We start from the raw sequence: 56458 nt of genomic DNA on the forward strand, positions 1-56458 counted from the left end.
ACCCCGGGGCGGGCCAATTTGTTTGTGATGCTTCAGGCTGGTTCGAGCGTTGCCTGCTTCACCACATCATCTGCCAACTTGCCCGACAATTCGGATAGATGGTCGAACTCGGCGGTAAAGGTAGCAAGCCCCTGACTGAGCGAACGTAGTTCGGCATCAAGGCCATTGAGGCTTGCCATTGGCAGATGCGCCTCGACCATATCCCAACGTTGCCAGTCAGGATGAGAACCAAGGTTCAATATCTGCCCACGTCGCGACGAGACCACCGAGCCCATTTTCGAGCCTGTACCCGGCGGTGATGCGATCGCAACATGGGCAACGGGTTCAAGCACATAGGGTTGGCACTGCGCCATCGCTTCGCTCATCGCCAGCTTACCAGCCAAACGGAAAGCGAGTTCGGAGCTATCCACCGAGTGATAGCTGCCATCGACCAAAGTTACCGCGACATCGACCACCGGAAAACCCAGCGGGCCCTTTTCCATCGCATCGCGCACCCCGGCTTCGACTGCAGAAATCCATTGTTTCGGCACAACGCCGCCTGAAATTTTCTCTTCAAAGACAAATCCCGAACCGCGCGGCAGCGGGCGAAGCTCGATCACAACATCGCCATATTGGCCATGCCCGCCCGACTGTTTCTTGTGCCGGCCGCGCTGGGTTACGCCTTTTCGGATCGATTCCCGGTACGCAATTCTCGGAGCATGGGTTTCGACATCGACCCCATAGCGCCGTTTCAATCGCTGCAAAGTAACATTCAAATGCTCGTCATTGATGCCGCGCAGCAGCGTTTCATGACTTGCATCATCCTGTGTCCATTCAAGCGCCGGGTCTTCCTCGACCAGCTTGTGCAGTGCGGTCGAAAGCTTCACATCATCCTGCCGGTTCTTCGCCCGCAACGCGATCGTGGCGTTGCGCGGGGGAAGATCGATCAGATGTTCCGATCCACTGTAGCTGGCATTGCCGAAAACCATCCCAGCCCGCGCGGAATCGGCCTTGGCAATGGCGATAATGTCGCCAGCATCGGCTGCAGCCAGCTTGCTGGTCTTGTCACCCTGCAGCGCGAATAATGCTCCGGCGCGGATATCGTCGGCCAGATCGGCTCCTTCGCTCAAACCATCACCCAAAACACGGGCCAGTGCCAACCGGCCTACAGCGCCGCCATTGGCTACCTTGAACACATGCACGCCCTTACCATTGGTACCCAGCCTTTGCGCTGCCAGTTCGACCGAAGGCGCTTCGTGGCGGAGCAACTTGAGCAAGCGATGGACGCCAAATCCGTTGAGCGCCGACCCAAACATCACCGGCACCACCCAACCGGCGCGCGCCTCGTCGGTCAAATCCTTGAGCACCCGGTCAAGGCTAGGTTGCTCGTCCATCAACAGCGTTTCGAGCAATTCATCATCATGGTCAGCCAATGTTTCGAGCATATGATAGCGTTCGCTCGCCTCGCGCTCGGCCAGGTCCGCCGGAATCTCGATCCGCTCGCTTTCTTTGCCCGGCACATAACGGTGTGCCCGTTCAAGCGCGATGTCGACAAAGCCGGTAATCTTTTCACCCTCGCGGATCGGGATTTGCCGGGCGACCAAAGGTGCTCCGCTCATCGGCTGCATTGCTTCCAGCAGATCATGGATCCGTCCTCGTGCGGCATCGATTTTGTTGACAAACACAGCATGCGGAATGCCGAGCGCATCCAGGCGCCGTAATATCGGCTCGGCCAGAGCGGCTCGTTCCGGTTCCGGGTCAACAACGACGACTGCCAAGTCTGCACTGCCCAACGCCGCATATCCATCCGCCACAAAGCCGACAGCTCCGGGCGTGTCGATCAGCGCAAATTTGTCGCCCAGATATTCGAAGCGTGACAGGTTGATTTCGGTCGAGCCACGCCGCGCGCGCGCTTCGGGGCTTGAATCGCCGACCGTGGTCCCCGCTTCCACCGACCCGAGCCGGGTGATCACGCCCGATGCGAAAAGCATCGCTTCGGCCAAACTGGTTTTACCAGCCCCGGCGGGTCCAACCAGGGCCACCGCCCTTACGCCAGCGACTTTTGCGCCGTTGGTGGTGCTTGCCATCATTCGTCTCCTCTTTCCCAAGTGGAGCGCGCTGGCGCAGCCTGCAGCTTCTGATGTGCGTCAACGCGCGAATAACATCAGGGGCTGGCAAATAGGTCAGGACGGGACGGGGGATTTGGCCGTGGCGTATTTGCCAGTCCCTGACCGACAAATGCTGCGCCTATGTGCAGCGAGTCGCAAGTGCAAAATGGGTTGCGCCAATTGCTGTCCCGACTAGGGTCTGCGGCATGACAGACAAGATGGAATGGCAAGGACAGGTAGGCGCGAGCTGGGCGCGGCAATGGCAGCGCACCGACCGGTCGTTTACGCCGCTGACCGAACTGTTGGTTGCTCGCATATTGGGATGCGAGAGCGCCGTGAAGATTGCTGATATCGGCTGTGGGGCGGGGGAACTGTCGATCAGGATAGCCGATGCCCGACCGAACGCGAATGTTCTTGGGCTGGACATTTCAACTGATCTGGTAGCCGCTGCTTCGGAGCGGGCAGCTGGCAGGACCAATCTTAAATTTGAGGTTGCAGATGCGTCTGTTTGGCAAGACTTATCGTTCAACCCGGACCTCTACGTATCGCGCCACGGTGTCATGTTTTTCGACGACCCGGTCGCTGCCTTCGCCAATTTGGCGGTAAGTGCTGCGGACAGTGCGCAAATAGTCTTCTCCTGCTTCCGCGCGCCTGCCGAAAATGCTTGGGCGACCAAGATAGTGACGCTCGTTCCTTCTGCGCCATCGGGCGATCCGCATGCACCCGGGCCCTTTGCCTTTGCCGATCCAGTGCGTGTGAAGGGCATTTTGAGCGCTGCAGGCTGGAGCGAGATTGCCTTTGAGCCCGTCGATTTTGACTATGTCGCGGGCAGTTGCGAAGACCCGGTCGCCGACGCACTCGATTTCTTCGGCCATATCGGCCCCGCTGCGCGCGCCATCCGCAAGCTTGAGGGCGAAGCCCGTATCGCCTTCCTTGCCAACCTGCGCGAACTTGCCGAGGCGCATTTGCACGACGGGGCCGTGCGCTTTGCCGCGGCCGCCTGGATTGTGACAGCAAAAAAATACTGAACGAGGAGAGCATAATGACCCTGACAGTCCACCATCTGAACAACAGCCGCTCGCAACGCATTTTGTGGCTGCTGGAGGAGCTCGGGGTCGATTATGAAATCGTTCACCATCAACGCGACGCCGTAACTAACCTCGCACCGCTCGAATTGCTTGCCATTCACCCGCTCGGTAAGTCGCCGGTGATTGAGGACAATGGGCAGATTGTCTATGAATCAGCGGCTATCGTCGAATATCTGTGCGAGCGGCACGGCGGCGGCCATCTGGTGCCTGCGCGCGGTACCGATGACCATATCCGCTATCTCGAATGGATCCACTTCGCAGAAGGATCGGCGATGACGCCGATGTTGCTCAACCTTTATACCGCGCGGCTCGGCGATGCGGCTGCTCCGCTGCGCCCGCGCATCGATCAGCAGCTTGAAAGCCATTTCCGCTACATCGAAGACCGGTTGTTGCCGTCGGGCTGGCTGGTGGGCGACAGGATGACCGGGGCCGACATCATGGTCAGTTTTCCGGCTGAAGCAGCCGTCAAAATGGGCTGGGCAGGGGATAAGCCGAAACTGACTGCTTATGTCGAAAAAATCCATGCATTGCCGACCTGGAAGACCGCGTTGGAGAAGGGCGGACCCTACGCCTACGCCTGATCGTTCGCACTAAGCGATATAACCGGCTTGCAGCACGCTTTGCCGTCGCCTAAGTCGCGCTGGCTATGACCTCGACAAACGATATCCGCCGCGGCTTTCTCGACTATTTCGGCAATGCCGGACATGATGTGGTGCAGTCTGCACCGCTGGTGCCCTATAACGACCCGACATTGATGTTCGTCAATGCCGGGATGGTGCCGTTCAAAAATGTGTTCACGGGCCTCGAAACCCGCGAAACCCCGCGCGCCGCATCCAGCCAGAAATGCGTGCGTGCAGGCGGCAAGCATAACGATCTCGACAATGTCGGCTATACCGCGCGGCACCACACCTTCTTTGAAATGCTGGGAAATTTCTCATTCGGCGATTATTTCAAGGAACAGGCGATCACCCATGCCTGGACGCTGCTGACCAAGGTTTGGGGCCTGAACCCGGATAAATTGACAGCAACTGTTTATCACACCGACGACGAAGCCTTTGATCTGTGGAAGAAGATCGCAGGCCTTCCCGAGCATCGCATCATTCGCATCCCGACTTCGGACAACTTCTGGTCGATGGGCGATACCGGGCCCTGCGGCCCGTGCAGCGAAATTTTCTATGACCATGGCGAGCATATTTTCGGTGGCCCACCGGGAAGCCCGGATGAGGATGGCGACCGTTTTGTCGAAATCTGGAACCTCGTCTTCATGCAGTTCGAACGGCAGGATGATGGCAGTGATGTGCCGCTGCCCAAACCGTCGATCGACACCGGCATGGGTCTGGAACGCATCGCTGCGGTGATGCAGGGCGTGCCAGACAATTATGACACTGATACCTTCAAGGCGCTGATCGCGGCGTCCGAAGAATTGACCAGCACCAAGGCGGAAGGCGAGCAGAAAGCGAGCCACCGTGTGATTGCAGACCATCTGCGTTCGACCAGTTTCCTGCTTGCCGACGGCGTGATGCCGTCGAACGAAGGTCGTGGCTATGTGCTGCGGCGCATCATGCGGCGTGCGATGCGTCACGCGCATCTGCTGGGTGCGAAAGAGCCCTTGATGCACCGTCTGGTCGGCAGCCTTGCTGCTGAAATGGGCGCAGCGTATCCCGAATTGCTGCGCGCGCAGCCGCTGATCGTAGCGACGCTGAAACAGGAAGAAACCCAGTTCCGCCGCACGCTCGACAAGGGGTTGAGGCTGCTTGACGAGGCAACCGGTGGCATGAAGGCGGGTGATGTGCTGGCGGGTGAAACCGCATTCAAGCTCTACGATACCTTCGGCTTCCCCTACGACCTGACTGAAGATGCCTTGCGCGCGCAAGGCTTTGGCATCGACCGCGCTGGCTTCGATGCCGCGATGGATAATCAGAAAGCGATGGCGCGCGCCGCGTGGAAGGGTTCGGGTGCCAAGGCTTCGGACGAGGTCTGGTTCGATATTGCTGAGCGCGTCGGTTCGACCGAATTCACCGGTTACACCGCGATCGAAGGCGAGGGGCAGGTGGTTGCACTCGTCAAGGATGGCGCTGAAGTACAATCCGCCAAGGTTGGCGACAGCGTGACGCTGATTACCAACCAGACGCCATTCTACGGAGAGAGCGGTGGCCAGATGGGCGATGCGGGTAGCATCACAAGCCTGTCGGGCTTTGCCGCGACTGTCACTGACACCTCAAAGCCGCTGGGACGCCTGCATGCGCACCAGTTGACCGTTGATACGTGCGAAGTGAAGGTGGGTGATGTTGTCCAGCTGCGGATTGACACAGAACGCCGCGATACGCTGCGTTCCAATCATAGCGCGACGCACCTGTTGCACGCGGCGTTGCGCAACCGACTGGGTAGCCATGTGACGCAAAAGGGCAGCATGGTGGCGCCCGAACGCTTGCGCTTTGATTTCTCGCACAATCAGGCCGTTACGCCTCAAGAAATTGCCGACATCGAAGCCGAAGTGAACGCGCAGATCCGCCGCAACACGGCGGTGACAACGCGTCTTATGGCCCCCGATGAGGCTGTCGAGGCTGGCGCATTGGCGCTGTTCGGTGAAAAATATGGCGACGAAGTCCGCGTACTCAGCATGGGCGAAGTCGAAGGCAGCAATTATTCGGTCGAATTGTGCGGCGGCACGCATGTCAATGCGCTGGGCGATATCGCGCTGATGACCATTGTCTCGGAAGGCGCAGTTGCCAGCGGCATCCGTCGTATCGAGGCACTGACGGGTGAAGCTGCGCGCTTGCACCTTGCAAACCGCGAAATTCAGCTCAAGGACGTTGCTTCGCTTTTCAAGGTTTCGCCTGACGAAGTCGCCGCCCGCGTCGAGACGCTTCTGGCTGAGCGCCGTGCGCTCGAAAAGGAATTGTCAGACACCAAGACCAAATTGGCGCTATCCGGTGGCGGTGGCTCGAAGGCGGAGGCTGAAAAGCTCGGCGACATCAACTTCATGGGCCAGGTCATTCCGGGCATCGAACCCAAGGCATTGCGCGGTCTAGCCGATGAGCAGATGAAGGCACTCGACGGAGGCGTGGTTGCGATCATCGCGGCAAACGAAAATGCCAATACCGTGGTGGTTGCCGTTTCACCCGAATTGACCGGCAAATTTGCCGCACCCGATTTGGTTCGTGCAGCAACTGCTGCGATGGGCGGGCAGGGCGGTGGCGGTCGTCCGGAAATGGCGCAGGGCGGCGGTCCCGCAGGCAGCGATCAGGCGCTGGCCGGGATTGATGCGATCAAGGCTGTGCTGGCTGGCTGAGCCTGCTGCGCAGTTTCAAGCGGGGGAATTCGTCCAGCTCCCCGGCCTCTTTGATGGCGCGGCGGAACTCGTCGCGCTTTTCATGGATAGAGGCGATCACTGGGCCCATTGCAATTCCCAGATCGACTAGAACTGCTTCGGATAGCTGCAACGAGCTTTCGAGCGTTTCGGGAACCGCATCGCTAACTCCCGCCAGATAGAGCTCCGCAGCATGGTCAGCATCACGGGCACGGGCAACGATGGTGAGATCGGCGAAATCGGTGCGAATGCGCTTGACTGTCTTTGCCGCCAGCACGGGATCGTTCATCGTTAGTACCAACGCCTTTGCCGTTTCCAAATGTAGACGATGCAAGGTCTGCGGCTTTCCGACATCGCCAAAGATCACATTATACCCGTCACGCCGTGCAGCGACTACTGCATCTACATTATGCTCGACCGCGATATAGGGCTGGTCATGCGCTTGCAGCATTTCAGCGACCAACTGTCCGACGCGTCCGAAGCCGATGATCACTGTGCGTGATTGTGCGCTTTCGCTGATTTCTTCAACAAGGGTCTGCCCACTCGACCGAACCTGTATTCGCCGTGCCATATCGTGGCCAATCCGTGCCAAGATAGGTGTGATCAAGAGGCCGATCACCGTGGCCACCTGCCAGAATTTGGCTGTTTCGGCATCGATGATCTGTGCCGCACTTGCCGCTCCCAGCACAATCAAAGTGGTTTCAGACGGGCTCGCCATCAATAGCCCGGTTTCTGTAGCAACCCCGGGCCGGACACCCGAAAATTTCAACAAGCTGCCGACTACAAGGGCATTGATGGTGACCGCAACAACAACAGCTGCTGCCAACCTGTTCCAATTGGACAAGATAAAGCCGATATCGATCTGCATCCCGATACTGATCAGGAATACACCCAGCGCCAGCCCTTTGAACGGCTCGACCACGGTTTCAACTTCGCCGCGGTAATCGGTTTCGGCAATGAGCAGACCGGCGATCAGCGCACCTACGATGGGTGAAAGACCAACCGCGGCGGTCGCCAAACTCGACAATATGACGACGAGCAAGGTTGCTGCGATAAACAATTCCGGGCTTTTGGTGCGCGCGGCCTGCCCGAACAGCGGCGGGAGCAGGAAGCGACCGGCGACTAGCATCGCGACAATCACTGCCAGCCCTTGCCACGCCACAGTAAACAGCGCGTCCCACCCGCCACCGCTTGCAGCCTGCGGGCCGAGCACGCCGAGGATGAAGATGATCGGGACGATCGCCAGATCTTCAAACAGCAGCATAGCAAATGCCGATTTACCAACTGACGATGTAGTGCCGGCAATCGGAAGCACCAATGCGGTAGAGGAGAGCGAGAGTGCGAGACCAAGCCCGATAGCTTCGGTGGCGCTGTAGCCGACTGCGAATAGGGTGCCACCAATCAACATCGCGCCGCCAAACAATTCGGCAGCACCCAATCCAAAAACCTGTTTGCGCATCCGCCAGAGCCTGCGGAAGGATAGTTCCAGTCCGATACCGAACAGCAACAGGATGATGCCGAATTCGCCGATACGTGTGATTTCTTCGGTATTGGAAATCGTGACCCAACGGAGCCACGGATATTGGTTTGCTAGCGCGCCCAGACCCATCGGCCCAACCAGCACACCGACAAGCAGGAATCCGATAATCGGCGTAATTCGCAAACGCGCAAATGCCGGGATCACAATCCCCGCCGCGCCCAAAATGATGAGCGCGTTATTCAATCCCTCAGTATGGAGTTCGGCGGCCATATTCCCTCTTAAGGGGAAGCGGCCGCCGATGTCAGCAGATTACTGCCAGTTGGCCATTTTTGTTTCGAGATTGGCGCGAACCGCCTCGAAGAACTGCTCGGTGGTCATCCATGCCTGATCGGGGCCGATCAGGATGGCGAGATCCTTGGTCATCGCGCCGCTTTCGACGGTTTCGATGCACACCTGCTCGAGCGTTTCGGCAAAGCGGGTCACGTCGGGCGTGTCGTCAAACTTGCCGCGGAACTTGAGGCCGCCGGTCCAGGCAAAGATCGATGCAATCGGGTTGGTCGAAGTCGCCTTGCCTGCCTGATGCTGGCGATAGTGGCGGGTGACGGTGCCGTGTGCGGCTTCCGCTTCGACGGTCTTGCCATCGGGCGTCATCAGGATCGAGGTCATCAGGCCGAGTGAACCAAAGCCCTGCGCAACCTGATCCGACTGGACGTCGCCGTCATAATTTTTGCAAGCCCAGACGAATTTGCCACTCCATTTAAGCGCCGATGCGACCATGTCGTCAATCAGGCGGTGTTCGTAAACGATACCGGCTGCGGCGAATTTTTCCTTGAAACCTTCAGTGTCGAAGATTTCCTGGAATAGATCCTTGAAGCGCCCGTCATAGGCCTTGAGGATGGTGTTCTTGGTGGAAAGATACACGGGCCAGCCAAGGTTGAGGCCGTAGTTGAGCGAGGCGCGAGCAAAGTCACGGATCGAATCGTCGAGATTGTACATCGCCATTGCGACGCCGCTGCTCGGGAATTTGAAGACTTCGAGGTCGAGCTTTTCGCCATCATCGCCGTCAAAGACAAGGCGCAACGTGCCCGGGCCGGGGATCAGCGTGTCGGTCGCGCGATACTGGTCACCAAAGGCATGACGGCCAACGACGATCGGGTCGGTCCAGCCGGGGATCAGGCGGGGGACATTTTCGATCACGATCGGTTCGCGGAATACAACGCCGCCCAAGATATTGCGGATCGTGCCGTTGGGCGATTTCCACATTTTCTTGAGGTTGAATTCTTCGACACGCGCTTCGTCAGGCGTGATCGTCGCGCATTTGACGCCGACGCCATATTGCTTGATCGCGTTGGCGGCATCGACGGTGATTTTGTCGTCGGTCGCGTCGCGGGCTTCGACGCCCAGATCATAATATTTCAGGTCGATGTCGAGATAGGGCAGTATCAGGCGTTCACGGATCCATTCCCAGATGATCCGGGTCATTTCATCGCCATCGAGTTCGACGACGGGGTTTTTCACCTTGATTTTTGCCATGACGAAGCTGCTTTCCTTTGGGGATTCTCTAATTGTTTCCGCCTGCGCCATAGCAAGATTTTGGCGATGAGCAAGCGGGGTCACAAGCTTGCAAAAGCAAGACCAAAAGGCAGCCTAAGGTAACAAAGCTCCACATGAACCCTACCCCCCATCTGTTACCTTATGTCACCTTTGGCCCTGTTATCCCCTGAAAGCCGCTGCGCATTTTGAAAGCGGTCTTCCCCCGGTGCCGGGGATTTCAGGAAACCGGCCATCAACCGGCCATCTGGGCCATGGCCGATCTCCACCGCGCCGCCGGCCTTCACCATGATGGTGGTAACGCCATTGATCGCGCGGGCCATCAACTGGTCTAGCATCCGCTGCCGCCCCTCGGTCAACGCCGCCTGCCATGCTTGCGCAAAGCTCGCCGCATCGGGCCGTTCGAGGAGTTTATAAGCTGACTTGCGCGACATGCCGACGGCGCGGCAGGCGGTTGCAACTTGGCCGGTTACCGTGAGGACCTGAATAAACGCCTTTTGCCGTTCGGGCGTCCAGCCATCATGGCGGTGGCGTTGCAGGGGGACCGGTGTGAAACGGGGCGCGCAGTTTTCGCCATCGGGGGTGTATTCGTTTTCCATCTGCGAGGATACATCAGAGGAAACCCTACATTTCAAGGGTTTTTGTGTGGCAGCTTTGTTGGGGGGATCCGGACAGGCGGGTTTCATCCTCAAATTCGTGAAACCGGACATTGATACAACCTCGGACGCGGCAATCGTTGCAACAACAGCCCGACCTTCTACCATGTGCGGCAATTGGACAAAGTGGCTTTGGAGAGGCCGATGAAGATTCTCGTTGTAGGCGGGACAGGATTTCTGGGCGGTGCGGTGACGGCTGAAGCCGTAGCAGCTGGGCATGAGGTAAGCATATTTACACGCGGGAGGACGCCGTTAGAGCTTCCACCCACTGTTACAGCGCTTGTCGGAGATCGGCACGCCGATCTGTCGGCGCTGCACGGGATGTGTTTCGATCTGGTAGTGGACACATGTGCGTTTACGCCGCTGTCGGTCAGTCTGCTGCTCGACGCGTTGTCGCCCGACATCGGGAAGTATGCGCTGGTATCGAGCTGTTCGGTTTATTCGGATTGTTCATTGCCAGATGTCGACGAGGATGGGACAGCGCCCTGTGCAACCGAGGACCAGCTTGCGTTTGCAAACGCGATCCCACTTGCCGATCGGTCAGACGCTATGTCCTACGGCCTGGCATATGGCCCATTAAAGCGGTCCGCAGAGCTTGTCGCCATCGACCGCCTTGATCGCCGCGCATTAATCCTCAGGTCGGGTCTGCTGGTCGGTGCGGGCGACTATAGTGATCGGCTGACCTATTGGGTCCGGCGCGTTGATGAAGGCGGAGCAATGGTCGCTCCGGGCGATCCGACGCGGCGCATACAGTTTATTGACGTGCGCGACGCAGCCAATTTCATCGTTGCTGGTGCCGAACATGGGTTGGGTGGAGTCTTCAACCTGACTGGCTCGCCGATGACGTGGGAGAAGTTCCTCCGCGCATGCCAGACAATGTCAAATTCGGATTGTGAATTGCGTTGGACTGCCGACGACGACATCCTCGCTGCTGGCGTCGTGCCTTGGACGGAACTGCCTCTCTGGATTCCTGCGAGGCACAAACCGCTCAGGCACTTCCTCGAAATAAGCACGGCCAGAGCGTTTGGGGCGGGTTTCCAAACGCGTGCGATTGAAGAAACGATTGGCGACATTCTAATGTGGGACCGTCAACGCAGAGCGATGCCATTGAAAGCTGGTCTGCCGACAGACAAAGAAAGCACATTGCTTTCGCAGTAGCGGATGACAACGCTTTGAAACGGCAGCTACGCTCTCAATAGTCGAACCGCATCCCGCGGCATGGGGCCGGGCGCAGTTGATAGTCAGCGAACACTGACGGCGGCTTGTCCTTAGGCTGCTCGGTGATGGTCCAACGCCAGCCAGTGCCGGAGCGGTTGAATCGATTGAGATACGTCGCGTCCGAGAAGCGGTAGCGTTGCACAAAACCATCCTGTTCCAGCTCGCCGAGACCCAATGAGGGTTCGTAAAGGCCACCGAAAGTGTCCGAGAATATCGACCCGATACCTTGGGGTTGCTCGCCAGCGCCATAGGTAATCGCCGCTTCATACGGGTCCGACCCGGTCGCGCGCAGGTGCAGGGTTAAATAGCGCCGACCTAGATGCCACTTGCCCTGCGCGATCGACGGCGAGTCTTTGCCTTGAACCTGTCCGCTTACGCGCCAGCAACCTTCCAAACCGCCCACAACCGCCAAGCCGGGCGGTACGGTATAGGTCGGCGTCGCCAGCATTAGCATTAATGTCAGCACCACCGTCTCCTATCCCGCAACCTACGGCTCTAGATCACAGAAAAGGCAGGGCTTCAAGTTCTCGATCATCGATCCAACAAGACCATAACTTGGCAAGTCTGCCCTCGTTCGACAATTTGTTCGCCAATCTACCTACAGAAAACGGGCAGCGCCTAAGTGTCAGAACCGGTCGGTTGTGACACTGCTGAACGAACTACGCATTTCTGCCATTTTGAGGATGTCACAAACGTGTATCGCAAGGTCTGCTTTCGACGAAACTGCGAGTTGAGCTAAACGATCAAATACTTGTCGAAACCAGACATCATACCCTGACACCCCAGTTTCACCCGACATTTCAGCGCTCTAAAATCCGAACCCACCTCCAACCCAAGCTAACAGTTGTAACATCGCGCCACTCGCCCTAGAAGGCGCGCACAATGACAAAGCAAGAATTGACAAACCGGGGCACCGGGGTCGCAAAATGGTCTTTTCCCCCGGTTCATCCGGAAGGGCGCAAATTCGGTCTCATCGCTGCGGCGGTGACGGCGATATTTGCCTTTATGGCGTGGGAAACGCTGGCCTGGCCCATGGCGGGCATCACCATCTGGACGCTGGCTTTCTTCCGTGATCCCGCCCGCGCAACACCCATCGATGATCGTTTCATCGTTTCGCCCGCCGATGGCCTTGTGACCCTGATTGAAAAGGTGTTGCCGCCGCCAGAACTCGCCGGTCCGGCAGGGCTGGGCGATCAGCCAATGACGCGCGTCTCGATTTTCATGAGCGTGTTCGATGTGCACGTTAACCGCACGCCAATTAGGGGCACGATCAAGCGCGTTGCCTATATTGCTGGCAAATTCCTCAACGCCGATCTCGACAAGGCGAGTGAGGAAAATGAGCGTCAGCATTTCCTTGTCGAACGGCCCGACGGCGTGCGCATCGGCTTCACCCAGATTGCAGGGCTTGTCGCGCGCCGGATCATTGCCTTTGTGAAAGAAGGCGATGTCGTTGCCGCAGGCCAGCGTGTCGGCCTGATCCGCTTTGGTAGCCGCGTCGACGTCTATCTGCCACATGGCACCGCGCCGCGCATCATCAAGGGGCAGCGCTGTATAGCCGGTGAAACCATCCTCGCTGAAATCGGCGTCGATCAGGATCTGCGCGCAATCGCCCATTGACAGGCTATAGCGCGCGTCCGACAGCAGCATCATGACCGAGAACACTACTCGCCCGGGAATATCGCTGCGTGCTCTCGCGCCCAATGCGGTCACCGCAATGGCGTTGTGTACCGGCCTGTCGGGCGTCTGGTTCGCGATGCAAAGCAATTGGAGCGCGGCACTATTGTCTGTTGTGGTTGCGGGCGTGCTCGATGCCATGGATGGCCGTATCGCCCGCATGTTGAAGGGCGAGAGCCGCTTTGGCGCTGAACTGGATTCCTTGTCCGATGTGATTGCTTTCGGCGCGACACCGGCGCTGATCATTTACAGCTGGGCGCTGCAGCATATGCCGCGCTTTGGCTGGACGATCTGCCTTTTCTTCGTGCTGTGTGCGGCACTTCGACTGGCGCGGTTCAATGCGCGGATTGACGCCGATGATCAGCCGCACAAATCCGCCGGGTTCAACACGGGCGTGCCTTCGCCCGCCGGTGCTGGACTGGCCCTGTTACCGCTCACAATCTGGCTCGAAACTGGTACCGAATGGGCGCGCGACTATAGGCTGATTGGTCCGTGGATGCTGTTGATTGCTGCGCTGATGATTTCGAACGTCGCGACGTTCAGCTGGTCCTCAATTCGTATTCGCCGTTCTTTCCGCTTTCTGACGTTGGCAGGGGTTGGGCTGTTCGCAGCGGCGCTGATTTCGGCGCCATGGGTTGCATTGATTGCGGCGAGTGTTGTGTACGCGGGACTGATCCCGTTGAGCGTCATGAGCTATGTCAAGGTGAAGCGCGCGCGCCGGGCAGCAGCGCAAAGCGCTTGACGCGCAGCCACTTCAGCCTATGTTCCATATTCGTTCCTTGGACTGGAGCTTGAGTTGGAATCCTTGATTGTCATTCTGGTGGTTGTTGCTGCCTTGCTGGCCGGGCTTGGCCTTGGCTGGCTGATGGGCGGAAAGGCAGCGCGTGCTGGCGCGGAGACGACCGTGCAATTGCGGGCGATGCTTGATGAAGTCGTCGTCGAACGAGATGCTGTAAAGGACAGGCTGGCGCGCCTAGAAACCTCGCTCGAGGAGCGCGAACGCGGGTTCGACGAGCAATTGAAGGGTTTGTCAGAAGCCAAGGATTTGCTCTCCGCACAATTTGGCGAGATCGGGCAGAAGCTGCTTGGCGAAGCGCAGCAGGCGTTTTTGCAACGCGCTGACGAACGTTTCCATCAGGCGGGTGAGAAGAATGAAGAGCGTCTGAAGCAATTGCTCGCGCCGGTTGGTGAGCGGTTGAAGGCCTATGAGGATCAGGTCGGCAAGATCGAGAAGGAACGCACCGAAGCCTATGGCGCGCTGACCGGCTTGATCGACCAGATGCGGGCAGGGCAGGAACGTGTGCAGAGCGAGGCGGCACGGCTGGTCAATTCGCTGCGCAACGCCCCCAAAGCGCGCGGGCGCTGGGGTGAGCAGCAATTGAAAAATGTCCTCGAAAGCTGCGGCCTTTCCGAACATGTCGATTTTGTTACCGAGGCAAGTGTGACGGTTGAAGATGGCCGTCTACGCCCTGACGCGATTATAAATATTCCGGGTGGGCGTAGCCTGGTTATCGATGCGAAGGTCTCGTTGAATGACTATCAGGATGGCTTCAACGCCGATGACGATGACGCGCGTCAGATCGCGATGACGCGGCACACAGCCTCTATGAAGAACCATATCGAAGGGTTGTCGCGCAAAGCCTATTGGGACCAGTTCGACGATGCGCCTGACTATGTGATTATGTTTGTGCCCGGCGAGCATTTTCTCGCCGCCGCTCTCGAACATGATCCGACTTTGTGGGACCATGCCTTTGAAAAACGCGTGTTGCTCGCAACGCCGACAAATCTGGTGGCGATTGCACGCACAGTGGCAAGCGTATGGCGGCAGGAAGGCTTGGCACGCGAAGCCAAGCAGATCGGCGCATTGGGTAAGGAAATGTATGATCGCATCGCACTTGCGGCGGAACATATGCGCAAGCTTGGCGGAAGTCTGGGGCGTGCGGTCGGGCAATATAATGATTTCGTCGGCAGTTTCGACCGGAACGTCATGTCGACAGCGCGCAAGTTTTCTGAGCTGAATATCGAAACCGGCAAGCGTGATCTGGAAGATGTGCCTCTGGTAGAGGCTGTGCCGCGCTATTCGGGCGAGATCGAGCAGGGACTGATAGCGTCGAACGAGAAGTGACGTTTCTCAGCCGCGACGAAACTGGTTCAATACCTCATAGGCCATCACGGCAGTTGCGACCGCAGCATTCAAGCTGTCCGCCTTACCCAGCATCGGCATTTTGACGAGCAGATCGCATTCGGTTTCGTATGCCTCGGGTAGCCCCTGCGCTTCATTGCCTGTCAGGATGAAGCAGGGCGCGGCATAACGCCCATCCTGATAGTCGGTTTCGGTCTGCAGGCTGGTGCCCACCAATTGCCCGGCGCCATTGCGCAGCCAAGGCAGGAATTCATCCCAGCGGCACTGCACCAGCTTTTGCGTAAAAATCGCCCCCATACTCGCGCGCACGGCTTCGACCGAAAAGGGATCGGTGCAGTCGTCGAGCAGGATCAGACCTCCAGCGCCAACCGCATCGCCGGTTCGCAACATGGTGCCCAGATTGCCCGGATCGCGCATAGCCTGCGCCACCAGCCAGATTTGCGCGCTGTTGCGGTTGAGCGATTCGAGCGGGGTTGCCATTTCACGGTACACGCCGATGACCGTCTGCGGATTGTCCTTACCCGACAGCTTGGAAAGTATATCGGCGCTGGTTTCAATCACGTCGCCACCCGCCGCCAGCACTTCGCCCTCAAGCGCGATTTCCAAACTATGGGCATCGCGATCGGTGCAGCGGAACAGCATTTCAGGCAGGAACCCTGCTTCGCGTGCTTCGGTCAGTATGCGTAACCCCTCCGCCAGAAACAGCCCTTCGCGTTTGCGGTGCTTCTTTTCACGCAGCGATCTTACCCGCTTGATCAGCGGATTGGAAAATCCGGTAATTTCCCGGCGCATCGGATCAGTCTTCGCCGAAGCCGTCTGTGACCAGCCCGGCGAGCTTTTCGAGCGCCATAACCGATCCCTCTCCTTCGACATGGAGCGTGATGTCGCTGCCTTTCGCGGCACCCAGCATCATCAGACCCATAATCGATGTCCCGGTCACCATCTGCCCGTCTTTTTCGACCTGTACCTTAAGTCCTTCGGGCAAGCGGCTGACAAATGTCACAAATTTGGCACTTGCGCGCGCATGCAGGCCTTTTTGATTGACGATCGTCAGCGTGCGGCTGACCCGGCTCACCGCGATGCCTCCAGCAATTCGGAGGCCACGCTGATATATTTGCGTCCGGCATCGCGCGCCGCCAGCACCGCATCCGAAACACTCATATTCTTGCGCGCGCTTTCGAGGCGGATCAGCATCGGCAGGTTGACGCCCGCGATCACCTCCACCTTGCCGACTTCCAGCAGCGAGATGGCGAGGTTTGAAGGCGTGCCACCGAACAGGTCGGACAGGATGATTACCCCGTCACCGCTGTCGACGTCCTTGATTGCTTGCGAAATTTCTTTGCGGCGCGATTCCATATCGTCGCGCGGGCCGATGCAGATAGTGGCTATCTGCTTTTGTGGGCCGACCACATGCTCCATCGCGACGACAAATTCGTTCGCCAATGTGCCGTGGGTCACCAAAACCAGTCCTATCATGCGATTCCCGCTACCATATCCCTGATTGAAACCCCAATTTTCTTTCAGTCGTTATACATGGGGCGCGCCTGATTACCTTGCCATTCGAGCGCGTCAACCGGCCTTGAATGCAGATTGCGATGTTTTACGCTCGGTGCGTAGCCATCTTCGCGCAGCAGACGGGCAAATTTTTCGGTAACAAACACCGACCGATGGCGCCCGCCGGTGCAGCCAAAGGCGATGGTGACATAGGCTTTGCCCTGCGCGTCATAGAGCGGCAGCAGGTAGCGGAGCAGGTCAGCGATCCTGTCAAATGCCCCAACAAATGCCGGATCGGATGCAACATAATCGCCAACGGCCTGATCGAGCCCGGTCATCGGGCGCAATTCGGAGTCCCAATGCGGGTTTTTCAGGAACCGCAGGTCAAAGATCAAGTCGGCATTGGGCGGGACGCCACGCGAGAAACCGAAACTAACCAGCGAAACAGTCATCTTGCCATCGGGCAGGCGGAAGCGGTTGCGGATTTCGGCTTGCAGGTCGCTGGCAGACATGCGGCTGGTATCGATCACCAGATCGGACCAGTCGCGCAGCGGTTCCATCAAAGCGCGTTCTTGTGCGATACCATCGATCGCTGGCCGGTCCTGCGCCAATGGATGACGCCGCCTTGTCTCGGCATATCGTCGCTCGATTTCGACACCTGCGCAATCGAGGAACAGCGTCATAATTTCGATATCGGTACGCTGTTGCAGTTGCTTGATTTCGGCGATCAGCTTGGCCGGTTCAAACCCGCGTGTGCGGCTGTCGAACCCGATGGCGAGCGGCATTCCAGCGTCGATCTGGGCTTCTGCAGGGGGAAGATCGAGCAGCGATTTGGCAAGACGGATCGGGAAATTGTCGACCGCTTCCCAGCCGAGATCTTCCAATGTGTTAAGGACGGTCGATTTGCCCGCACCCGAAAGACCGGTGACCAGCATGATCTTGTTCGTGCCAGACCTGTTCATGCCGTCCCCCGATTGTAACCCGATGTTTCCAATCGCACCGGATGCTGGCCTGCGTCAACCATGCGACGGAATAGCATTTCGGCTTTCAGCGGGGCGGACATCTCGAAAGGCGCCAGCCGAGCATATGGAACCGACCAGCCAGCCAGTTCAATCCGGCCATCGCTGGCGGGGAGTCGATCAGGTGCTCGGTCGAGTTGCAAAACCATAGAGAGCGGCGTGCTCGGGATGTAATCGATGGAGCAAATCCCCACGCCGCGCACTTCAATCTTTCCGCTGATGCTGGGCGTTGCATGGATTTCGGGGCCATCACTGCCGTCAAGGATGTCGCAATAGTCATCGCAAACCAAAACCGCGCCACGATCGATCAAGCGAAGCGCCAGATCCGACTTCCCGCTGCCCGAAGCGCCGACCAGCAATATGCCCTGACCATCAATCGCAACCGCAGTAGCGTGGACCAAGGCGGTGGCGGCGCTCATCCTACGGGTTCGGGCTGCTGCGGCACGGGAAGGCTGATGCGGAAACAGGCGCCCTGCAACCCGTCGTCGCGATCATCGACGCTGATGCTGCCATGATGGCCTTCGATTATTGTACGCGCGATCGCCAGTCCCAGCCCGCTATGCTTGCCGAAACCTTCGCTTTCGGGGCGGGCGCTATGGAAACGGCGGAACACCGTTTCGCGCTCATGTGGCGGAATGCCGGGCCCTTGATCGCTGATGCGGATGATGACCTCGTCATCGCTGCGGGTCGCCGAGATTTCGACCACGCCATCGGGAGGTGAGAAGGAAACGGCGTTGTCGAGCAAGTTGGTCAGTACCCGCTCGATACGGATATCTTCGCCCATAATCACGGTGATGCCCTTGCGCGGGCGGGCAAAGGCAATGCGCACCGTGCCGTCGGCGCTGCGGCTTTCGCGCGTCTCGAGCAGTTGTTCGATCATATCACCCATATCGATCGGTTCGAAATTGGCCTTCGCGAGTTGGGCGTCGATCCGGCTGGCATCCGAAATGTCGCTGATCAAGCGGTCCATCCGCTGCACATCGGCATGCGCGACCGCCATCAATTGCGCGCGCAGTTCAGGCTTGTCGACATTGTCGATGCCATCGAGCGCGGAACGGAGCGAGGCGAGGGGGTTTTTGATTTCGTGCGCGACATCGGCCGCAAAAGCCTCGGTTGCATCTATACGCTGCCGCAGCGCGCTGCTCATGTCAGACAGGGCCCGGGCGAGCATTCCGATCTCGTCGCGGCGGGTGGGCATACGGGGTATAGTCACATCCGGTGAGCGGCCCAGCCGCACCCTGACGGCTGCGCGCGCCAGATATTGAAGTGGCTTTACGATGGTTCTGGCGAGAAACAGCGAGAGCAGCACTGAAATCACCAGTACAGCCAGCATGAAGAGCCCGATTGTGAATCGTTCAGCCCTGACAAGCGCGCGGATATCGCGAGGATTGCCTGTCGTCAGAATTCTGGTCTGATCGTCGGGCAAGATAGTCGACGCTGTCACCACATGCGTGAGGTCGGGGGCAAAACGGACTCGCGACGTGCTTTTGCTCGAACTGATTTCTGCCAATTCGGGCCAAGCAGACGCGGTGTCTTTGGCGGGCTCGCGATATAGCGCCAGATCGGGCGCGCGGACGATGAAGTCGAATCCCCGGTCCATCCAGCGTGCGGCGGTTTTACGCCAAGGTTCCTTCGTTGGATCGACCAACCGAAAATTTGGTCCGGTGGCGGTGTTGCTGTCATATGTTTTGCCACCATCAAGGCCATAGAGCCGCACCCGCAACTTTTCTGCTTTCGCAAATTTGGCGAGTGTAGCCGCATCTTCGTCGTCGGACATTGCGGCCAGACTTGTTGCCAGCAATTTGATTTGCGATTCTGCAGCCGCCTGCCGCTCGGCGACCAGCCGGGTTCGGTAACTATCAAGAAAGAACAGCCCGCTTGCCATCAGCGCCAAGGCAAACAGATTTACCGCCAAAATGCGCGAGGTGAGCGAAAGTTTGCGGCTCCAGCGCAGCTGGAAACGGTCGGCGTCAGGTGTCTGCAAAGCGATATCCCGCACCATAGAGCGTGTCGATTGCCGAAAATTCGGGGTCGATCTCACGGAATTTACGCCGCAGTCGTTTGATATGGCTGTCGATCGTACGATCATCGACATAGATGTCATCGTGATAGGCGATGTCCATCAACTGGCTGCGCGTGCGCACCACACCTGGTCGGGCCGCCAATGCCTCAAGGATCATGAATTCGGTGACGGTCAGTGTGACTGGCTTGCCCTTCCACTTCACATGATGGCGAGCTGGATCCATCTCCAGATCACCGCGCAGAAGCGGCTCCGGTTCGTCACGATTCACTTCTTCCGCAGGTCGGCTGCGAACGGCGGTCCGCCGCAATATCGCCTTGACCCGCGCGACCAGAAGGCGCTGCGAAAAGGGTTTCGTGATATAATCATCGGCGCCCATCGCCAAACCCAGCGCTTCGTCCAGTTCCTCGTCTTTCGAGGTCAGAAAGATAACAGGCATATCCGATTTTTCCCGCAGTCGGCGGAGCAGTTCGAGCCCATCCATGCGCGGCATCTTGATGTCGAAAATGCCCAGGTCGGCGGGGTTTTCTATCAGGGCTTTGAGTGCCGCTTCGCCATCGGGGTAGAGGCGCGTGACATAGCCTTCCGCCTGCATGGCGATCGAGACCGAGGTCAATATGTTGCGGTCGTCGTCGACAAGGGCGATGGTGGCGGACATTGCAGCGCTTATAAGAAGGCAAATCTGAACCTTCAATGCCAAGCGGGAAAGCTGGTGTTGCAGAGTGTGACAATTTTCTTTGGGTAAATTTGCGCGTCCGACGGTTTGACGTAAAGTCAGTGGTAGGTTAGGGGCCGCTGCATCCCTCGTGCATACCTATGCACCGCCCTCGCACAAAGGAAGCCATCGTGTCCGTTACGCCGAACTTCTCGCTTGAAAAACAAGGCATTAACACTCCAGCAAATATCTTCTGGAATCTCGGCACAGCGCAGCTGGTCGAATCGGCTTTGGCAAATGGTGAGGGCCATCTGGCGAAAGAAGGGCCGCTGGTCGTTGAAACGGGCAAGCATACTGGCCGTTCGGCGTCGGACAAATTCATCGTCCGCGACGCGACGACTGAAAACAGCATCCATTGGGGTAAGACCAATGTCGCGATGGATCCCGTGCATTTCGCTGCGTTGAAGGAAGATTTCATTGCAGCACTCGCTGCCAAGGAAAAACTGTATGTCGCCGACCTGTTTGGCGGCTCGCAGCCCGAATATCGCGTCAATGTTCGCGTCATCAACGAATTCGCCTGGCACAATCTGTTCATCCGCACGCTGCTTGTTCGCCCTGATGCAAGTGAACTAGCCGATCTGGTGCCCGAATATACGATTATCGATCTGCCCAACTTCCGCGCTGATCCTGCACGCCACGGCAGCCGCAGTGAAACGGTGATCGCAGTCAACTTCACCGAAAAGCTGATCCTGATAGGCGGCACGGCCTATGCCGGCGAAATGAAGAAGTCGGTTTTCGGCATTCTCAACTATCTGCTTCCCGAACAGGGCGTGATGCCGATGCACTGCTCGGCCAATATCGGCCCCAAGGGCGATACCGCAGTCTTCTTCGGCCTTTCGGGTACCGGCAAAACCACGCTGTCGGCGGACGCCAGCCGCACTCTGATCGGTGACGACGAGCATGGCTGGTCGGATACGGCTGTCTTCAATTTCGAAGGCGGTTGCTATGCGAAGATGATCAACCTCTCGCCCGAGGCAGAGCCTGAAATTTTCGCCACGACCAAGCGATTCGGAACGGTTCTGGAAAATGTCGTCATGGATCCCGAGACCCGCGAGCTTGATTTCAATGACAACAGCCTCGCCGAAAACAGCCGCGGTTCCTATCCGATCGATTTCATCCCCAACGCGTCGAAAGACAATCTGGGCCCGGTTCCCAAGAACATCATCATGCTGACTGCCGATGCCTATGGCGTGCTGCCGCCGATCGCGCGGCTGACGCCCGATCAGGCGATGTACCACTTCCTGTCGGGCTACACCGCGCGCGTCGCAGGCACCGAAATCGGCGTGACCGAACCGACCGCGACCTTCTCGACCTGCTTCGGCGCGCCCTTTATGCCGCGCCATCCCAGCGTCTATGGCAATTTGCTCAAGGAACGCATCGCCAAGGGCGGCGTTACCTGCTGGCTTGTCAACACCGGCTGGACAGGCGGCAAGGCTACCGATCCGGGTATCAAGCGTATGCCGATCAAGGCGACCCGCGCGCTGCTCAACGCCGCGCTCGACGGCAGCCTGAACAACGCTGAATTCCGCAAGGACCCGAATTTCGGTTTCGAATTCCCGGTTGCCGTTCCGGGCGTCGACAGCAAGATCCTCGATCCGCGCGAAGCATGGGCTGACAAGTCGGCTTATGATGCTACGGCGCAAAAGCTGGTGCAGGCTTTCATCGACAATTTCGAGCAATTCGAACAACATGTCGATGCAGGCGTAAGAGAAGCCGCACCAAAGGCTGCGTAAGGGCCCGGCCATTTCCGGGAGCTCAAGGACCCCGGAAATGACCGATTATACACCCCGACTCTTCCCTGACGACGCAAGCATCATCCATGTGGGTGAGGGCCTGTTGGCGCGCACCTTGCCGCGTGAATTATGGACGCATGAGGCGCATCTGGCAGCCTGCTTGTGGATCGTGCGTGACCGCGCCGAAATCGACGCCGAAAGCGATATGCGGAACATCATTTCCAGCTACAATGTCGCGGTCGGCGGGGTGAATGACGAGGCGCAGGGCTATCACGAGACGATCACGCAGGTCTATATTGCCGCAGTGCGTGCGCATTTGCGCGAGATCGGTGAATCTTCTTTGCGTGACGCCGTCAATGCGCTGCTACTCTCGCCGCGTGGCCGACGCGAATTACCGCTGGCACATTATTCGCGTGAACGGCTTTTCTCGGTCGAAGCACGGCTAGGCTTTGTCGAGCCCGACCTCCGCCCGCTGGCGGAGATTTGATCGCCGCTCAGCCCTTTGCGCCCGCGACATATTCGGCGACATTCTTCGCGAGCACATCGAGCGGCACATTGCCCCCACGAACCACAGTGTCGTTAAAGTCACGCAAATCATAGCGGCTACCCAAAGCGGCTTGCGCCAGCCCGCGTTGCCGAACGATTTCGCTATGGCCTACCTTGTATCCGCAGGCTTGCCCCGGCCAACTGCAATAGCGATCGACTTCGCTTGCTACTTCCAGCGGATTTGATCCATTCTCCTCGACGAAGAAACGGACGCCCTGTTTGCGGGTCCAGCGTTTCGCATGGAGGCCTGTATCGACGACAAGGCGGCATGCGCGGAAAGCGAGGGACTGCAGAAAACCGAGGCGACCGACCTGATAGTCTTCATATAGGCCAAGTTCGTCCGCAAGTTGTTCGGCATAAAGCGCCCAGCCTTCGCTATAGGCGTTGAAGGCCAGCATGGTGCGGATCAGCGGCATCTGGTTAGCATATTCGCCCTGCCAGACATGCCCTGGAATGGCTTCGTGAAAGGCAAGATCGGGTAGGCTATACTTGCTGTGCAGATCGGTCGTGCGCAAATTGATCCAGAATTTTCCGGGGATCGAGCCGTCGATTGAACCGGCGCCGCCATAGGCTCCGGGTGCGCCGGGCTCCTCTTCGGGCGGCAGGCGCTTGACCTCCAGATTGCCGCGCACCAGCGTGCGGAAGGCGCGCGGCAGTTCTGCGCGGATCTTGCCCAGCCATTGTTCGATAAAGGCCATGATCTCAGCCCGACCCGCATCGCCTTCGCTAAACTGGTAACGCGGATCCTTCGCCAGCGCATTCATCCGTTCGCCCACCGAACCTTGTGTGTAACCGAGGCTTTTTAGGATCGGGTCCATCCGGCCGTGCAAGGTGCGCAGCTCATCGAGCCCCATCTGATGCACCTCTTCGGGCGACATCCGCGTAGTTGTGCTCGCCCGCAGCGCCCAGGCATAGAATTCGTCGCCCTGCGGGCGCGCCCACATGCCGGCTTCCATACCCGCTTTGGGCAGTTGCGCCTTGAGCTCGGCCAGTTGCCGTTCAAGCGCAGGGGCCACCTTGTCACGCGCAATCGAAGTCGCCCGTTCCTCCCAATTACCTGCTATGCCCAGCGCCTTGGTGCGTCGTGCTATGCTTTCAGCAAGCCCGCCGCCCTGCTGCGCACCGTTCACGCTCTGCTCCATCTGCCGGATCGCCTTTTCGATCAGGAAGGCCGGAGCGATCAGGCCCTTGCTTGCCGCCGCCTTCAAACGACCAGTCTCTCCGTCGAGGACAGAGGCATAAGCCTCCAGTCGCGAAAGATAGGCTTCGGCATCACCTGCGTCGCGGATGGGATGATCGCTATCGAGGAATCGCGGAATATCGAGATAGGCGCCGACATTCTGGATCACCACATAGGGTGTGTTGCGCCAACCCCCCACGGCGACATCGCCATAGGGCAAGGCGAAGCCCGCCAGTGCGACATCATAGGCGCTTTCAACGACGCCAAGGCTGGTGCGCGTTGCATGGTCGAGATCGGAAGTATCGAATGAACGAATGCGTTTGATATCCGCCGCCAACGTGTCCGCCACCGCTTTCTGGCCCGCGGCCGAACGGTCACCGAGTTTCCCGCGCATAGCAGCGCGCACGCCGGTGTCGATACCGAGCGAAGTTGCACCTTCGGGCGAATGGGCGAGCAAATTGTCCGCGATCGAATCGAGCAGCGTCGAAGCCCTCGACGCCGGTGTTCCCGCCGGAGCAGCAGGTATCGCGATTGCGGAATTCCCCCTCGCGCATCCGCCCAGCGCCAATGTAGCGGCGCTAGCGCCCAAGGCTGCCAGCGTTTGTCGACGGGAAATGTTTTGCACGCTGTCGGGCATTATCGGCTCCTCTCCTGAGTTGTCGGCGGTGATACCCACCATGACGTGAGCGTCAATAGCGGGCGGTCGTTCAGATGAGGGGTTTCGGCGAACGACATCCGGATACAAAAAAAGCCCGGCGCTTGGCCGGGCTTTTCGAATCGTATGAAGACTAGTCGCTCAGTCGAGCAGTTCGGCGGGAACCACGCCGCCATTCTTCGCCAGTTCGCGCATCACGGCCTTGTGCAGCCAGATATTCATTTCAGCGCTGCCTTCGAGTTCGCCGGGATAGCCGAGTTCCATCGCCAGATCCTTGCGTTCCTGCAGCGAGCTTTCCATGCCGAGCATCTTCATCAGATCGACGATCGACGTGCGCCAGTTCAGATTGCGACCGTCATTAGCGTCGATTTCTTCGAGGTGCGCGATCACATCGACGTCGCTGATCGCGACCGGTGCGGCCTCAACAGGTGCTGCAACAACAGGTGCCTCAGGGGCTGGCGTAGCGGCGACGGCTTTCTTGCCGAAAATGGCGTCTTTGATCTTTCCGAAAATGCTCATGTGTGTTCCTTCCTCATCGGGCGGTTTTAGATTGAAAACAGGATAGGCTGCTTCGATGACGTTTGGGAGAAGAAAGCGTCGCGCAATTGTAAAATCGAGGCAGGTCGATAAATTGGTCTATCGTTTGCGTGTTGAAGCTGCGAGATTGTTTGCAATCTGCCTGATAATAGGAGCGATTAAATGGACATGATGGAAATTCTCAAACAGTCGGGCGCAATCGGCTCGGTCGCGCAACAGCTTGGCGTCAATGAACAGATTGCGCAAGCCGGTGCTGAGGCGCTGCTTCCCGCCATATTGGGCGGTTTCAAGAAGACGGCGCAAGCGCAGCCCAGCGGTCTTGAGGGACTCGGTGGAATTTTGGGTCAGCTTGGCGGAGGCGGATTGCTCGACAGCGTGCTGTCGCCCGAACCGACGCCTGTTGAAAAAGGCAATGACGTCCTCGGACAGATTTTTGGCACAAAGGATGTCAGCCGTTCGGTTGCAGGACATGCGGCTGAGCAGACAGGTATCGATTCGTCGCTGTTGAAGAAAATGCTACCTTTGCTGGCGATGATTGTTGCCGGTTACCTCGCCAAGCAAGGTGGCGGCGAACAGGGCGGGGGTCTTGGCGGACTGATCGGTAGCGTGCTCGGTGGCGGACAGGCATCCGGCGGCGGCGGCCTAGGCGGTATGCTGGGCAATGTGCTCGGCGGCGCGCTCGGCGGCGGTCAGCAGGCTGCACCCGCAGCAGGCGGTCTGGGCGGACTCGGATCATTGCTCGACCTTGATGGCGATGGCAATCCGCTCGACGATATCATCGGGATGGCGGGCAAGCTGACCCGTTAGAGTCAGCCTACCGGTTCGACTTTTAATATAGCACCTTCTGCACCGGTGACGCGCACTTTTGCGCCTGCCGGTGCGTCGGCGCCATGGACATTCCACACGCTGTCACCGACTTTCACGCGGCCACGCCCATCGGCAATTGCCTCGACAACGGTGACAATCTCCCCGGTCAATCGTGCACCGCGATCATTGAGTTTCGGGTCGTCGCTTTCGATCGGATTGTCCTTCAGGAATTTCTTCCCGGCATAAACAGCCAGCACCGAGGCGATGGCGAAGATGGCGACCTGCATCGGGATCGAAACGGGCAGCAGAAATGCCAGCACACCGACGCCTGCCGCAGCCATAGCCAGCCAGATCAGGAAAAAGCCGGGGGCCAGCATTTCGGCGGCCCCCAATATCGCGGCAAGCGTCAGCCAGAACCAGTGCGGCGGGAATTCGGTCAGCCAGTCACCCATATCACTTTTCCTTCTTTTCCAGCGCATCGCGCGCAAGCTCACCAATGCCGCCGAGGGTGCCAATCAGCTGCGTGGCCTCAACAGGGAACAAAATGGTCTTGGCATTAGGGGATGTCGCAAACTGGCTGACCGCCTCGGTATATTTTTGCGCAATGAAGTAATTCAGCGCCTGTGTTCCCGAAGTGGCGATGGCGTCGGAGACCATGGTGGTCGCCTTGGCTTCTGCCTCTGCTTCGCGTTCGCGCGCTTCTGCATCGCGGAAGGCGGCTTCACGACGACCTTCGGCCTGCAGGATCGCACCTTGCTTTTCACCTTCAGCGCGCAGGATTTCGGCGGCGCGCATGCCCTCGGCTTCCAGAATTTGTGCACGTTTTTCACGTTCGGCCTTCATCTGGCGCGCCATTGCGTTTGAAATGTCAGCTGGCGGGCGAATGTCTTTGACTTCGACGCGGGTGATTTTGAGGCCCCAGGGTGAGGTTGCATGGTCGACGACGTTGAGCAGACGACCGTTGATATCATCGCGTTTCGACAAGGTTTCGTCGAGGTCCATCGACCCCATTACCGTGCGCAAATTGGTCGTGGTGATCTGCATGATCGCGACATAGAGGTCGCTGACTTCATAAGCCGCCTTGGCGGCATCAAGCACCTGGAAGAAGACGACTGCGTCGACGCCGACCATCGCATTGTCCTTGGTGATGATTTCCTGCCCGGGAATGTCGAGCACCTGTTCCATCATGTTCACCTTGCGGCCAACACGGTCGAAGAAGGGAATGATGATCGTCAGGCCGGGTTGGGCAGCATGGGTGAAGCGGCCAAATCGTTCGATCGTATAGACATAGCCCTGCCGGACCACCGTGACCCCCATCATCAGAAAGATGATCACCAGTATCGGTAAGACGAACAAAAAGATTTCCATGACATAGCTCCCGTTTGACGTCGGCCAATCTCCCAAATATGCGCAAGGTTCACAAGCGAAATCGGATAGGGAGCAGGGCGCATGACTTTGGTCGAAAAACTGAAATTGGTCCGGACCGCGCTTTACGTGCCGGCGATCAATGAGAGAGCGCTCGAAAAGGCGCGCGGGCTCGATGTCGACATGCTGATCATCGATCTCGAAGACTCGGTACCGGCTGAAAGCAAGGCGGATGCTCGCGTCGCTGCAGTTGCAGAAGTGGCAAAAGGATTTCCGGGCAAGCTGGTCGCGATCCGTTTGAACGGCCTCGACAGCCCCGAACTGGCGGCGGACATAAAGGCGGCAGAAAGATCTCACGCCGATTGCTTTGTGCTGCCCAAGGTGGAGGCGGCGTCCGATCTTGATCCGGTGGTGGCGCGGCTGCCCAATCCGGTGTTGGCGATGATTGAGGGGCCTGCAGGCATCTATAACGCGCGCGAAATTGCCGCCCATGCAGCCGTTGCCGGGCTGATCGCCGGGGTGAACGACATCTGCGCCGATATGGGGATCAAACCCGGACCCAATCGTGAGGGATTGGAACTGGCATTGCAGAGCATCGTGCTGGCCGCCGCGGCAGCAGGCAAGCCCGCCTTTGATGGGGTGAATAACAAGCTGGACGACATGGGCGGGCTAGAGGCGGAATGTCTGCAGGGTCGCTGCTATGGCTTTGCTGGCAAGACGTTGATTCATCCCAATCAGGTCGCCATCGCCAACGCCGCATTCGGCCCGAACGAGGATGAAATTGCGAAGGCCGAAGCACTGATCGCGGCCTCGACCGGCGGGGCACAGCGGCACAAGGGCAAGATGATTGAAAGCATGCATGTCGAAGAAGCGCGAAGGACGATAGAACGTTCTCGACATAAGATAGGCAGTTAGACTAACTGCACATATGCCCGCACTTCGCCTTTTCATTCTGCTGTTATCGTTCAGCCTCTACGGCGCGGTCGCGATTGCCAAACCCGTCACAGAAATGGACTTGCGCAAGCATGTCGAGATTTTGGCTTCGGACGATTTTGAAGGCCGGGCACCCGGTACCGAAGGTGAGCGCAAGACGCTGGCCTATCTGGAAAGCCAATGGGCCAAAGCAGGGCTGAAGCCCGGCGCACGCGGTGGTAGTTGGTATCAGCCGGTAGAACTCGTCAGGCGCGGGCCAAAGCAGGCCAGCGTCCAATTTTTTGCCAAGGGCGACAAGCTGCGCATAGTCAGCGACGACATATTGCTGGTCGGCAGGGATGCGGCCTATAAAACGACTAAACTGCCATCAATCTTTGTCGGCCACGGGGTCAACGCCCAAGGTAAGGTTGCTGCGGATGTGAACGGCAAACTGGCGTTTCTTCTGGCCGATGACACCGAATTCCTGCCATCCGACATGAAAGCAGCGCGTAACCGCCGCACTGCGTTGATCGATGCTGGCGCTGCAGCGGTCATCTCGATTTCCGGCGAGCAGTTTGATTTTCCGATCTATCGCCGAGCGCTTTTGTCCCGTCCGACCAGTTGGACGGCGCGGGACAAGCGTGCCGACATCGAAGGTGTGGTCAGTCCGCAATATATGGTTGCGCTGGTTACAGCAGCAGGCGGCGATTGGGACAAATTGCGCGCAGCCGCACGGTCTGCCGACTATGCCGGTCAATCGCTTGGCTTGACCGTTGATCTCGACATTCAGAGCGAGGTCGAACGGATCAGCAGCAACAATATCATTGGCAAAATTTCAGGGCGCAAGGCCGGAAGCGGTGCCGTGGTTTTCATGGGGCATTGGGACCATTTCGGCATTTGTAGGCCAGAAGGTGAGGAGGACCGCATCTGCAACGGGGCGGTCGACAATGCCAGCGGATTGGCAGTGCTGACTGAAGTCGCCAAACGCCTCGGCAAGGCAAAGTTGGATCGCGACATCTATTTTGTTGGCACGACCGCTGAGGAATCAGGATTGCTGGGCGCTCGCGCTTTCGCCGCCGACCCGGCCGTGCCGCTTGACCAGATACAGATTGTGCTCAACGTCGATACGGTTGCGATCGCACCCAAAGGTGCCAAGGTCGCGATCATCGGGCGTGGCAAGACCGGCCTTGACGCCGAAGTCGAAGCCGTGGCGCGCAAGATGAAACGCAAGATCGAACCATCGACCGATGCGAATGCGTTCCTCCAGCGGCAGGATGGTTGGGCACTGACCGAGAAAAATGTGCCCGCCTTGATGGTCGGTGGGGCTTTCGCCGATCTCGGCAAGATGGAAGCCTTTTTGAAGACCGACTATCATGGCCCCAGAGACGAGGTCGTCGAGACACTCCAGCTTGGCGGCGCTGCCGAAGATGCCGACCTGCATGTCGAGCTTGGCCGCTATTTTGCCGATGCGCGTAAATTCAAACCGAAAAAGGCCGAGAAGGGGACTGGCGAATAACCGGTTCACTGTTTACATGGGCCGCCACGACTCGACACCCAGACAAAGCAAAGTGGCACCATGAAATCCGATAAAATCCGCCTCGGCCTGACCTTCGACGATGTTCTGTTGCAGCCTTGCGCCTCGGATATATTGCCCAGCCAGGCCGATACTCGCACACGGATCACCCCGGACATCACGCTCAACATCCCGATCATGTCGTCGGCGATGGATACCGTCACCGAAGCGCGCATGGCGATTGTGATGGCGCAGCTCGGCGGGATTGGCGTTCTCCACCGCAATCTTTCGATCGAGGAACAGGCCGCAGCGGTTCGGCAGGTAAAGCGTTTTGAATCGGGAATGGTCGTCAATCCAATCACGATTGCGCCCGATGCGACTTTGGCCGAAGCGCAGTTGCTGATGGCCGAAAACCGCATTTCGGGCATTCCTGTGGTAGAGGCGAGCGGCAAGCTGGTCGGCATCCTGACCAACCGCGACGTTCGCTTTGCGGAAAACCGTATGCAGCCGGTGTCCGAGCTGATGACGCGCGATAATCTGGCGACAGTGCAAACCGGTGTTTCGCAGGAAGAGGCGCGGCGGTTGCTACACCAGCGCCGGATTGAAAAGCTTTTGGTTGTCGACAACGCCTTCCATTGTGTTGGCCTGATCACCGTCAAGGATATCGAAAAGGCTGTGACCTATCCCGACGCTACCAAGGATGCGACTGGCCGTCTGCGTGTTGCCGCCGCAACCACCGTCGGCGAAAAGGGCATCGAGCGCACCCGCGCGCTGGTTGAGGCCGAATGCGATGTCATCATCGTCGATACCGCCCACGGCCATAGCAAGATGGTTTCGGTCGCGGTTGCCGAAATCAAGAAGATGTCGAGCAAGGTTCAGGTGATTGCAGGCAATGTTGCGACTGCAGAAGCCACGCGCGCGCTGATCGACGCAGGTGCCGACGGCGTTAAGGTCGGTATTGGCCCGGGTTCGATCTGCACCACGCGCGTTGTTGCGGGCGTCGGTGTGCCGCAATTGACTGCGGTGATGGATGCCGCCGAAGAAGCGGCCAAATCAGGCATACCCGTAATCGCCGACGGCGGCCTACGCACCTCGGGCGATCTGGCCAAGGCCCTGGCGGCTGGTGCGTCGAGCGTAATGGTCGGTTCATTGCTTGCGGGCACCGAAGAGGCGCCGGGCGAAACCTTCCTTTATCAAGGCCGTGCCTACAAAAGTTATCGCGGCATGGGGTCGGTCGGCGCAATGGCGCGTGGATCGGCAGATCGCTATTTCCAACAGGATATCAAGGATCAACTCAAACTGGTGCCTGAGGGGATTGAAGGGCAGGTGCCATTCAAAGGACCCGCGTCCGACGTGATCCACCAGCTGGTCGGCGGGATCAAGGCGGCCATGGGTTATACCGGATCGGCTACCATCGCTGACCTGCAAGAACGGGCGCGCTTTGTGCAGATCACCAATGCGGGTTTGCGCGAAAGCCATGTCCACGATGTGACGATCACGAGGGAAGCCCCCAATTATCCGACGCGCTGAGTTGGTGGCATGACACCCGCCGCCAGAGTTCAGGCCGCAATCGAATTGCTCAATGCCATCATCGCAGCGACGCGGGACAAGGGTGCATCTGCTGACCGTGTGGCGGCCGCATTTTTCGCAGCGCGGCGCTATGCAGGCTCGAAGGATCGGCGCGCTGTTCGCGACCTAGCCTGGCGGGCCATCCGAGCCTTTGGTGAACGACCGGAAAATGGCCGTTCGGCCATGATCGCGCTGGCGGACTCGGATAGCGAGCTTGCTATCTTGTTTGATGGCCTCGCTTATGGCCCGGCGGCTATCGCAGTGGACGAACCGCGCGCGACCGGCGGCGTTCTGCCTGAATGGGTCAAGCCTTTATTCTCGGCATTGGTCACCGAAGACGAATATCCCGCTTTGCTCGAAAGGGCACCGCTCGACATTCGCGCGAACCGCTTGGTTGCAGATCGTGAAGCTGTGGCAAAAAACCTGCCGGAGGCGACCTCACTGCCCGAGTGCCGTGATGGGCTGCGACTGCCGACCGGCTATTCGATCGAGAGCAGCGAGCTTTACACATCGGGCGCGATTGAAGTGCAGGATCTGGGCAGCCAGCTCATCGCAGTAGCCTGCAACGCTCAACCCGGGATGACCGTGCTTGACCTCTGCGCCGGGGCAGGAGGCAAGACCTTGGCGCTTGCGTCGCATATGGCGGGGCAGGGCCGATTAATCGCCGCCGACACCAATCGTGACCGCTTGTCACAACTGCCATCGCGTGCTGCGCGCGCCAAGGCCGGGTTTATTGAAACCCTGTTGCTCAATCCGAACAAGGAAAAGGCCGCACTCGACGATTTGGCTAGTGCATGCGACGTTGTCCTCATCGATGCGCCCTGTTCGGGCAGCGGCACATGGCGGCGCAATCCGGAAACCCGCTGGCGGCTGGACCAGCGCGATCTCCAACGGCTGGTTTCGGAACAGGCGCGCCTGCTGGATCTGGCGTCTGCGCTGGTGAAGCCGGGCGGGCATCTGGTCTATGCGGTCTGTTCGCTTTTTGCCTGTGAGGGTCGGGAACAGATTGAGGCCTTTCTGTCGCAGCATCCGGACTTTGAAGCCGAACGGCCAGATTTCGCCGCAGGCAGGGCAGATGGCTCAGGCATCTTGCTAACCCCGGCACATGACGGTAGCGATGGCTTCTACTTGGCGCGTTTGCACAAGCTGTGATAGCGGGGGCTACCGGTGTCTAATGTCTGGAAGCTGATTATGCGTTTCTCTCCCCCAGTTATTGCTTTGTCTGCCGTCTTCCTGATGGCGTCGAGCGCCAGCATCGGCAAAAAGGCCGACCACGATATTGATCCGCAGTCGGTGACTCTTGTCGCTGAGGGCGTGGCTGCGCATAAGGCAGGGCAATATGACAATGCGCTGGGGTGGTTCGAAACCGCACTGGCGGTCGATCCACGCAATCGCGCCGCTTTTGTCGGCATGGCAGAGGTCTCAGCGCAGCAGGGGCTGAAGGGCAAAGCGATCTCTTTTTACAAGAGCGCGCTCGATATCGAACCCAATGATGTTGCCGTTATCGCCGCTCAGGGCGAGTTGATGGCCTCCAAGGGAGCGCTCGATGCGGCCAAGAAGAACCTCGCGCGGTTGCAGATTTTGTGCCGGTCAAAATGTGGGGAAAGCGATCGTTTGGCGGCGTCGATCGAAAAGGCCGGAAACAAGGACGCGCTGCAAGCCAGCGCTGTCGAGATAAAGCCGACGGTTGAGAAGGCGAACTGACGCCTAAATCAGCGGCCCAAACTCGGCCACGACACCTTCATAAATCCGCCGCTTGAACGGCACGATCAGTTTCGGCAGTTCCTGTGCCTCGGCCCATTTCCAGCGTGAAAATTCGGGGTGGTGGGCTTCGATATTGATGTCGGCGTCATCGCCCTTGAAGCGCATCAGGAACCACCATTGCCGCTGCCCGCGCCAGCGCCCACCCCAGATATTGCCCTGCAATTCGGGCGGTAGGTCGTAAAAATACTCCTCGCGGCTGCGCGCCAGCAGGTCGACATGGTCAGGTAGCAGGCCGGTTTCTTCGCCCAGTTCGCGGAAAGCGGCGACTTCGGGATCTTCGCTATCATCGATTCCGCCTTGCGGCATTTGCCATGCGTCTCCGGGATTATCGATGCGCTGGCCGACAAAGACCAGCCCTGTTCGGTTGGCAAGCATGATGCCCGCACAAGGGCGATAGGGCAGGTCTTCGGTGTCATTCATATGAGTTGCCTTAGGCGTCGGCCATCACTTCGGCCAGCATTGCTTTCAACGCGGTAAGATTGCCCGCCACATCTTCCTTCGACGAAGGGATGCCTTTGCGCAAAGTGATATGGCCGTGGATATTGCCATCGGCGCTGCGGTGTTGGACGGGAACACCCGCAGCTTTGAGTGCCTCGACATAAGCAAGCCCCTGATCGCGCAGCGGATCAAGGCTCGCCGTCGTCACCAGCGAGAGCGGCATGCCTTCTTGCGAAAACTTGATCGGCGCGCCGCGATAGTCATCGGCGTCGGCTGCATAGGCGGCATGGAAATAATCCATCGAGTCCTTGGTCAACAGGAAGCCATCTGCAAAATCACGCATGCTCTGCCAATCGTCACTATCGGTGACCACCGGATAGATAGGATGCTGCACCAAAACCGGCACGGCGGCTGGATTGTCACGCAGTGCCATAGTCGTGACGATGGTGAGGTTACCACCAGCGCTGTCGCCTGAAGTTACGAGACCTGTGACTTCCAATCCCAGTTCGGCGGGGCTGCCTGCGATCCAGCGGGTCGCTGCTTCACAATCAACGGCTGCAGCCGGAAAGCGGTGTTCCGGCGCAAGTCGGTAGTCGATCGAGATGACGGGCATATCGAGCTGGCGCGACACTTCGGCACAATAGGGGCCGTATATGTCCAGATCGCCGATTACAAACCCGCCGCCATGATAGAAAACCATTACCGGGCCGGCCCAGCGGTTTTCACGCGCATCATAGAGTCGCGCCGGAATTGCGCCCGCGGGACCGGGGATCGAAAGGTCACGGACGACGGCGAGATCGCCCAGCTCTTCCTCCGCCATCGCGCCCATGACCGTCATCATGCCGCGCGCTTCCGTAGCGGAAAGTTCGTGCATCTTGGGCCCGGGCTGGGCATTCAGCATATCGAGAAGGGCCTGCACATCGGGCCGCACAAAATGGGTGCTCATAGTCGCTCTCCTGTCCTCATTTGTAAAAGGCATAACCCGAACGCCAAGGCGCGTCCACGACAAAGCCCGACTGTGTTGCAAAACAGATTTCCTATTTGGATTTGGCGCAAAAGCGCGCATAAGGACCACTTAACAGAACAATTAAAATGAGCGGGACAATACGAAATGGCTACTGCCGCGCGCAGCATCGATACCCAATCCCCAGCCGACATTTCTCATCCAGAAACCGTAGTGGTCCGCTTTGCGGGGGACTCGGGCGACGGCATGCAGTTGACCGGCGGGCAGTTTACGCTGTCGTCGGCGCTGGCGGGCAACGACTTTGCCACCTTCCCTGATTTCCCTGCCGAAATCCGCGCGCCGCAAGGCACGCTGTTCGGTGTTTCGGCGTTCCAGATCAACTTTGGTGCCTCGGAAATCGACACAGCGGGTGATGCGCCAGATGTGCTTGTCGCGATGAACCCGGCGGCGCTCAAGACCAATGTGAAGGATCTGAAGCCGGGCGGCCTGATCATTGCTGATGAGGGCGAGTTCAACGCGCGCAACCTCGCCAAGGCGCAATATGATGTGAACCCGCTCGAAGACGACTCGCTCGGCAAATGGCAGCTCGTCCATTTCAACATCAGCCAGCTGACGATGGATGCGGTGAAGCCCTTTGGCCTTGGCAACAAGGAAGCGCTGCGCTGCAAGAATATGTGGACGCTGGGCCTCGCACTGTGGATGTTTGATCGCGACCGTGAGCCGATCATCCAGTGGCTGAAGGACAAATTCGCAAAAAGCCCGATTTTGGCCGATGCCAATATTGCAGCGCTCAACGCTGGCCATGCGTACGGCGAAACCGCCGAAATCGGCAATCCCGGCGCCGTTCCCATTCCGCGCAAGCATGTCGATGCGGCGCCCGCCGATCCCGGCCTGTACCGCACGATAAACGGCGCGGATGCGGCGGCCATGGGCCTGGTCGCAGGTTGCCAGCTGGCGGGCGTGAAGATGTTCTTTGGCGGCTATCCGATTACGCCGGCTTCCTCGATCCTGCACGCATTGGCGCGGTTCAAGGAATATGGCGTTACCACCTTCCAGGCGGAAGACGAGATTGCCGCGATCGCCTCGGCCATTGGTGCATCCTATGCGGGGCAACTGGGCGTGACCTCTTCGTCCGGTCCCGGCATCGCTCTCAAGACCGAAGCGATTGGCCTTGCGGTGATGACCGAACTGCCGCTCATCATCATAAATTCGCAGCGTGGCGGGCCATCGACCGGGCTTCCCACCAAGACCGAGCAATCAGACCTCTATCAGGCGGTCTATGGCCGCAACGGCGATACCCCGCTGCCGGTAATATCGGCGCGCAGCCCGAGCGATGTGTTCGATTGCGCGATTGAGGCTGTGCGCATCGCGACGCAGTTCATGACGCCGGTGATCCTGCTGACTGACGGCTATATCGCCAATGCGGCAGAGCCTTGGAAGGTCCCGGATATGAGCAGCTACAAGCCGTTCCCGGTTAGCTTCCTCGATCATGTGCCCGAAGGCGGATTCAAGCCCTATGGGCGCGACAACAAGCTCGCACGCCCCTGGGTGAAGCCCGGCACGCCCGGCCTGTTGCACCGCATCGGCGGTATCGAAAAGGAAGTCGATACCGGCCATCTCAACTACTCGCCCGCCAACCACCAGGCGATGACCGACATCCGCAAGGGCAAGGTCGATGGCATAGCCGCGCACATCCCCGATCAGGACGTCTGCCTCGGCACCGAAGGCGGCAAGCTGGCGGTTGTCGGCTGGGGCTCTACGTTCGGCCCGATCCATCAGGCGGTGCGCCGCATGCGCGCCAAGGGCCATGATGTCAGCCACATCCACGTTCGCCATATCTGGCCGATGCCCGGCAATCTGGGTGAGTTGCTGAAAAGCTATGACAAAGTCATTGTGCCCGAAATGAACACCGGCCAGTTCAAGACGGTATTGCGCGACCAGTTTCTGATCGACGCCAAACCTCTGAACAAGGTTTCGGGCCAACCCTTCCGCATCGCTGAAATTGAAGCTGCCATCGAGGAAGCACTCGCATGAACGACATGACCCCCATCCAGAAAACGTCACCCAAGGATTGGGAGACCGATCAGGAAGTCCGCTGGTGCCCCGGTTGCGGTGACTATGCGATATTGAAGGCGGTGCAGCGCACCATGCCGGAGCTTGGCCGCAAGCCCGAGGACACGGTATTTATCTCAGGGATAGGCTGCTCGTCGCGCTTCCCTTATTATATGGAGACCTATGGCTTCCACACCATCCACGGCCGTGCGCCTGCGGTGGCGACGGGGGTGAAGCTGGCCAATCCCGATCTCGACGTCTGGATCATCACCGGCGATGGCGACGCGCTGTCAATTGGCGGCAACCACACGATGCACCTGCTGCGCCGTAACCTCGATTGCCAGATCTTGCTGTTCAACAACGAGATTTACGGCCTGACCAAAGGCCAATATTCGCCGACTAGCCGTGTCGGCACCAAATCGCCTTCAACGCCTTTCGGTTCGGTCGATCGGCCCGCAACGCCTTGCGCCTTTGCACTGGGGTCGGGCGCGCGTTTTGTCGCGCGTGGCTTTGACGTTTCAAAGCATCTGCCTGACGTGCTGAAGGCTGCGCATGCGCATAAGGGCGCGGCATTCATCGAAATTTTCCAGAACTGCATCGTCTACAACAAGGATGTGTTCGAGGATTTCGCCGCTCCCAAGGGTGCCGAGGCGCGCCAGTTGTGGCTTCAGGATGGCCAGCCGATGCTGTTCGACGGCGGCAGCAAGGGCATTGCGATGGATATGGAAACGCTGACCCTCAAGGTCGTCGGCGTAGCCGAAGGTGACTGGCAGTCGGCGGGCGTGATCGTCCATAATGTGAAGAATCGTGCAATTGCGCACATGCTGGTTGAAATGCCGTTCGGTGAATTTCCAATGGCACTCGGCGTGCTCTACGACGATCCACGCCCGACCTTCGACAGCGCGGTAACCGAGCAGAATGCCAAGCTTTCCGAAGGCAAGAAGCCCGACTTGCAGGCGCTGATCAGCAAGGGCCAGACCTGGACGGTTGAGTAGATATTAGTTCACACGAAGACACGAAGATGTCGCGTTTCGACGAATTGGAGCGTATCGCGGCAAGTGTCATCAATTGTGGATTTCATATACATCAGGATATCGGCCCCGGCCTTCTAGAGTCAGCCTACGAAGCGTTGATGACGGTGGCACTCGAGCAGGAGGGGCATTCCGTCAAGCGGCAGGTACCCGTTGCCATGAATTATCGAGGCGTTGTCGTAGACAACGCATTCAAAATCGACCTGCTGGTGGACGACCGTTTGATAGTTGAGCTCAAGTCTATTGACCGGCTTGCGCCAGTGCATGGCAAGCAACTGCTTACCTATCTGCGACTATGCAAAATGCCTTTGGGCATTCTGATGAATTTTGGCCAAGCTACGTTCAAGGATGGCTTACGCCGCGTTTCCAATGACTATCACTCGGAGAAGTTTAAGCCATGATCTTCGTGTCTTCGTGTGAACCAAAATAATGGATAACCTGACCCATAGTCTCGCTGGTGCCGTGCTTGGCCAGATGGGGCTCAAGCGCAAGACCGGATTGGCGATGCCGACGCTGATTGTCGCGGCGAACCTGCCGGATATCGACGCGGTGGCGACTTTGCTCGGTGGGCATCAGCATCTGGCGATCCGGCGCGGGATTACGCATGGGCCGATTGCCATGCTGCTGTTGCCCCTCATACTGTGGGCAATGATGATCGGTTATGACCGGTGGCAGACCAATCGCGGCACGCGGCCAGAGAAGCGGCTGCCGGTGCATGCGGGATGGCTGCTGGCCTTGGCCTATATCGGCACGCTCAGCCATCCGGCGCTCGATTGGCTCAATAATTATGGTATCCGGCTGCTCGAACCTTTCTCGAGCCAGTGGTTTTACGGCGATACGCTGTTCATTATCGATATCTGGATATGGATCGCGCTCATCGGCGGCGTCTGGTGGTCGCGGCGGCTCGAAAAGCGGGGTGCAAGCGATTGGCGCCGTCCGGCACGGACCGCGCTTATTCTGACATGCACCTATATCCTCGCCAATTATGCGATTTCAACCGCGGCAGAACGTGTCGCCGACGATGTTCTTGTCTCTCGCGGAACACCGCGTGAGCGGATGGTTGTCGCCAGTCCTGTGCCGGTCGCTTTTTGGAACCGCGAGATAAAATGGAGGTCGGGCAATCAATATGGCGAGGGCCATTATTCGCTGATCGGTGGGTTGGAGCTTCCCGCCAAGGGCCGCTACAACATGCTGGGATTATATCAGAAAGCCGAAATCGCAAAAACCGGGGCAGATGCCCAGGCCTATCTATTTTGGTCGCGTATGCCCTATGCAGAGATGAAGCCTGACGGCACATTGACCATCCGCGACCAGCGCTTTGACGCCTCGCCCGTGCGCAGCAATTTCGAACTGATCGTCAAGCAACCTTAGCCGCTACGCTGGAAAGCCCGTATGCCGCAACGCGGGCGTTATGTGTATCGGCCATGCATGATATCCATCGTCTGGTTTCGAAGAGATTTACGCCTGAGTGATCAATCGGCTTTGCTCGCCGCTGTGGCACGCGGTCGGCCGATTACGCCCGTCTATATCCTGGACGATGAAACGCCCAAGCATCGGCGCATGGGCGGTGCTTCTCGCTGGTGGTTGCATAACAGCCTGAAGGAACTGGACAAGTCTCTGCGCGAACGCGGTTCGCGGCTAATTCTCAGGCGGGGTTCGGCGCCTCAGGTGCTGGCGCAACTCGCGCGCGAAGTGGGTGCTTCCGCGATCCATTGTTTGCGCCACTATGAGCCGTGGTGGCGTAATGCCGAACGGGCAGTGCAGGAGATACTGCCGGTTGGAACATCGCTGATCCGGCATGAGGGGCTCTATCTGCTCCCCCCCGGCAGCGTGAAAACGGGCAGCGGCGGACAGTTCAAGATATACACACCTTTCTGGCGTGCCTTGGCGCAGCATATGCCGCCTGCCAAACCCCGCGCCGCGCCGGACCATATTCCAGCCCCTGAGCAGTGGCCCGAAAGCGACAATCTCGATAGCTGGGGCCTTCTGCCTTCAAAGCCCGATTGGGCAGGGGGCATGCGCGATTTCTGGTCACCGGGCGAAACCGGTGCTGCAAAGCGGCTCGAAAATTTCCTCCCTAGGGCCAATCGCTATCAGGAAAAACGGAACCTGCCATCGATACCCGGCACCAGCCTCCTGTCGCCGCATCTGCATTTTGGCGAAATTTCTCCCGCGACGATCTGGCATGCGGCAATGGACGCAGGCGGATCGGTTGAAACCTATCTCAAGGAACTGGTCTGGCGCGAATATGCGGCTAATGTGATCCTGCAATTCCCTGATTATGGCGTGCGCAATGCCCGGGCAGCATTCGACCATTTTCCCTGGCGCAACATGGCCGACACCGAAGTGCAGCAAGACTATGTCAGCTGGACCAAAGGGCAGACAGGCTATCCGATCGTGGACGCCGGGATGCGCGAATTGTGGGCGACGGGCTGGATGCACAACCGCGTTCGGATGATTGCCGCCTCGTTCCTTATCAAGCATCTACTCATCGACTGGCGCGTGGGGGAGCAGTGGTTCTGGGACACGCTGATCGATGCCGACTATGCCTCGAACGCGGTCAACTGGCAGTGGACGGCGGGCAGTGGGGTCGACAGCAATATGTTTGTCCGCATCATGGCACCGCTATCGCAGTCCGAAAAGTTCGATGCGGGCAACTATATCCGGCAATGGGTGCCCGAACTGGCGCATCTCTCCGATCCCTATATCCACGATCCCGAAGACTATGGCGTCCGGCCCGCAAACTATCCGGCAAAGATCATCGGCCACCGCGCGGCGCGCGAACGGGCCTTTGCAGCCTATGCGATGATCAAGGAAAGCGGGTCAGTCGACAATGAGGCGATGGCCGGTCTCGAAGCCGCCGAGTAGCAACTGGGTGATTGCCTCGCCGACGACCGAAGGGTCTTTGAGCGTGGCGGGGTCTTCTCCGGGATAGGCCTTGGCACGCATCGCAGTGCGGGTGCGCGATGGGTCGACGATGGTAACGCGCACCGAAGAAAGGTTCTGCACTTCCTCGGCATAGCTGAGCGCCAGATTTTCAAGCGCCGCCTTTGACGCGCCATAGGCACCCCAGTAAGCGCGCGGCTGCTGCCCGACACTGCTTGTCAGCACCACCACACGACCGGCATCGCTCGCACGCAGCAATGCATCGAACGAGGCAATCAGCGCCTGTTGCGCGAGCAGATTGAGCGTCAGCACGCGGTTGAACTCAGCCGCATCGATCACCGGAACGGGAGCCAATGTGCCAAGCATTGCGGCGTTGAGAACGAGGATGTCGAGCTTACCCCACCGTTCGCGGACGGCAGCGGCGAGGCGTTCGTTGTTCCCGGCCTCGGTCAGATCCATCGGCGCGATGGTGGCACTACCGCCCGCTTCGAATATCCGTTGCTCGACGGCTTCAAGGTCTTTGGCTGTGCGTGCTGTCAAAACCACATGCGCGCCTTGGGCCGCCAGCTTTTCTGCGGTCGCGGCACCGATGCCGCGGCTGGCGCCGGTGACCAGCGCAATCCTGCCTTGCAAACCACTCATGGTTTATCCCACCACCCGCAGCTTCAACTGGCCGGTAGAGTTGTGCTCGTCAAAGTCGGTTAGCTTGGTCGGATAATCACCGGTAAAACAGGCATCGCAATAACGCGGACAGGTGGCATCGCGCTGCGCTTCGCCCAATGCCCGGTACAGTCCTTCGATGGTAAGGAAAGCGAGGCTGTCGGCATGGATATAATCGCACATCTCGGCGATGTTCATCCGGCTGGCGAGCAGTTTTTCGCGTTCGGGCGTGTCGACACCGTAAAAGCAACTGTTGGTCGTCGGTGGGCTGGCGATGCGCATATGCACTTCTTTGGCGCCTGCCTCGCGCATCATCTGTACGATTTTCAAGCTGGTGGTGCCGCGCACGATCGAATCGTCGATCAGCACGATGCGTTTGCCTGCCACCAGATTGCGGTTGGCATTATGTTTCAGCTTGACCCCCAGATGGCGCACACCGTCGCCCGGCTGGATGAAGGTGCGCCCGACATAATGCGAACGGATGATACCCAATTCGAACGGAATGCCCGATGCCTCTGCATAGCCGATCGCGGCTGGCGTGCCGCTGTCGGGTACGGGGATGACATAATCGGCATCAATCCCATTTTCGCGCGCCAGTTCCGCGCCAATCGCTTTGCGAACCGAATAGACGCTGTTGCCGTCAACGATCGAGTCGGGGCGGGAAAAATAGACATGCTCGAAAATGCAGGGGCGCGGAGATGTGGGGTAGAAGGGTTTGTGCGACCCGATAGCGCCTTCGCGCACCACGACAATTTCGCCGGGTTCGACGCTGCGGATGAAATCTGCGCCGACAATATCGAGCGCTACGGTTTCAGACGCAAAGATGATCGTTTCACCCAGACGGCCCATCACCAGCGGGCGGATACCCAGCGGGTCGCGGCAGGCGATCATGCCCTCTGGCGTCAGGCAGATCAGCGAATAGGCGCCCTCTACCTGTTTCAGCGCGTCAATCAGCCGATCAAGCAGGCTTTTCTGGGTCGAAGTCGCAACAAGATGGATGATGACTTCGGTGTCTGACGTTGACTGGAAGATCGAACCGCGCTGCACCAGTTCGCGTCGCAGGTGCACGGCATTGGAAATATTGCCATTATGCGACACTGCAAATCCGCCCGTCGCCAGATCGGCGTAAAGCGGCTGCACATTACGCAGCGAGGTTTCGCCGGTGGTCGAATAGCGGACATGGCCTGCGGCAATGCTGCCCGGCAAGGCGCGAATAATATCCTCACGATCGAAATTGCCTGCGACATGGCCCATGGCGCGGTGGGTGTGGAATTCCTTGCCATCAAAGCTCGTGATGCCGGCGGCTTCCTGGCCACGGTGCTGGAGCGCGTGCAGGCCAAGTGCTGCCATCGCGGCGGCGCCTTCGGAGTTGTACACGCCGAAGATCCCGCATTCCTCGCGCAGTTTATCATCATCAAAGGGATTGGTGGTGAGCATGTCCAAATCGAATCCCGTGCCGCCAGAATTGGGCTGCCTATAGGCGGGCGAGGGCGCGATGTCTCCCCCTTGTAACAGGCAAAACCGTAAAAATCGCTCGCAGCAGATGATTGCCAGTATTGCAGGGCTCGGCTAGGCGTCAGACATGACCAATCCAAGAGAGAGCGGGCTGGTGCTCGATCCAAAATTTGACGCTAATGGGTTGATGACCGCTGTGGTTGTCGATGCTGCCGATGGGGCTGTGCTGATGGTTGGTCACATGAACCGCGAGGCACTCGACCTCACGCAGCAGAGCGGCAAGGTCACATTTTTCTCGCGCAGCCGCGATCAGCTGTGGACCAAGGGCGAAAGTAGCGGGAACTTCCTCCACCTTGTCGAACTCCGCGTCGATTGCGATCAGGATGCGCTGCTGGTGATTGCGCGGCCTGATGGCCCTACCTGCCATACCGGTGAGCGTAGTTGCTTTTACCGTCGTGTGACGGCTGAAGGCCTTGAACGCTTGTGAGGCTTGCCAGCTCGATAATGTTCGTTTTGGCGGCAATGCTTGCCGGGTGCGGTTCAAAGGATGCCGGGCCAGCTGCAAAAGACGATAGCGCAGGGGCGGCACTCGATCAGCTCGCTATCGATAAAGGACTCATACCAGACCCCGAAAGCCTTGCGGTCGAAGGCCGTTTCGAAACTCAGGGCGATCTGGGCACCGACAAATTCTGTGCTGTTGCCGATGGCGGAGCGAATTACCGAATAGGCTTCCTCTCGGTCTATGGACCAGAAAGCAAATGCGAGGGACAGGGCAGTGCCGAGCAAGATGGCGACAGTCTGAAAATAACGTTGAGCGGCAAGGAAAGCTGCAGCTTCACCGCCAGCTATGACGGGATTGTCCTGCGCTATCCCGGCAGCGTGCCTGACGGCTGCGCATCCTATTGCTCGCGCAATGCGAGTATGAGCGGCACGCGCTATTATTTTGTCGATCCCGGTGCCGAGGCCGCAAAACGAACGCTCGGTCGGGAAATCGAAAGGCTGTGCCCTTAGGGTGCGACCACCAGGCAGCCTTGGCCGGCTACGGCAGCTTTGACCTTCGTACACATGGTATCGGCATCGGCGCGGCTGGCGAAAGGTCCGGCCTGCAGGCGCAATACACTGCCAGCCGGAACCAGATAATGCGAGGCGCTTGAAAGCCCACCGACTTTGGATTGCAGACTCGACCACAGCTTTTTGGCATTGGCTTCGCTGCCAAAGGCGCCGAGCTGGATGCGCCACTTTCCGGAAACCGGAGCGGCGGCTTTAACTGCGGGCTTGGACGGTTTGGCAGGTGGTGCGCTTTCCTCTCCGCCGATGGGCGGAATGGCGCCGGGGAAGCCAGGGGCTGCGTTGTCTGGTGCAGCAATCGGTTTTGACGGCGGCACGTCGACTTTCTGTGCTATTGTGACTGGCGCCTTGGTGTTGATCGGGAAGCCCGCAATTTGGGCCGAACGAACCTGAGCCGATGATTTTTCAATTTCACCTGCAAGGACCACACCCTGCTGGCGTTGATCAAGCGGGATATGCTTGTCCATCTCTGCCAGACTGCGCGACGCGGGAGGCAATCCAGCAGCCGACGCGCGCGTCATCAAGGCATAAGCGCGCACCCAATCCTTAGGTGCGTTGACACCGTTGAACAATTCGGTGGCGAGCAGATATTGCGCGCGAGGCTCTCCACGCGCGGATGAGCCTTCCAGATAGGGAAGCGCCTCTTTGACCTTGCCCTGATAATGATAGAGATGGCCAAGGCTGTCGGCGGCTTGCAAATGCCCCTGTTTGGCAGCGCGCTGATACCAGTCCGCCGCCATATTGAAGTCCTGCTTGACCCCGCGGCCCAGCTTATAAGCTTGCCCCATATTGAACTGCGCGTCCGGATCGCCCTTTTTGGCTGGATCGCGCCATTCTTTTACCGCGCCGCCAAAGTCACCATTGGACCATGCGTCGACCCCGGCTTTGACATCGGCAAAGGCTGGCTGTGCCGCTAAAGCCAGAAAGGCTGCGATTGCGATTGGCGAGATAGGCAGTTTCCGCATGTTCAACTCCAAGTGCATTTACGCCGCGATTAGCCGAAATCTGCTGACATTTGGTTAACTTGCATGGTGAATGCCTTAACCTTTTACATCCATTAACGATGCCGACGCGCGGATGCTGTTTTCGACGTCTGGCCGCCGCGAAAAGATTTGCGATGTGCAGAAACCCCATATCAGCGTTAACCGATTTTTAGGCCTGTTCTGTCACATCCCTTCCAAACAGCTTGCAAAAGGGGAATAATGTGAGGGTTCTCGCATTGGCATCACAAAAAGGCGGATCGGGCAAAACCACTTTGTCCGGCCATCTTGCAGTACAGGCACAATTGGCAGGCGCAGGGCCGGTCGTTCTGATCGATATCGATCCGCAGGGGTCGCTTGCCGATTGGTGGAACGAGCGCGAAGCCGACCTTCCGGCTTTTGCCCAGACCACAGTCGCCCGCTTGGCCTCTGACCTTGCCGTGCTTCGCCAGCAAGGCTTCAAGCTGGCCGTCATAGATACGCCGCCAGCGATCACCATGGCGATCCAGAGCGTGATTTCGGTCGCCGAACTGATCGTCGTTCCGACCCGACCCAGCCCGCACGATCTGCGCGCCGTTGGGGCTACCGTCGATCTGTGCGAACGCGCAGGAAAGCCGCTGATCTTCGTGGTCAACGCCGCTACCCCCAAAGCCAAGATTACTTCGGAAGCCGCTGTCGCGCTGTCGCAGCATGGCACCGTTGCCCCGATCACCCTCCACCACCGCACCGATTTTGCAGCCTCGATGATCGACGGCCGCACCGTTATGGAAGTCGATCCGCAGGGCCGCTCGGCGGAAGAAGTCCGCCAGCTCTGGTCCTATATCTCCGACCGTCTTGAAAAGAATTTCCGCCGCACCGTGTTCAGTGCGCCCGCCGCTGCCAATCCCCAGGTTGCCCAAGCCCGCCCGATGGGTGGTTTTGGTCGCCGGGTCATCGGCTAAATGGATTTGGGAGCGATGAACATGAGCGAACCCAAACCAATAGCTTCCCTTTCTTCCGGCCTATTGGCCCGCAAAGGGGCTGCCCGTCCGGCCATGCGTCGTCAATTGATCGGCAACAACAATGGTGTGGCCGCCGAAGGCTCCGTGCAGGACGACTGCGGTTGGAACGATATGGGCTATGACATGGGCTATGATGTCAATCCCGACCCCACGGCACCGATGGATTATGAGCATGACCAGGGTTTCAACCCGCTGGCCAATGCCGTCCCCGAGGTAAAGCCCGAGGTCAAGCAACAGCAAGATCGCATTGCCGAACAGCTGCAGGTTCAGGCCGAAGAAATGGGCGTGGTCGAACATGATGCGCCCTCCGCACCGGTTGTGCCGATTATCGCGCCGCGTCCGGTTGCCGTCAAAGCAGCTGTTACGAAACCGCGTGCCGCACCCGGCAGCAAGGACAAGTCAGCGTTCACGCTGCGCCTCGATGGCGAACGGCACCTGAAGCTGCGGCTCGCTTGCGCGATCAGCAACAAGTCGGCCCAGCAACTCGTCACGGCAGCGCTCGATGCCTTTATCGATGCAATGCCCGAAATTTCCACGCTCGCGGCACATGTGCCCGGCAAAAAATCGGCCTGAAGCCAACCCTAACCAAGTCTGAGGAATAGTCATGAAGAACAAGACACTCATAAAGCTGGCATTGTCCACCGCGGTTGTCGGTTTCACTGCCTTGGGTGGGGCTGGCGTGGTCGCATCGAGTGCGGCAACGCATGCATCGGCCGATGCAAATGCCAAAAAGGCGCATAGCTGGGCGAAAAAGGCTGAAAAGCTTTTCGCCAAGGGCAAGACCGATAAGGCTCTGCCCTTGGCCGAAGCAGCCGTCGAGGCCGATCTGTCCAATATGGAATATCGCTCGCTTCTGGCGCGCATGTACATGTCGCAGGGTCGCTTTGTTGCCGCCGAACGCACTTTCATGGATGTTATGGAGTTGGGCCAGGTTGATGCTCGCACCGTGATTGGTGTGGCACTGACCCGCATTGCACAGGGCAAGGTCGATTCGGCTGTGTCGCTGGTTGACGCAAACCGTGCGATCCTGCCGGCGAGCGATTATGGCCTCACCCTTGCGTTGGCTGGTGACAGCAAACGTTCGGTCGATGTGCTGGTTGACGCGATCCGCGCCGACAATGCAACTGCCCGCACCCGCCAGAATCTGGCGCTCGCTTATGCCCTTGATGGCCGCTGGCGTGAGGCCCGCATCATGGCAGTGCAGGATATGCCGCAGGACCGTGTCGATGCCCGCATCGTCGAATGGGCACAATATGCCCGCCCGGGTGCTTATCAGACCCGCGTTGCCGGTCTGTTGAACGTTACCCCGCGCGCCGATTCGGGCCAGCCGGTCCGGCTTGCACTGGGTGGTGCCACCGCTGCTCCGATCATGGCGGCTGCTGAAGAGCCCGCACCTGTTGCAATGGCAGCAGCAGAACCCGCCCAGATGACCGAATTGTCCGCTGTCGGCCCCGCGCCTGTCGCCGATGGCTATCACGAATCCGATGTTCGCATCGCCGCCGCCGTCGCTTCGGTTTCGGAGAGCGAAGCGCCGCTGATCAAGGCACCGGAAGGCCCGGCAAAGGCCGCTGAGTCTGCCCCGGCACCCAAGCCGGTCAAGCTGGCTCTGGCCGATACGCCGGCTCCGTCCGCAAAGGCCGCGGGCAAATATCTGGTCCAGCTGGGCGCATTCTCCTCTGCAGGCAATGCGCAGAAAGCGTGGAGCCAATATAGCCGCAAACACAAGGTTCTGAACGGTTTCAGCTCGGCGAGTTCAACCGTCAATGTGAAGGGCAAGACGCTGACCCGCCTCGCAGCTTCTGGCTTTGGCAACTATCAGGCTGCCGCTTCCGCTTGCCGCACTATCAAAGCTTCAGGCGGCGATTGCGTCGTGAAGACCGTAGGCGGCTCGGCTCCGGTTCGTATGGCTGCCAAGCCTGCACGCAAACCGGTGAAAATCGCCGCGCGCTAAACGCTAAAAAACAGGCTTTTTGAAGGGCGGCGGATCAGATGATCTTGCCGCCCTTCATGATTTTGCGCACCCGCCCCTGAACGGGCAGCTTGTCGAACGGCGTATTGCCCGCAAGCGCCGCCATCTTGTCGCTATCGACCTGCCAGGGCGCGTCGGGATCGATGAAGATCAGGTCAGCTTCTCGCCCCACTTCAATCGCGCCTGCATTGACCTTCAATATCTTCGCCGGATTGGTGGCGAGCAGTTCGAACAGGCGACCCATAGAGATATGCCCGTCGCGCACCAGATTGAGCGTCAAGGCGAGCAGTGTTTCCGCCCCCGCCATACCCGGTGCCGCATCGGCAAAGGGCAGGCGCTTGTCTTCGGGGCCACGCGGGTCGTGGCCGGAAGCGATAACGTCTATTGTGCCGTCGGCAACTGCCGCGATGCACGCCAGCCGGTCGATTTCGCTGCGCAAGGGTGGAGAAAGACGCGCAAAGGTGCGGAAGCCGGTGAGGGCGGTGTCAGAGAGGAACAGATGCGCAGGGGTGATGCCGCAGCTGATCTTGAGGCCCTTATCCTTTGCTGCACGGATAAGGTCGAGCCCTGCAGTCGTCGTCACCTGTCTGAAATGTAGATGCGCACCGGTTTCAGCGGCGAGCGAAAGGTCGCGTTGAATGGCCAGCGTTTCAGCGACAGGTGAAGCGCTGGGAAGCCCGAGCAGCGTCGCGTTCAGGCCTGTGGTCGCCACAGCATTGCCGGCCAACCCCGCATCCTCGCTATGCACGAACAGCGGCATATCGAGCATCGCGCAATAGCGCATCAGCCGCAGCATCACGCCCGAATCGGCAATCCAGCCGCGCCCTGTGGCAACACCCAGTGCACCTGCTTCCTTCATCAACGCGATTTCGGCCATATGCTGGCCGTCCAGGTCCTTGGTCGCAGCCGCAAGCGGATGAACCCAGAAATCGGGCTTGCCCTTGCGTGCCGAAAACCGGATCGTCGCCGGATCGTCATGCGCAGGCGATTGGTCGGGCATTAAAGCGGCGCGGGTGATGCCTCCGAACCGGAAAGCAGGTTTGTCGGTGGCAAAGACGCCCAAGTCTATGATGCCGGGGGCGACGATCAGCCCTTCGGCATCGATGCGTTCGCCAAGAGGGTCAGCCTTGCCAACCTGCTCGATGCGTTCGCCCGCAACATGCAGATGCGCGGTTTCGGGTGCTGCCTTACCGGGTAAAATAACCTGTCCGCCGAGAATGTTGGTGCCGGTCATGACCAGCCCTCCACACCGCGCGCTCTTCGCGTCAATATGTCGAGGCAGGCCATGCGCACAGCGACCCCCATTTCGACCTGTTCGGTGATCGCGGATCGTTCAAGGTCGTCGGCAATGTGGCTGGCAATCTCCACCCCGCGGTTCATCGGGCCGGGGTGCATCACCAGCGCATCGGGCTTGGCCAGCGCCAGCCGCCGCGAATCGAGGCCGTAGAGGTGGAAGAATTCGCGCGGGGAGGGGATAAAATCGCCCTGCATCCGTTCATTCTGAAGCCGCAGCATCATCACCACGTCGCTGCCGGGCAGGGCTGCATCGAAATTGTTGAACGCCTCGACGCCAAAGCTGGCTATGCCTTCGGGCATCAAGGCAGGGGGAGCGACAACGCGCACCTGCGCGCCGAGTGTCGTCAGGCTGATCATGTTCGATCGCGCCACGCGGCTGTGTAATATATCGCCGCAAATTGTGACGGTCAGCCCGTCGATCCGGCCTTTGCGACGGCGGATCGTGAGCGCGTCGAGCAGAGCCTGTGTCGGATGCTCGTGCGTGCCGTCTCCGGCATTGAGTACGGGACAATCGACCTTTTGCGAAATCAGGTCAACCGCGCCCGAACTGCCGTGGCGGATCACAATCGCGTCCGCGCGCATTGCGTTCAGTGTCATCGCGGTATCGATCAGCGTCTCGCCCTTTTTGGTGCTCGACTGCGCGACATGCATATTGACCACGTCCGCGCCGAGCCGCTTGCCGGCTATCTCGAACGACAGCAGCGTGCGCGTGCTGTTTTCGAAAAAAGCGTTGATGATGGTCAGCCCGCGCAGCCGGTCGTCGCGCTTGGCGGCGCCAGAGCGGTTGAGCGCGACCCATTGTTCGGCCTCGGACAGGATGAACTCGATTTCCCAGGGTTGCAGTCCGGCAATGCCCAGCAAATGCCGGTGCGGGAAAGCGGCGGAACCTGCTGGAAAGCGGCCCGGTGAAGCTGTTGGTGGCGATGTCATTAAAGCCAGTGCCTTAGCGGCACTAGGCTGGCTTAGCAAGCGGGAGACTATCCCTCTCCCGTTGGGAGAGGGTTGCGCAGACTCGGCAACTTGTTGCCTAGTCGGAGCTGGGTGAGGGGGTGTGCGCTGTCGGGAGGGCAAAGCCCCTCACCAACTTCGCCTAGTCGCTAAAGCGACAAGGCTTCGTATCCTCTCCCAATGGGAGAGGGATATCAAGCAACCAACGCATCAATCGCACCCTGCAGGATATGCGCTGCCGCTGCGCTGTCGATGCGCTCGGCGCGTTTGGCGCGGCTGAGGTCGGCTTCGATCATGAAGCGTTCGGCGGCCGCAGTGGACCAGCGTTCGTCCCACAGCAGGATCGGCAGACCAAGGTCGAGCAGGTTGCGGGCGAAGGACCGGCTCGACTGGCTGCGCGGGGATTCGCTGCCGTCCATATTGATTGGCAGGCCGATGACGATGCCTGCGGTTGGACGGGTGGCAATCGCTGCTTGCAACAACGCCTTGTCCTTGGCGAACTTGCCGCGCGTGATCAGGTCAGCGGGAGAAGCAAAACTCCAGCCAGCGTCGCAAAAGGCGGTCCCGATTGTCTTACTGCCGACATCAAGCCCGATCAGCACCCCGCCTTCGGACAGGGCGGCGCGGAAATCTGGGGCAGAAGTTGTGATCACCGCGCCAGAAATTTCTGCACCCTCCACAAGGCGTCGGCGCGGACATTCGCCCAAAAGAGCGGATAGTCATAAACATGATAATTGTTACCCGGCAGCACATAGGGGCCCATTTCGGGCGGATCGCTGATCAGCAGGAAGCCGCGCTGGTCGCAGCGGGCTGGGATCGCAGCCTTCACCAGTTCGCCGGTCTTCATGTCGTTCGAAGGTTTCAGCGAGCCGAGATTGGCCTCAACGCCAGCCTCTGTCGCGCCGCCGCCGGTTAGCGGATTGGTGCACAGCATGGCGGTGTTGGCGCGCGACTGGCCGTTGAAGCCCGTGGTCGAATCATAGACCTTCAATATGCGCTCATATTCCGCAGGCTCGGCAAAGCTTTGCCAGCCCAATATGCAGCCTATCTGGTCGGGCGAGGTGCAGGCGGGCAGGCCCATTTCTGGCAGATCGGTATCGACCGAAACCGGCCAGCCGACGGCATAGGCAGCGACTATGCGCTTGGCGATTGGCTTGCCCGCGACCCGGTCTTTCAACAGGTGCGTCAGGTGCAGCGCACCTTGGCTGTGCCCCGCTAGGATGATTGGGCGATCCTTCTGCACCTTGGCAACAAAATCGTCGAAGGCGAGGAGGACGTCCTGATAGGCGGCATCCAATGCCTGTTGCCCCTCGGGCTTGTCGGTCAGGAAGGCACCGATGGCGGCCTGGCGATAACGCGGGGCCCAGATTTCTCCCGATGCAGCAAAGGGTGAGGCGAGCCCCTGCAGGAACAGCTTCGCCCGATCCTGCGACAGCTTGTCGTCAAGCGGCGCATTCCAGTGCGTCTTGTCCATATAAGAGGTCGGGTGGATGAAGAAGATCGCGGCTGAACCCGGAACCTCGATTTTCTCCGCACCCACCGGCTGCCAGCTGGTCACATTGTCCGCGCCACTGCGCCCGCGGGCAAACCACATGGCAGGGTCGTCATATTTGTTGGTGGCAAAGGCCTTTTGCTCTTCAAATTTGGTCGTCGGCACAAAAGCGAACTCGGTGAGTTCCTTTTCATAAATGCGAACAACAAAGCCGCCTGCGATCACCAGCGTGATGATGGCGGCGATAAGGTAAAGGAATTTGCGGGCCACGTTTGCGATATCCGTTTGCTTCAATCTGACGGCGGCATTTAGCGAATTGGAAAAAAATAGCACCGGATATTTGAACGGGGGCTGAAAAGCGCAGCTTTGGCTGTTGATGCTGCGAGTGCACAATGCTAGCGGCACCCTTATGTCAGTCGATAAAGATACCGTGAACAAGATCGCGCGGCTCTCCCGCATCGCGATCAGTGACGAAGAGGCCGAAAAGATGGTCGGGGAGCTGAACGGCATCCTCGCCTGGGTCGAGCAATTGGGCGAGGTGGACGTGACCGGCGTTGAGCCGATGACCGCCGTGATCCCCAACCATTTGCGCTTGCGCGACGATGTCGTCACCGATGGCGATGTCCGCGAAAAGGTGCTTGCCAATGCGCCCGCCCGCGAAGGCAGCTTCTTTGGCGTGCCCAAGGTGATCGAATAATGACTGACCTGACCAAATTGGGCGTAGCCGCCATCCGTTCGGGGGTTGCCAGCGGCGAATTCACCGCTGTCGAAGTGGCTGAGGCCTTCAACGCCAATGTCGCTGCGGCAAAGGTGCTCAACGCCTTCATCGTAGAAACGCCGGAAAAGGCCATCGAAGCCGCCAAGGCCGTCGATGCCGACCGCGCGGTGGGTAAGCCGCTGGGCAAAATGGCGGGCGTGCCGATTGGCATGAAGGATCTGTTCGCCACCGAAGGCGTGCAGACCACCGCCGCAAGCCACATCCTCGAAGGCTTTGTGCCGACCTATGAATCGACCGTTTCGGCCAATTTGTGGAAGGCGGGCGCCGGGATGCTGGGCAAGCTGAACCTTGACCAGTTCGCCATGGGTTCGTCGAATGAGACGAGCTATTTTGGCAATGTCATTTCACCCTGGCGGCGCAATGATGGCAGCAATGCCGCATTGGCGCCCGGTGGCTCTTCGGGCGGTTCGTCGACTGCGATTGCGGCACGACTGTGCCCCGCTGCGACCGGCACCGATACCGGCGGCTCGATCCGCCAGCCTGCGGCATTTGTCGGCATTTCGGGCATCAAGCCGACCTATGGCCGCTGCTCGCGCTGGGGCATTGTCGCTTTTGCAAGTTCGCTCGATCAGGCTGGTCCGATGGCGCGCGACGTGCGCGATTGCGCGATCATGCTCGAGGCGATGGCGGGTTTCGATCCCAAGGATTCGACTTCGCTCGACCTGCCCGTCCCCGAATGGGAAGCGGGTCTCAACAGCGACTTGCGCGGAAAGAAAGTCGGTATCCCCAAGGAATATCGCCTTGACGGCATCGACGAAGATATCGCCGCGATGTGGGACAATGGCATCGCCTGGCTGAAGGATGCGGGCGCAGAGATCGTCGAGATCAGCCTGCCGCACACCAAATATGCACTGCCGGCCTATTACATCATCGCCCCCGCCGAGGCGTCGTCCAACCTCGCCCGCTATGATGGCGTGCGCTATGGCCTGCGCGACCTGCCCGATGGGGCAGGGCTGCAAGACATGTACGCCGCCACCCGCGCCGCCGGTTTCGGCGCAGAGGTACGCCGCCGCATCATGATCGGCACCTATGTGCTCAGCGCCGGTTTCTACGACGCTTATTACACGCAGGCCCAAAAAGTCCGTGCTTTGATTGCTCGCGACTTCGACAATGCGTGGAAGCAATGCGACCTGATCTTGGCACCGACCGCGCCGAGCGCAGCCTTTGGTCTGGGTGAAAAGACCAGCGATCCGCTCAGCATGTATCTGAATGACGTCTTTGCAGTGCCAGCCTCACTGGCGGGGCTACCGGCAATGTCGGTACCCGGCGGTCTCGACAAGCAGGGCCTGCCGCTTGGCCTTCAGATAGTCGGCAAGGCGCTGGATGAGCAAGGCGTGTTGAACGCGGGTCTGGCAATCGAAGAACGTGCCGGGTTCACGGCGGAAGCGGAGAAGTGGTGGTAATATGAGCGAATACCGCATCCAGGGCATGACAGGCGAATGGGAGGTCGTGATCGGCCTAGAGGTCCATGCGCAGGTCACGTCGAACGCCAAGCTCTTTTCGGGCGCGTCTGCCGCTTATGGTGGCGAGCCGAACAGCCATGTGTCGCTGGTCGATGCCGCGATGCCCGGCATGTTGCCCGTGCCCAACCGCGAATGCATCCGGCAGGCGGTGCGCACCGGCATTGCGATCAACGCGCAGATCAACAAATATTCGCGGTTTGACCGGAAAAATTATTTCTACGCCGATTTGCCGCAGGGCTACCAGATTTCCCAGCTCTACCACCCGATTGTCGGCGAAGGCGAGATTGAGGTCATTCTTGACGAGAAGGACGCCAATAGCCCGCGCAAGACCATCGGCATCGAACGCATCCATGTCGAACAGGATGCGGGTAAGCTGATGCACGATCAGCATCCGACCATGTCCTATGTCGATCTCAACCGCTCGGGCGTTGCGCTGATGGAAATCGTCTCGCGTCCCGATATGCGTTCGCCTGCCGAGGCCGGGGCTTATGTGAAGAAGCTCAGATCAATTCTCCGCTATGTCGGCTCTTGCGACGGCAATATGGAGGAAGGCTCGATGCGCGCCGACGTCAATGTCAGCGTGCGCAAGCCCGGTGCCGAATATGGCACGCGGACCGAAACCAAGAATGTGAACTCGATCCGCTTTGTCATGCAGACAATCGAGGTCGAGGCGCGGCGTCAGGTCGATCTGATCGAGGATGGCGGCACCGTGGTGCAGGAAACCCGCCTGTTCGATCCGAACAAGCTGGAAACCCGCTCGATGCGCTCCAAAGAGGATGCGCATGATTATCGCTATTTCCCCGATCCGGACCTGCTCCCGCTCGAACTTGACGATGCGTTTCTGGAGGAGTGCAAGGCGTCGCTGCCCGAACTGCCCGATGCAAAGCGCGCGCGCTATGAGAATGAGTTGGGCCTGACCGCTTACAATGCGGCCGTTTTGACCGCCGAGGCGGAGACCGCCTTCTGGTTCGAAGACCTGTTGAGCCACGGCGTCGATGCGAAGCAGGGCTCCAACTGGCTGATGTCCGAACTGTTCGGCGCGCTGAACAAGCTCGGCAAGTCGCTCGACGAAAGCCCGGTCGGCCCCGCACAGGCCGCCGAATTGCTGAAACTGGTTGCTGATGGCACCATTTCGGGCAGCATCGCCAAGCAAGTGTTCGAGATCATGCTCGAAACCGCGGCCCAAGGAGACATGAAGGGCGCTGCAACCATCGTCGAGGAAAAGGGACTCAAGCAGACCAGCGATACGGGCGCCATCGAGGCCGTAATCGCCGAAATCCTCGCCAACAATCCCGGCCAGCTCGAACAATATCGCGCGGGCAAGGAACAGCTCTTCGGCTTCTTCGTCGGCCAGACGATGAAGGCGATGCAAGGCAAGGCCAATCCTGGTGTGGTCAACGAATTGCTCAAAAAGGCGCTGGCCGGCTAATCTGCGTGTGAGACGAATTCACATTCAGCTGGCAATTTAGCCCCTTGCGCCACAGCCCTATAGGCGCGAGAAATGCCATATAGCGGCGATCAGCCGTCTGGAGCAGTCATGGCGCGAGGTTTGGGAATAGGGATGGCGTTGGCGATCACGTTCGCCGCCAACGCGATTATGGCGCAAACCCCAGTGGTGACCGAAAATTTTGCGGTGCGCGACGGATTTGCCTTCGCCCCGGAAACGCCACCGCGCATTCTGGTCTTTCGCCCCGAAATAAAGATTGGGGAGCAGACCACGGCCGGCCTATTCCAGAACAATGCCGAATGGCATGCCACCGCGACGCGTGAATTGAGCGCGGCACTGGTGGCTATGGGCGACAAGCGCGGTATCGAAATGGTGCTGCACGACGATCAACCTGCTGACAATCCGCTGATGGCGGAGCATCGTGCGCTGTTCCGGTTGGTGGTCGGCACGATCATCCGCCACAAATTGTTCAGCAAAGACCCTTTGCCTTCCAAGATTGGCAGTTTCGACTGGAGCCTGGGAGGTGGTATTGCGAAAATCGCGCCCGCGGCAAAGGCCGATTATGGCCTGTTCCTTCTCAGCCATGATAGTTTTGAAACGGCCGGGCGCCGCGCCGCGAAACTGGTCGCTGCACTGATGGGCAATGGTGATATTGCGGGCACGCATTTCGGCTATGCCGCATTGGTCGATCTGAAAAATGGCGACATTGTCTGGCTGGGGGTTGATTTGAAGGCTGGCGGCGACGTTCGCACGGCGGAGGGAGCCGCGCAGCGCGTCGAGCAATTGCTGAACGGCTTTCCCGCGCGCGCTTCCGGCAAGGCAGTTGCACGATGAAGCGTCTCCGGCACAACCTGACAGTTGCGGCATTGGTCGTTGCTGCCCCAATCGCAGCCCAGCCTTTGGAACTATTGCCCACCAGCGCGGGCTATCAACCCAAGGATGCGGTGGAACAAGGCCTTTGGCTGGAAATGGACGAGGCCGAGCAACAGATGCGCGCGTCCAAATTCCTGATCGATGACCCCGAACTCAACGCCTATGTCAAAGGCGTGCTGTGTCGCGCGGTCGGCACCGACAAATGCGGCGCGGCGCGCATCTATCTGATGCGCACACCGCAATTCAACGCCGCGATGGCCCCCAATGGCATGATGCTGGTATGGAGCGGGCTGCTGTTGCGGGCGCGCAATGAGGCTGAATTGGCCGCAGTTCTTGGCCATGAATTCGTCCATTTTGAACAGCAGCACAGCTTGAAATCCTTCCGAGACATCAAGGCCAAGTCTGATGCGATTACCTGGCTGGGTTTTGTACCTGGCGGCATGCTGGCGCAGATCGGGCTTATGGGATCGGTCTTCCGCTTCAATCGCGAAATGGAAAAGCAGGCCGATATGGCCGCGCTCGATTATCTGAGTGCCAGTGGATACGACCCGATGGCGCCTTCCAAAATCTGGGAACAGCTTCTTGGCGAGATGGACGTGCAGGCCAAGGCAAACAAAAGCG

The 56458-nt window shown here is 59.0% G+C and carries 55 protein-coding genes (1 of these 55 running past the window's edge); 30 read left to right on the forward strand and 25 right to left on the reverse strand.

Going from position 1 to position 56458, the window contains the following annotated elements; all coding sequences use genetic code 11:
• Nucleotides 1-32: 32 nt before the first annotated feature.
• Nucleotides 33-2069 carry an elongation factor G gene (locus ABL922_RS01775; protein WP_349022491.1) on the reverse strand — a complete coding sequence of 679 codons (2037 nt, stop codon included), beginning with the start codon at nt 2067-2069 and terminating at the stop codon, nt 33-35.
• Between the two features lie 224 nt (nt 2070-2293).
• Between ABL922_RS01775 and ABL922_RS01780 the strand changes: the two genes are divergently transcribed.
• The 3 genes from ABL922_RS01780 (at nt 2294) to alaS (ending at nt 6467) form a co-directional block, all read left to right on the forward strand.
• Nucleotides 2294-3115 (forward strand): methyltransferase domain-containing protein, encoded by an 822-nt coding sequence (locus ABL922_RS01780; protein WP_349022492.1) that lies wholly within the window; start codon nt 2294-2296, stop codon nt 3113-3115.
• A gap of 14 nt (nt 3116-3129) precedes the next feature.
• Complete coding sequence (locus tag ABL922_RS01785) at nt 3130-3756, forward strand: glutathione S-transferase (protein ID WP_349022493.1); 627 nt, start codon at nt 3130-3132, stop codon at nt 3754-3756.
• Nucleotides 3757-3821: 65 nt separating this feature from the next.
• Nucleotides 3822-6467, forward strand: a complete 2646-nt coding sequence (gene alaS, locus ABL922_RS01790; protein WP_349022494.1) for an alanine--tRNA ligase — start codon at nt 3822-3824, stop codon at nt 6465-6467.
• Here the strand turns inward: alaS and ABL922_RS01795 are convergent.
• The 3 genes from ABL922_RS01795 to ABL922_RS01805 form a co-directional block, all read right to left on the reverse strand.
• A complete protein-coding gene (locus tag ABL922_RS01795; protein WP_349022495.1) occupies nt 6445-8235 on the reverse strand; it encodes a cation:proton antiporter in 1791 nt (596 codons plus the stop codon). The two genes, alaS and ABL922_RS01795, sit on opposite strands and share 23 nt — an antisense overlap.
• Nucleotides 8236-8274: 39 nt before the next feature.
• A complete protein-coding gene (locus tag ABL922_RS01800; RefSeq protein WP_349022496.1) occupies nt 8275-9498 on the reverse strand; it encodes an NADP-dependent isocitrate dehydrogenase in 1224 nt (407 codons plus the stop codon).
• Nucleotides 9499-9653: 155 nt separating this feature from the next.
• The gene (locus ABL922_RS01805) at nt 9654-10115 is read right to left on the reverse strand and encodes a hypothetical protein (RefSeq protein WP_349022497.1); all 462 of its coding nucleotides are present in this window, start codon (nt 10113-10115) and stop codon (nt 9654-9656) included.
• 201 nt (nt 10116-10316) lie between these two features.
• On the opposite strand from ABL922_RS01805, the gene ABL922_RS01810 reads away from it, so the two are divergent.
• Entirely contained in the window at nt 10317-11330 is a 1014-nt protein-coding gene (locus tag ABL922_RS01810; RefSeq protein ID WP_349022498.1) for an NAD-dependent epimerase/dehydratase family protein, read from the forward strand.
• Nucleotides 11331-11364: 34 nt separating this feature from the next.
• Here ABL922_RS01810 and ABL922_RS01815 read toward each other — a convergent pair whose 3' ends face one another.
• Complete coding sequence (locus ABL922_RS01815; RefSeq protein ID WP_349022499.1) at nt 11365-11856, reverse strand: hypothetical protein; 492 nt, start codon at nt 11854-11856, stop codon at nt 11365-11367.
• A gap of 416 nt (nt 11857-12272) precedes the next feature.
• On the opposite strand from ABL922_RS01815, the gene ABL922_RS01820 reads away from it, so the two are divergent.
• The 3 genes from ABL922_RS01820 to ABL922_RS01830 are packed head-to-tail and all read left to right on the forward strand — an operon-like array spanning nt 12273 to nt 15189.
• Complete coding sequence (locus tag ABL922_RS01820; RefSeq protein WP_349022500.1) at nt 12273-13007, forward strand: phosphatidylserine decarboxylase; 735 nt, start codon at nt 12273-12275, stop codon at nt 13005-13007.
• Nucleotides 13008-13038: 31 nt separating this feature from the next.
• Complete coding sequence (locus ABL922_RS01825) at nt 13039-13806, forward strand: phosphatidylcholine/phosphatidylserine synthase (RefSeq protein ID WP_349022501.1); 768 nt, start codon at nt 13039-13041, stop codon at nt 13804-13806.
• 54 nt (nt 13807-13860) lie between these two features.
• Complete coding sequence (locus tag ABL922_RS01830; RefSeq protein ID WP_349022502.1) at nt 13861-15189, forward strand: DNA recombination protein RmuC; 1329 nt, start codon at nt 13861-13863, stop codon at nt 15187-15189.
• A gap of 6 nt (nt 15190-15195) precedes the next feature.
• Here ABL922_RS01830 and ABL922_RS01835 read toward each other — a convergent pair whose 3' ends face one another.
• The 7 genes from ABL922_RS01835 to ABL922_RS01865 are packed head-to-tail and all read right to left on the reverse strand — an operon-like array spanning nt 15196 to nt 20398.
• Nucleotides 15196-15999: an RNA methyltransferase gene (locus ABL922_RS01835; protein ID WP_349022503.1), complete on the reverse strand. Its 804-nt coding sequence runs from the start codon at nt 15997-15999 to the stop codon at nt 15196-15198.
• A gap of 4 nt (nt 16000-16003) precedes the next feature.
• Complete coding sequence (locus ABL922_RS01840; protein ID WP_349022504.1) at nt 16004-16282, reverse strand: HPr family phosphocarrier protein; 279 nt, start codon at nt 16280-16282, stop codon at nt 16004-16006.
• Nucleotides 16279-16683: a PTS sugar transporter subunit IIA gene (locus tag ABL922_RS01845; protein WP_349022505.1), complete on the reverse strand. Its 405-nt coding sequence runs from the start codon at nt 16681-16683 to the stop codon at nt 16279-16281. Before ABL922_RS01845 ends, ABL922_RS01840 begins: the two co-directional genes overlap by 4 nt.
• Before the next feature lie 44 nt (nt 16684-16727).
• Nucleotides 16728-17663 (reverse strand): RNase adapter RapZ, encoded by a 936-nt coding sequence (rapZ, locus tag ABL922_RS01850; RefSeq protein ID WP_349022506.1) that lies wholly within the window; start codon nt 17661-17663, stop codon nt 16728-16730.
• A complete protein-coding gene (locus ABL922_RS01855) occupies nt 17660-18139 on the reverse strand; it encodes an aldolase (protein WP_349022507.1) in 480 nt (159 codons plus the stop codon). Before ABL922_RS01855 ends, rapZ begins: the two co-directional genes overlap by 4 nt.
• Complete coding sequence (locus tag ABL922_RS01860) at nt 18136-19722, reverse strand: ATP-binding protein (RefSeq protein WP_349022508.1); 1587 nt, start codon at nt 19720-19722, stop codon at nt 18136-18138. The genes ABL922_RS01855 and ABL922_RS01860 overlap by 4 nt, the downstream gene beginning before the upstream one ends.
• Nucleotides 19691-20398 (reverse strand): response regulator transcription factor, encoded by a 708-nt coding sequence (locus tag ABL922_RS01865; RefSeq protein WP_349022509.1) that lies wholly within the window; start codon nt 20396-20398, stop codon nt 19691-19693. Before ABL922_RS01865 ends, ABL922_RS01860 begins: the two co-directional genes overlap by 32 nt.
• Before the next feature lie 158 nt (nt 20399-20556).
• Between ABL922_RS01865 and ABL922_RS01870 the strand changes: the two genes are divergently transcribed.
• Complete coding sequence (locus tag ABL922_RS01870) at nt 20557-22188, forward strand: phosphoenolpyruvate carboxykinase (protein WP_349022510.1); 1632 nt, start codon at nt 20557-20559, stop codon at nt 22186-22188.
• Between the two features lie 37 nt (nt 22189-22225).
• Nucleotides 22226-22675: a hypothetical protein gene (locus ABL922_RS01875; protein ID WP_349022511.1), complete on the forward strand. Its 450-nt coding sequence runs from the start codon at nt 22226-22228 to the stop codon at nt 22673-22675.
• A gap of 7 nt (nt 22676-22682) precedes the next feature.
• Here the strand turns inward: ABL922_RS01875 and ABL922_RS01880 are convergent, their stop codons facing one another.
• Both ABL922_RS01880 and ABL922_RS01885 read right to left on the reverse strand, forming a co-directional pair.
• Nucleotides 22683-24551: a DUF885 domain-containing protein gene (locus tag ABL922_RS01880; protein ID WP_349022512.1), complete on the reverse strand. Its 1869-nt coding sequence runs from the start codon at nt 24549-24551 to the stop codon at nt 22683-22685.
• A 159-nt stretch (nt 24552-24710) separates the two neighbouring features.
• On the reverse strand, nt 24711-25088 hold the full coding sequence (locus ABL922_RS01885; protein WP_349022513.1) for a DUF3597 domain-containing protein: 378 nt from the start codon (nt 25086-25088) through the stop codon (nt 24711-24713).
• A gap of 180 nt (nt 25089-25268) precedes the next feature.
• Here ABL922_RS01885 and ABL922_RS01890 point away from each other — a divergent pair, with 180 nt between their 5' ends.
• Complete coding sequence (locus ABL922_RS01890; RefSeq protein ID WP_349022514.1) at nt 25269-25913, forward strand: DUF937 domain-containing protein; 645 nt, start codon at nt 25269-25271, stop codon at nt 25911-25913.
• 2 nt (nt 25914-25915) lie between these two features.
• Here the strand turns inward: ABL922_RS01890 and ABL922_RS01895 are convergent, their stop codons facing one another.
• A complete protein-coding gene (locus ABL922_RS01895) occupies nt 25916-26365 on the reverse strand; it encodes an NfeD family protein (RefSeq protein ID WP_349022515.1) in 450 nt (149 codons plus the stop codon).
• Nucleotide 26366: 1 nt separating this feature from the next.
• The gene (locus ABL922_RS01900; RefSeq protein WP_349022516.1) at nt 26367-27281 is read right to left on the reverse strand and encodes an SPFH domain-containing protein; all 915 of its coding nucleotides are present in this window, start codon (nt 27279-27281) and stop codon (nt 26367-26369) included.
• 81 nt (nt 27282-27362) lie between these two features.
• On the opposite strand from ABL922_RS01900, the gene ABL922_RS01905 reads away from it, so the two are divergent.
• From ABL922_RS01905 to ABL922_RS01925, 5 genes are read left to right on the forward strand one after another with little or no spacing between them, the layout of a single operon-like run.
• Complete coding sequence (locus tag ABL922_RS01905) at nt 27363-28193, forward strand: CoA ester lyase (RefSeq protein WP_349022517.1); 831 nt, start codon at nt 27363-27365, stop codon at nt 28191-28193.
• Nucleotides 28194-28206: 13 nt separating this feature from the next.
• On the forward strand, nt 28207-29706 hold the full coding sequence (locus ABL922_RS01910) for a M28 family peptidase (RefSeq protein WP_349022518.1): 1500 nt from the start codon (nt 28207-28209) through the stop codon (nt 29704-29706).
• 60 nt (nt 29707-29766) lie between these two features.
• Nucleotides 29767-31233: an IMP dehydrogenase gene (guaB, locus tag ABL922_RS01915; RefSeq protein ID WP_349022519.1), complete on the forward strand. Its 1467-nt coding sequence runs from the start codon at nt 29767-29769 to the stop codon at nt 31231-31233.
• A 9-nt stretch (nt 31234-31242) separates the two neighbouring features.
• Nucleotides 31243-32424, forward strand: coding sequence for an RsmB/NOP family class I SAM-dependent RNA methyltransferase (locus ABL922_RS01920; RefSeq protein ID WP_349022520.1), 1182 nt, complete (start codon nt 31243-31245; stop codon nt 32422-32424).
• A gap of 39 nt (nt 32425-32463) precedes the next feature.
• Nucleotides 32464-32976, forward strand: coding sequence for a hypothetical protein (locus ABL922_RS01925; protein ID WP_349022521.1), 513 nt, complete (start codon nt 32464-32466; stop codon nt 32974-32976).
• 3 nt (nt 32977-32979) lie between these two features.
• On the opposite strand, the gene ABL922_RS01930 is transcribed toward ABL922_RS01925, so the two are convergent.
• Together ABL922_RS01930 and ABL922_RS01935 are read right to left on the reverse strand one after the other, a co-directional pair.
• Complete coding sequence (locus ABL922_RS01930) at nt 32980-33456, reverse strand: RNA pyrophosphohydrolase (protein ID WP_349022522.1); 477 nt, start codon at nt 33454-33456, stop codon at nt 32980-32982.
• 10 nt (nt 33457-33466) lie between these two features.
• A complete protein-coding gene (locus ABL922_RS01935) occupies nt 33467-34420 on the reverse strand; it encodes an alpha/beta hydrolase (protein ID WP_349022523.1) in 954 nt (317 codons plus the stop codon).
• A 165-nt stretch (nt 34421-34585) separates the two neighbouring features.
• Here ABL922_RS01935 and ABL922_RS01940 point away from each other — a divergent pair, with 165 nt between their 5' ends.
• Genes ABL922_RS01940 through ABL922_RS01960 form a run of 5 tightly spaced genes read left to right on the forward strand, consistent with a single transcriptional unit; the run spans nt 34586 to nt 40389 of the window.
• Nucleotides 34586-36472: a 2-oxoacid:acceptor oxidoreductase subunit alpha gene (locus ABL922_RS01940; RefSeq protein ID WP_349022524.1), complete on the forward strand. Its 1887-nt coding sequence runs from the start codon at nt 34586-34588 to the stop codon at nt 36470-36472.
• The gene (locus ABL922_RS01945) at nt 36469-37485 is read left to right on the forward strand and encodes a 2-oxoacid:ferredoxin oxidoreductase subunit beta (protein WP_349022525.1); all 1017 of its coding nucleotides are present in this window, start codon (nt 36469-36471) and stop codon (nt 37483-37485) included. Before ABL922_RS01940 ends, ABL922_RS01945 begins: the two co-directional genes overlap by 4 nt.
• Before the next feature lie 26 nt (nt 37486-37511).
• Nucleotides 37512-37922 (forward strand): GxxExxY protein, encoded by a 411-nt coding sequence (locus tag ABL922_RS01950; protein WP_349022526.1) that lies wholly within the window; start codon nt 37512-37514, stop codon nt 37920-37922.
• Nucleotides 37923-37950: 28 nt separating this feature from the next.
• Nucleotides 37951-38892: a metal-dependent hydrolase gene (locus ABL922_RS01955; RefSeq protein WP_349022527.1), complete on the forward strand. Its 942-nt coding sequence runs from the start codon at nt 37951-37953 to the stop codon at nt 38890-38892.
• Between the two features lie 57 nt (nt 38893-38949).
• Entirely contained in the window at nt 38950-40389 is a 1440-nt protein-coding gene (locus ABL922_RS01960; protein ID WP_349022528.1) for a deoxyribodipyrimidine photo-lyase, read from the forward strand.
• Here the strand turns inward: ABL922_RS01960 and ABL922_RS01965 are convergent.
• The gene (locus ABL922_RS01965; RefSeq protein WP_349022529.1) at nt 40345-41049 is read right to left on the reverse strand and encodes an SDR family NAD(P)-dependent oxidoreductase; all 705 of its coding nucleotides are present in this window, start codon (nt 41047-41049) and stop codon (nt 40345-40347) included. The genes ABL922_RS01960 and ABL922_RS01965 overlap by 45 nt on opposite strands.
• A 3-nt stretch (nt 41050-41052) precedes the next feature.
• Nucleotides 41053-42504 (reverse strand): amidophosphoribosyltransferase, encoded by a 1452-nt coding sequence (purF, locus tag ABL922_RS01970; RefSeq protein WP_349022530.1) that lies wholly within the window; start codon nt 42502-42504, stop codon nt 41053-41055.
• Between the two features lie 145 nt (nt 42505-42649).
• Here purF and hisI point away from each other — a divergent pair, with 145 nt between their 5' ends.
• Both hisI and ABL922_RS01980 read left to right on the forward strand, forming a co-directional pair.
• Nucleotides 42650-43009, forward strand: a complete 360-nt coding sequence (gene hisI / locus ABL922_RS01975) for a phosphoribosyl-AMP cyclohydrolase (RefSeq protein WP_349022531.1) — start codon at nt 42650-42652, stop codon at nt 43007-43009.
• A gap of 17 nt (nt 43010-43026) precedes the next feature.
• On the forward strand, nt 43027-43533 hold the full coding sequence (locus tag ABL922_RS01980; RefSeq protein WP_349022532.1) for a hypothetical protein: 507 nt from the start codon (nt 43027-43029) through the stop codon (nt 43531-43533).
• On the opposite strand, the gene ABL922_RS01985 is transcribed toward ABL922_RS01980, so the two are convergent.
• Entirely contained in the window at nt 43530-44555 is a 1026-nt protein-coding gene (locus ABL922_RS01985; protein ID WP_349022533.1) for an SPOR domain-containing protein, read from the reverse strand. The genes ABL922_RS01980 and ABL922_RS01985 overlap by 4 nt on opposite strands.
• A 239-nt stretch (nt 44556-44794) precedes the next feature.
• On the opposite strand from ABL922_RS01985, the gene ABL922_RS01990 reads away from it, so the two are divergent.
• The 3 genes from ABL922_RS01990 (at nt 44795) to ABL922_RS02000 (ending at nt 47522) form a co-directional block, all read left to right on the forward strand.
• Nucleotides 44795-45511 carry a ParA family protein gene (locus ABL922_RS01990; RefSeq protein WP_298604902.1) on the forward strand — a complete coding sequence of 239 codons (717 nt, stop codon included), beginning with the start codon at nt 44795-44797 and terminating at the stop codon, nt 45509-45511.
• 93 nt (nt 45512-45604) lie between these two features.
• On the forward strand, nt 45605-46144 hold the full coding sequence (locus ABL922_RS01995; protein WP_349022534.1) for a hypothetical protein: 540 nt from the start codon (nt 45605-45607) through the stop codon (nt 46142-46144).
• A gap of 31 nt (nt 46145-46175) precedes the next feature.
• Nucleotides 46176-47522, forward strand: a complete 1347-nt coding sequence (locus tag ABL922_RS02000; protein WP_349022535.1) for an SPOR domain-containing protein — start codon at nt 46176-46178, stop codon at nt 47520-47522.
• A 34-nt stretch (nt 47523-47556) separates the two neighbouring features.
• Here the strand turns inward: ABL922_RS02000 and ABL922_RS02005 are convergent, their stop codons facing one another.
• The 4 genes from ABL922_RS02005 to ABL922_RS02020 all read right to left on the reverse strand — a co-directional run bounded on the left by ABL922_RS02005 (nt 47557) and on the right by ABL922_RS02020 (nt 51546).
• Nucleotides 47557-48774 carry a dihydroorotase gene (locus ABL922_RS02005; protein ID WP_349022536.1) on the reverse strand — a complete coding sequence of 406 codons (1218 nt, stop codon included), beginning with the start codon at nt 48772-48774 and terminating at the stop codon, nt 47557-47559.
• A complete protein-coding gene (locus ABL922_RS02010) occupies nt 48771-49766 on the reverse strand; it encodes an aspartate carbamoyltransferase catalytic subunit (RefSeq protein WP_349022537.1) in 996 nt (331 codons plus the stop codon). Before ABL922_RS02010 ends, ABL922_RS02005 begins: the two co-directional genes overlap by 4 nt.
• Nucleotides 49767-49978: 212 nt before the next feature.
• The gene (ruvX, locus tag ABL922_RS02015; protein WP_349022538.1) at nt 49979-50437 is read right to left on the reverse strand and encodes a Holliday junction resolvase RuvX; all 459 of its coding nucleotides are present in this window, start codon (nt 50435-50437) and stop codon (nt 49979-49981) included.
• The gene (locus ABL922_RS02020) at nt 50434-51546 is read right to left on the reverse strand and encodes a DUF3089 domain-containing protein (RefSeq protein WP_349022539.1); all 1113 of its coding nucleotides are present in this window, start codon (nt 51544-51546) and stop codon (nt 50434-50436) included. Before ABL922_RS02020 ends, ruvX begins: the two co-directional genes overlap by 4 nt.
• Nucleotides 51547-51685: 139 nt before the next feature.
• Here ABL922_RS02020 and gatC point away from each other — a divergent pair, with 139 nt between their 5' ends.
• From gatC to ABL922_RS02045, 5 genes are all read left to right on the forward strand, one after another.
• Nucleotides 51686-51973 (forward strand): Asp-tRNA(Asn)/Glu-tRNA(Gln) amidotransferase subunit GatC, encoded by a 288-nt coding sequence (gene gatC / locus ABL922_RS02025; protein WP_349022540.1) that lies wholly within the window; start codon nt 51686-51688, stop codon nt 51971-51973.
• Nucleotides 51973-53457, forward strand: a complete 1485-nt coding sequence (gene gatA, locus ABL922_RS02030; protein ID WP_349022541.1) for an Asp-tRNA(Asn)/Glu-tRNA(Gln) amidotransferase subunit GatA — start codon at nt 51973-51975, stop codon at nt 53455-53457. Before gatC ends, gatA begins: the two co-directional genes overlap by 1 nt.
• A gap of 1 nt (nt 53458) precedes the next feature.
• Nucleotides 53459-54946 carry an Asp-tRNA(Asn)/Glu-tRNA(Gln) amidotransferase subunit GatB gene (gene gatB / locus ABL922_RS02035; protein WP_349022542.1) on the forward strand — a complete coding sequence of 496 codons (1488 nt, stop codon included), beginning with the start codon at nt 53459-53461 and terminating at the stop codon, nt 54944-54946.
• Between the two features lie 108 nt (nt 54947-55054).
• Nucleotides 55055-55798, forward strand: coding sequence for a hypothetical protein (locus ABL922_RS02040; RefSeq protein ID WP_349022543.1), 744 nt, complete (start codon nt 55055-55057; stop codon nt 55796-55798).
• A protein-coding gene (locus ABL922_RS02045) for a M48 family metallopeptidase (protein WP_349022544.1) crosses the window boundary here: on the forward strand, nt 55795-56458 show its 5' portion. Its footprint extends 497 nt past the window's final position; the window shows 664 of its 1161 coding nt (coding positions 1-664); it begins with the start codon at nt 55795-55797; its stop codon lies beyond the right edge, outside the window. Before ABL922_RS02040 ends, ABL922_RS02045 begins: the two co-directional genes overlap by 4 nt.

It is taken from the genome of Sphingorhabdus sp., from assembly GCF_040079335.1.
Lineage (GTDB): Bacteria > Pseudomonadota > Alphaproteobacteria > Sphingomonadales > Sphingomonadaceae > Sphingorhabdus_B.

Bases quoted from the DNA above. Each gene is read 5' to 3' on its own strand.
- ABL922_RS01940 (WP_349022524.1), top strand. From the start codon at position 34,586: ATGGCTACTGCCGCGCGCAGCATCGATACCCAATCCCCAGCCGACATT.
- ABL922_RS01985 (WP_349022533.1), bottom strand. From the start codon at position 44,555: ATGCGGAAACTGCCTATCTCGCCAATCGCAATCGCAGCCTTTCTGGCT.
- ABL922_RS02040 (WP_349022543.1), top strand. From the start codon at position 55,055: ATGGCGCGAGGTTTGGGAATAGGGATGGCGTTGGCGATCACGTTCGCC.
- guaB (WP_349022519.1), top strand. From the start codon at position 29,767: ATGAAATCCGATAAAATCCGCCTCGGCCTGACCTTCGACGATGTTCTG.
- ABL922_RS01945 (WP_349022525.1), top strand. From the start codon at position 36,469: ATGAACGACATGACCCCCATCCAGAAAACGTCACCCAAGGATTGGGAG.
- purF (WP_349022530.1), bottom strand. From the start codon at position 42,504: ATGCTCACCACCAATCCCTTTGATGATGATAAACTGCGCGAGGAATGC.
- ABL922_RS01800 (WP_349022496.1), bottom strand. From the start codon at position 9,498: ATGGCAAAAATCAAGGTGAAAAACCCCGTCGTCGAACTCGATGGCGAT.
- ABL922_RS02010 (WP_349022537.1), bottom strand. From the start codon at position 49,766: ATGACATCGCCACCAACAGCTTCACCGGGCCGCTTTCCAGCAGGTTCC.
- ABL922_RS01865 (WP_349022509.1), bottom strand. From the start codon at position 20,398: ATGTCCGCCACCATCGCCCTTGTCGACGACGACCGCAACATATTGACC.
- ABL922_RS01870 (WP_349022510.1), top strand. From the start codon at position 20,557: ATGCACCGCCCTCGCACAAAGGAAGCCATCGTGTCCGTTACGCCGAAC.
- ABL922_RS02005 (WP_349022536.1), bottom strand. From the start codon at position 48,774: ATGACCGGCACCAACATTCTCGGCGGACAGGTTATTTTACCCGGTAAG.
- ABL922_RS01995 (WP_349022534.1), top strand. From the start codon at position 45,605: ATGCGTCGTCAATTGATCGGCAACAACAATGGTGTGGCCGCCGAAGGC.
- ABL922_RS01935 (WP_349022523.1), bottom strand. From the start codon at position 34,420: ATGAGCACCCATTTTGTGCGGCCCGATGTGCAGGCCCTTCTCGATATG.
- ABL922_RS01890 (WP_349022514.1), top strand. From the start codon at position 25,269: ATGGACATGATGGAAATTCTCAAACAGTCGGGCGCAATCGGCTCGGTC.
- gatB (WP_349022542.1), top strand. From the start codon at position 53,459: ATGAGCGAATACCGCATCCAGGGCATGACAGGCGAATGGGAGGTCGTG.
- ABL922_RS01925 (WP_349022521.1), top strand. From the start codon at position 32,464: ATGCGTTTCTCTCCCCCAGTTATTGCTTTGTCTGCCGTCTTCCTGATG.
- alaS (WP_349022494.1), top strand. From the start codon at position 3,822: ATGACCTCGACAAACGATATCCGCCGCGGCTTTCTCGACTATTTCGGC.
- ABL922_RS01895 (WP_349022515.1), bottom strand. From the start codon at position 26,365: ATGGGTGACTGGCTGACCGAATTCCCGCCGCACTGGTTCTGGCTGACG.
- ABL922_RS01955 (WP_349022527.1), top strand. From the start codon at position 37,951: ATGGATAACCTGACCCATAGTCTCGCTGGTGCCGTGCTTGGCCAGATG.
- ABL922_RS02000 (WP_349022535.1), top strand. From the start codon at position 46,176: ATGAAGAACAAGACACTCATAAAGCTGGCATTGTCCACCGCGGTTGTC.
- ABL922_RS01785 (WP_349022493.1), top strand. From the start codon at position 3,130: ATGACCCTGACAGTCCACCATCTGAACAACAGCCGCTCGCAACGCATT.
- ABL922_RS01910 (WP_349022518.1), top strand. From the start codon at position 28,207: ATGCCCGCACTTCGCCTTTTCATTCTGCTGTTATCGTTCAGCCTCTAC.
- ABL922_RS01905 (WP_349022517.1), top strand. From the start codon at position 27,363: ATGACTTTGGTCGAAAAACTGAAATTGGTCCGGACCGCGCTTTACGTG.
- ABL922_RS01855 (WP_349022507.1), bottom strand. From the start codon at position 18,139: ATGAGCGCCGCCACCGCCTTGGTCCACGCTACTGCGGTTGCGATTGAT.
- gatA (WP_349022541.1), top strand. From the start codon at position 51,973: ATGACTGACCTGACCAAATTGGGCGTAGCCGCCATCCGTTCGGGGGTT.
- ABL922_RS01965 (WP_349022529.1), bottom strand. From the start codon at position 41,049: ATGAGTGGTTTGCAAGGCAGGATTGCGCTGGTCACCGGCGCCAGCCGC.
- ABL922_RS01805 (WP_349022497.1), bottom strand. From the start codon at position 10,115: ATGGAAAACGAATACACCCCCGATGGCGAAAACTGCGCGCCCCGTTTC.
- ABL922_RS01920 (WP_349022520.1), top strand. From the start codon at position 31,243: ATGACACCCGCCGCCAGAGTTCAGGCCGCAATCGAATTGCTCAATGCC.
- ABL922_RS01980 (WP_349022532.1), top strand. From the start codon at position 43,027: ATGTTCGTTTTGGCGGCAATGCTTGCCGGGTGCGGTTCAAAGGATGCC.
- ABL922_RS01795 (WP_349022495.1), bottom strand. From the start codon at position 8,235: ATGGCCGCCGAACTCCATACTGAGGGATTGAATAACGCGCTCATCATT.
- ABL922_RS01930 (WP_349022522.1), bottom strand. From the start codon at position 33,456: ATGAATGACACCGAAGACCTGCCCTATCGCCCTTGTGCGGGCATCATG.
- ABL922_RS01775 (WP_349022491.1), bottom strand. From the start codon at position 2,069: ATGATGGCAAGCACCACCAACGGCGCAAAAGTCGCTGGCGTAAGGGCG.
- ABL922_RS01820 (WP_349022500.1), top strand. From the start codon at position 12,273: ATGACAAAGCAAGAATTGACAAACCGGGGCACCGGGGTCGCAAAATGG.
- hisI (WP_349022531.1), top strand. From the start codon at position 42,650: ATGACCAATCCAAGAGAGAGCGGGCTGGTGCTCGATCCAAAATTTGAC.
- ABL922_RS01880 (WP_349022512.1), bottom strand. From the start codon at position 24,551: ATGCCCGACAGCGTGCAAAACATTTCCCGTCGACAAACGCTGGCAGCC.
- ABL922_RS01835 (WP_349022503.1), bottom strand. From the start codon at position 15,999: ATGCGCCGGGAAATTACCGGATTTTCCAATCCGCTGATCAAGCGGGTA.
- ABL922_RS01780 (WP_349022492.1), top strand. From the start codon at position 2,294: ATGACAGACAAGATGGAATGGCAAGGACAGGTAGGCGCGAGCTGGGCG.
- ABL922_RS01860 (WP_349022508.1), bottom strand. From the start codon at position 19,722: ATGGTGCGGGATATCGCTTTGCAGACACCTGACGCCGACCGTTTCCAG.
- ABL922_RS01950 (WP_349022526.1), top strand. From the start codon at position 37,512: ATGTCGCGTTTCGACGAATTGGAGCGTATCGCGGCAAGTGTCATCAAT.
- ABL922_RS01885 (WP_349022513.1), bottom strand. From the start codon at position 25,088: ATGAGCATTTTCGGAAAGATCAAAGACGCCATTTTCGGCAAGAAAGCC.
- ABL922_RS01900 (WP_349022516.1), bottom strand. From the start codon at position 27,281: ATGGAAATCTTTTTGTTCGTCTTACCGATACTGGTGATCATCTTTCTG.
- rapZ (WP_349022506.1), bottom strand. From the start codon at position 17,663: ATGAACAGGTCTGGCACGAACAAGATCATGCTGGTCACCGGTCTTTCG.
- ABL922_RS01810 (WP_349022498.1), top strand. From the start codon at position 10,317: ATGAAGATTCTCGTTGTAGGCGGGACAGGATTTCTGGGCGGTGCGGTG.
- ABL922_RS01960 (WP_349022528.1), top strand. From the start codon at position 38,950: ATGATATCCATCGTCTGGTTTCGAAGAGATTTACGCCTGAGTGATCAA.
- ABL922_RS01875 (WP_349022511.1), top strand. From the start codon at position 22,226: ATGACCGATTATACACCCCGACTCTTCCCTGACGACGCAAGCATCATC.
- gatC (WP_349022540.1), top strand. From the start codon at position 51,686: ATGTCAGTCGATAAAGATACCGTGAACAAGATCGCGCGGCTCTCCCGC.
- ABL922_RS01845 (WP_349022505.1), bottom strand. From the start codon at position 16,683: ATGATAGGACTGGTTTTGGTGACCCACGGCACATTGGCGAACGAATTT.
- ABL922_RS01825 (WP_349022501.1), top strand. From the start codon at position 13,039: ATGACCGAGAACACTACTCGCCCGGGAATATCGCTGCGTGCTCTCGCG.